This window comes from Pseudomonas sp. MYb60 (assembly GCF_002979555.1).
In the GTDB taxonomy this organism is placed as follows: Bacteria; Pseudomonadota; Gammaproteobacteria; order Pseudomonadales; family Pseudomonadaceae; genus Aquipseudomonas.
This window is the reverse complement of the sequence record NZ_PCOZ01000006.1, coordinates 173,015-229,863: the sequence shown is the minus strand read 5'-3', so window position 1 is coordinate 229,863 and position 56,849 is coordinate 173,015. Positions and strand designations below refer to the sequence as shown.

Here is a 56,849-nt window from a genome sequence, read left to right as displayed (position 1 = left end):
CTTTGGCACGGGCATTTGCTCTGTTGCTGCAACTGGGTTCGCTGCTCGCCTTCCTCAGCGAACTGCGCGATGGCCATGACACCTTGCTGCAAGACGTGCCCTTGGAGGCTTTTTTGCTGGGCGCGGCACTGCTGTTCAGCTTTTATCAAATACACAGTACTGCGCCGGAACTCACCCGGCGATGGGAGCGGGTTGGCGCACCATGGCTCGCCGCGTCAGGCTTGGGCTGTGTCTACCTGCTGGGGCCGATGTTGTTTTCCACCCAGGGCAGCATCATCAGTTGGGCAATGGCGGGTCTTGCAACGCTGTGGGCAGGCCAGCGCATCGGTTCGCCTGCAGTAGTGCGCTGCGCTATCGCGGTGCAGGTGCTGGCCGGCGTGCTGTTTGTGCTCGACCTTGCGAACAATGCGTGGACACCGCTGATCATCGCCTTGGCGGCCATGCTCGGCGCCTGGCGCTTGCCCCGTGGCCGTGTGTCCGAGGGTCTGCTCGCCTGGGGCGTGGCCTGGTGGGCGCTGGCAGTGATCATTGAAGTGTGGCGCACAGCGCCTGCGGGCTGGAATACACCGCTGTTGCTGATCGCAGCGGCGCTGAGCGCGGCGATCTGGACGGTGCTGGCGCTGCGTTTGCGCTGGGCTGCCTTGGGCATTGCCAGCACGTTGTTGATACCCGCGACAGGCTTGGTGTTGCTGAAGGCCTGGAGCGAGCACTACCACCCGGCGGCGCAGTTCGGCTGGCTGGCCTGGTGGGTGGTGTTCGCCGTGCATTTCATCTCGCTGCGGCGCTTGGCGACGTTGGTGCCCGAAAAAGTGTTGAGCGCTGCCCACGTTTTAGGCTGCTGGATGCTGATCGGCGTATTGGCGTTGGAACTGCGTTACGGCCTGATGTGGTTGTCGGATCAATACAACGCCTGGCGCTGGTTGGGTTGGGCGGTTCTGCCCAGCCTGTATCTGGTGCTGGCTGCCACGCTGCGCAGTTGGCCTTGGCCGGTGTCGGCGCATCCAAGGGAATACCGCGTACTCGCCGGCTTGCCGTTGGCGGCACTGATGCTTGGCTGGTTCTGGCTGGCCAATACCTTCAGCGACGGCACGGCTGAGCCGCTGTCCTACGTACCGCTGCTCAATCCGTTGGACGTGGGCTTACTGTTCGCGCTGTTGGGCGTGTACTTGTGGTCACGCAGCGTCGCACCACAACACGAACAGATCGCCCAGGGTGTGGCGGGGCTGTCGCTGTTTGCGTTCTTCACGGCCTTGGTGATGCGCACTGCGCACCATTGGGGCGGCGTGCCGTTTCACCTGGATACGTTGCTTGAGTCGATGCTGGTGCAAGCCGGCTTGTCGATCGTGTGGACCCTGATCGCCCTCGGCCTGATGATCGGTGGTCACCTGCGCCATCGTCGCGAAGTGTGGCTGATCGGTGCGGCGCTGATTGCCGTGGTGGTGGCCAAGCTGTTCTTTGTCGAGCTGAGTAACCGAGGCGGGCTAGCGCGTATCGTATCGTTTATTGGCGTGGGTGGGCTGTTGCTGGTAGTGGGCTACTTCGCACCGCTGCCGCCCAAGCGTGTTGAAGCTGAGGGAGCGTCTTCTTGATGAGTAAGCTGAGTTTGAGTGGGTTGGCGGTATGGGGGATATGTTCGGTGGCCTTCGCTCAAGAAGGCCCGGCTGACTTTGCCACCCAGGTACCGCTGGCCGTGAGTGGCAATGGCCCTTGGTATCGTTTGGAGTTGCCATTGGCGGTGCAGTTGAACGCCCGTCAGGCCGATCTCAGTGACGTGCGCGTTTTCAACGCGGCGGGTGAGCCCCAGGCCTATTCGCTCTCGCGCCAGGCCTCACAGCGCACCGAGAGCCGCAACGTCACTGAGGTGAAGTGGTTCCCCCTGTACGCCGCCGATACGCAGGAAGCGTTGCCGGGGGTGGTGATGAAATCCACCGCCGAAGGCACCTTGCTGGAGGTTCGCCCGTCCTCGGTCAAGGGCCAGCAAGTGCTGCGCGGCTGGGTGCTGGATGCCAGTGCGATCAAGGCGCCGTTGCAGCAGCTGACCCTGGACTGGAGCCTTGAGCAGGACGGTTTCCAGCGTTTCAGCATTGAGGCCAGCGATGATTTGCAGCACTGGAAAGCCTGGGGCGATGGGCAAGTGGCGCGCCTGTCGTTTGCCGACAACGAGCGGGTTGAGCAGCATGACGTGAGCTTGCCCGGTCAATCGGCGCGGTACCTGCGTCTGGTGTGGCAGGGGCGGGCGGCACCGTTGCTGACGTCGGCCAAGCTGGTGAGTGCGACCAGTACCAGCCTGCCGACGCCGCTGGTGTGGTCGCAGCCGCTGGCAGGCGCGCGCCTCAACGCGGGCGAGTACAGCTGGCAGTTGCCCACCGACGTGGTTATCGAGCGCCTGCGCATCGAGTTGAAGCAGCCCAATACCTTGGCGCCGGTGACGTTGGCCGGTCGTCGCGACAGCAAGCAGGCCTGGCAGCCGTTGAGCAATGGTCTGCTGTATCGCCTGGCCCAAGACGGCCAGGACGTGGTGCAGGATGAGTTGCAACTGCCGGGCCGGGCCGTTAGCGAACTGAAGTTGCAGGTGGACGAGCGCGGCGGTGGCCTGGGTGTTGAAGCGCCAGCCCTGCGGTTTGCCGTGCGCGCCACGCACCTGGTGTTCCTGGCGCGGGGCGAACCGCCGTTCACCCTGGTGCTCGGTAATGCGTCGGCCAAGGCGGCCAGCCTGCCGCTGTCGACCCTGATTCCTGACTACAGCGCCGAGCGTCTCAAGGCTTTGGGGCAGGCGAGGGTAGAGGGAGAAGTCGCGGTCAATTCGCCCGTGGCCGTAGCAGCCAAGAATGCCGGGCCAGACTGGAAAAAGCTCGGGCTCTGGGCCGTGCTTCTGCTGGGCGTGGCGGTGCTGGGGGCCATGGCCTACAGTTTGTTGCGCAAACCCCAGGGCAAACCGTGAACTCTATTGGCGTAAAATCCTCTGATTAGAGGAAATCAGCCCCGACTCGCGCTAAACTGCGCGGGTTTTCAGCCCCCCCCATTCTCCGGAGCCTTACATGTCCCGCGTTACTTTGAGTCGCTATCTGATTGAGCAGACCCGCAGCAACAACACGCCTGCCGATCTGCGCTTCCTTATCGAAGTGGTGGCGCGTGCGTGCAAGGAAATCAGCCACGCCGTGTCCAAAGGCGCGCTGGGTGGTGTCCTGGGCAGCATGGGTACCGAGAACGTGCAGGGCGAAGTGCAGAAGAAACTCGACGTGATCTCCAACGAGATCCTGCTCGAAGCCAACGAATGGGGCGGTCACCTGGCCGGCATGGCGTCCGAAGAAATGGACAACGCCTACCAGATCCCGGGCAAATACCCTAAAGGCGCCTACCTGCTGGTGTTCGACCCACTGGACGGTTCGTCCAACATCGACATCAACGCGCCGGTTGGCACCATCTTCTCGGTACTGCGCTGCCCGAACGAATACCTGAGCCAGAACGAGCCGCTGAACGAAAAGGCCTTCCTGCAGCCAGGCACCCAGCAGGTTGCAGCCGGTTACGCGATCTACGGCCCGCAGACCATGCTGGTGCTGACCTTGGGCGATGGCGTCAAGGGCTTCACCCTGGACCGCGAAATGGGCAGCTTCGTGCTGACCCACGAAGACATCACCATTCCGGCGTCCACCCAGGAATTCGCGATCAACATGTCCAACCAGCGCCACTGGGAAGCGCCAGTGACCCGTTATGTCGGCGAGCTGATGGCAGGCGAAGAAGGCCCGTTGAAGAAAAACTTCAACATGCGCTGGGTGGCCGCGATGGTGGCTGACGTGCACCGCATCCTGACCCGTGGTGGCCTGTTCATGTACCCGCGTGACGGCCGCGAGCCTTCCAAACCGGGCAAACTGCGCCTGATGTACGAAGCCAACCCGATGTCGTTCCTGGTCGAGCAGGCTGGCGGCGCTTCGACCGACGGCCACCAGCGCATCCTCGACATCCAGCCGGAAGGCCTGCACCAGCGTGTGGCAGTGTTCCTGGGTTCGAAGGAAGAAGTTGAGCGCGTGACCGCGTACCACAAGCAGTAAATTGCTGCGACAGGTGATCGGCAGTGTTGTGAGCCGGTTCACCCTAAAAGAAGCCCCGAAACGTTTCAGCGTTTACGGGGCTTTTTTGTTTTTGTTCATCGGGAACCAGACACCTCTTTTCCCTTCTAAGCTTCTGGCAGATACCCACGCTGCTTCGTCCCTCCAGGAGTTTTCCATGTCGTTACGCCGTCTCGCTTTGCTGACTTTTTGCGTGCTGTTGGCCGCTTGCAGCAAGGTTAACCAAGAAAATTACGCGAAGCTCTCGGCTGGCATGGCCAAGGCCGAGGTGGAGTCGTTGTTGGGCAAGCCGACCGATTGTTCCGGCGCACTGGGCATGTCCAGCTGCACCTGGGGCGATAAAACCAGCTTTATCAGCGTGCAATATGCCGGTGACAAGGTTCTGATGTTTTCCGGGCAAGGCCTGAAGTAAACCGGGGCGAGAGCCTGCGGGAGAAGAAGAATGATGCGTTTTGTTTTGTTCCTTTGCGCCAGCCTGTTTTTGGCAGGCTGCGCCAGCCATTCTGGCGACGATCTGCAGCCCAAGACTGCCGGTAACGTCAATCTCAAGCGTTACCAGGGCACCTGGTACGAATTGGCGCGATTGCCGATGTACTTCCAGCGCAACTGCGCGCAGTCCGAAGCCCGCTATACCCTGCTGCCCGATGGCGACATGTCGGTGTTCAACCGCTGCCTGACCACCGAGTGGAAGTGGGAAGAGGCCAAGGGGACGGCAACCGCGCAAGTGCCGGGCAAGACTGACAAGCTCTGGGTGGAATTCAACAACTGGTTCACGGCGCTGCTGCCGGGCGTTGCCAAGGGCGATTACTGGGTGCTGTATGTCAGCGATGACTACAAGACCGCGATCGTCGGCAGCCCGAGCCGGCGCTACATGTGGATCCTGTCGCGCACGCCGACGGTCAGTGCCGATACTCGCGAAGACCTGCTGAGCCGCGCGCGCCAGCAGGGGTACGACACCACGCGGTTGATCTGGCGTACGTCGGACAAGCAGATGGCGAAAACCTCGCAGTAGTCTTGAGTCAACCGGGATCAAAATGTGGGAGGGGGCAGCTCCCCTCCCACATTTTTTAACCGAGTAGGTCCTTCAGGACTTGGGTGAACGCCCGATTGCTATCTTCTTCGCCAGCATGATGCCCATCGCGCACCACCCACTTCCCGTTCACCAGCACATCCCGCACCTGCCGATCCCCACCGGCAAACAACCAGCGATTGAGAATCCCATCCGCCGTCGCCGTGGCCAGGTAAGGATCACTGCCATCCAGCACGATCCAATCTGCACGCTTGCCCACTTCCAATCGAGCAATCGGCTGTCCCAGCGCCTGGGCGCCGCCCTCCAGCGCGGCATCGAACAAAGTCCGCCCGACCATCGGCTGGTCACTGCGGTACAGCCGGTTACGCCGTTGATCCCGCAGCCGCTGGCCATATTCCAACCAGCGCAATTCCTCGACCACGCTCAACGACACATGGCTGTCCGAGCCGATCCCCATGCGCCCGCCCTGAGCCAGGAAGTCCACGGCCGGGAAGATTCCATCACCCAGGTTGGCTTCGGTAGTCAGGCACAGGCCGGCAATCGCACGGCTCTTGGCCATGCGCGTGACTTCATCGGCATCGGCATGAGTGGCATGCACCAGGCACCAGCGCTCATCCACCGGGGCGTTGTCGTACAGCCATTGCAGCGGGCGCTTGCCGCTCCAGGCCAGGCAGTCGTCGACTTCCTTCTGCTGCTCGGCAATGTGGATATGCACCGGGCAAGCCTTGTCGCTGGCCGCCAGTACTTCGTTGATCTGTTGCGGTGTCACAGCGCGCAGCGAGTGGAAACACAGGCCCAGTCGCTGCGCCGGTTGTGCGGCGAGGATCGGTTCGAGGCGGGACTGCAGTTCCAGATAATGTTCAGTGCTGTTGATAAACCGTCGCTGGCCTTCATTCGGCGCCTGGCCGCCAAACCCTGAATGGGTGTAGAGCACGGGCAGCAACGTCAGGCCGATGCCGCTGCTGGCGGCAGCCTGGCTGACCTGCCGCGACAATTCGGTGCGATCGTCATACGGCCGGCCACTGACATCGTGGTGCACGTAGTGAAATTCCGCCACTGAGGTGTATCCGGCCTTGAGCATCTCGATATACAGCTGGCGCGCGATCACCTGCAATTGCTCCGGGCTGACTTTGCCGACCATGCGATACATCAGCTCGCGCCAGGTCCAGAAACTGTCATTCGGGTTGCCCGCCACTTCCGCCAAACCTGCCATCGCGCGTTGGAACGCATGGGAGTGCAGGTTGGGCATGCCCGCCAACACCGGGCCTTTCAGCCGCTCGGCAGCCTCTGCGCTGGCATTGGCCTCAACCTTTGTCAGCAGGCCATCGGCACTGACTTCAAGACGTACATCATGGGCCCATCCATCAGGCAGCAGCGCGCGCTCGGCAAAAAAAGCGGACATGATCAGAACACTCCGGTCGTGTGTTTATTTGTATATACATATACAGACGTTTGCCTGCTCGGTAAACTCCGGCAATCTATGCCTCTTTTCCACCTGCAAGGATTCCCCGTGCCGACTCCGCCCGCCAAGTCTTCGCTGGCTGCCCACATGGACGAAAGTCCGGCGCCCTTGTATGCCCGCGTCAAACAGATGATCAGCCAGCAGATCCTCAACGGCAACTGGCCACCCCATTACCGCGTGCCATCGGAAAGCGAACTGGTCAGCCAGCTCGGCTTCAGCCGCATGACCATCAATCGCGCCCTGCGCGAGCTCACCGCCGAAGGCTTGCTGGTGCGCATGCAGGGCGTCGGCACGTTCGTCGCCGAGCCCAAGAGCCAATCGGCGCTGTTTGAAGTGCACAACATTGCCGATGAGATCGCCTCCCGTGGTCATCGGCACACCTGCCAGGTCATCCACCTGGGCGAAGAAGCGGCCGGCTCCGAACGTGCGGTCGCCCTGGAAATGCGCGAAGGCGGGCGGGTGTTTCACTCGCTGATCGTGCATTTCGAAAACGATATCCCGGTGCAAATCGAAGACCGCTTCGTCAACGCCCTGGTTGCCCCGGAATACCTGCAACAGGATTTCACCCAGCAGACGCCCTACGCCTACTTGAACCAGGTGGCGCCGCTGACCGAAGGCGAGCACGTGGTCGAAGCCATCCTCGCCGACGCAGCCGAGTGCAAGCTGTTGCAGATCGACCCGACCGAACCCTGCCTGTTGATTCGCCGTCGCACCTGGTCCGGTCGCCAGCCGGTGACTGCGGCGCGGCTGATCCACCCCGGTTCGCGCCACAGCCTCGAAGGACGGTTCAGCAAATGAGCCGTGTGAACGTCTGGCGCGCCGCCGAGTACGTGCGCATGCCGTGGAAAAACGGCGGCGGCAGCACTGAAGAAATCAGCCGTGATGCCGGCACCGGGCTGGATGGCTTTGGCTGGCGCCTGTCGATTGCCGACATCGCCGAGTCGGGCGGGTTTTCCACGTTCGCCGGGTACCAGCGTGTGATCACCGTGATCAAGGGCGCAGGCATGGTGTTGACCGTGGACGGCGAGGAGCAGCGCGGGTTGCTGCCGCTGCAGGCCTTCGCCTTCAAGGGTGACAGCCAGGTGGCGTGCCGCTTGATCACCGGGCCGATCCGCGATTTCAACTTGATCTATTCGCCAGCGCGTTATCACGCGCGGTTACAGTGGATCGACGGTGAGCAGCGGTTCTTCACCACGGCGCAGACGGTGCTGGTGTTCAGCGTGGCGGATGAAGTGAAGGTGCTGGGCGAGAAGCTGGGTCATCACGACTGCCTGCAAATCGACGGTAACACCGGCTTGCTGGATATTTCCGTAGCCGGCCGCAGCTGTGTAATCGAACTGACTCAGCTCGGTTAAAAAATGTGGGAGGGGGAAAGGCCCCTCCCACAGTTGTTTCTCATTGTTCATAAGATCTGTTTCCAGGCTGCGCACCAATTTGTTACCGAATGCCCCAGCGTGGCGCAAAACCACGCTGTCATGACAAACCCCCCGCGCTGTAAAACTCTCCCCTGAGAAATTTCATCAAGTCTCGAAGCCTTGATTTCCAAGGCTTGCGAATGCTTTCCAAAAAAATCTTAACGACGCCCTCAGCAAGTTGGCCGCTCGATTGCATATGCTTGTATGTACAAGTAAAGATGTGTGCGTAAGAGTCCCTTCGCACCCACCAAGCATGCGCATCGATCGCTGAGGAGTTCTTGCTGTGACCAAGCCTACTAAATACCGTGATGTCGAAATCCGCGCCGCCCACGGTAACAAGCTCACTGCCAAAAGCTGGCTGACCGAAGCGCCACTGCGCATGCTGATGAACAACCTCGACCCACAAGTGGCCGAGAACCCGAAAGAGCTGGTGGTGTACGGCGGCATCGGCCGTGCGGCGCGCAACTGGGAGTGCTACGACCAGATCGTCGAAAGCCTCACCCATCTGAACGACGACGAAACCCTGCTGGTGCAATCCGGCAAGCCGGTCGGCGTGTTCAAGACCCACACCAACGCGCCCCGCGTACTGATCGCCAACTCCAACCTGGTGCCGCACTGGGCCAGTTGGGAACACTTCAACGAACTGGACGCCAAGGGCCTGGCCATGTACGGCCAGATGACCGCCGGCAGCTGGATCTACATCGGCAGCCAAGGCATCGTCCAAGGCACCTACGAAACTTTCGTCGAGGCTGGTCGCCAGCATTACGACAGCAACCTCACCGGTCGCTGGGTCCTCACCGCCGGCCTCGGCGGCATGGGTGGCGCACAGCCATTGGCCGCGACCCTGGCCGGCGCCTGCTCGCTGAACATTGAATGCCAGCAGGTCAGCATCGATTTCCGCTTGAACAGCCGTTATGTCGACGAACAAGCCACCGACCTCGACGATGCCTTGGCGCGCATCGAGAAATACACCCAGGAAGGCAAGGCGATCTCCATCGCCCTGCTGGGCAACGCCGCCGAGATCCTGCCGGAACTGGTCAAGCGCGGCGTGCGCCCCGACATGGTCACCGACCAGACCAGCGCCCACGACCCGCTCAACGGCTACCTGCCGGCCGGCTGGACCTGGGACGAATACCGCGCCCGCGCCAAGACCGAGCCCGCTGCCGTGATCAAGGCCGCCAAGCAGTCGATGGCCGTGCACGTCAAAGCCATGCTGGACTTCCAGAAGCAAGGCATTCCGACCTTCGACTATGGCAACAACATCCGCCAGATGGCCCAGGAAGAAGGCGTGGAAAATGCCTTCGACTTCCCCGGCTTCGTACCGGCCTACATCCGCCCGCTGTTCTGCCGTGGCATCGGCCCGTTCCGCTGGGCGGCGCTGTCCGGCGACCCGCAGGACATCTACAAGACCGACGCCAAGGTCAAAGAGCTGATCCCCGACGACGCCCACCTGCACAACTGGCTGGACATGGCCCGCGAACGCATCAGCTTCCAGGGCTTGCCGGCACGTATCTGCTGGGTCGGCCTGGGCCAGCGCGCCAAGCTTGGCCTGGCGTTCAACGAAATGGTGCGCAGCGGCGAATTGTCGGCACCGGTGGTGATCGGTCGCGACCACCTGGACTCCGGCTCGGTCGCAAGCCCCAACCGCGAGACCGAAGCCATGCAGGACGGTTCCGACGCCGTGTCCGACTGGCCGTTGCTGAACGCCTTGCTCAACACCGCCAGCGGCGCGACCTGGGTTTCGCTGCACCACGGCGGTGGCGTGGGCATGGGCTTCTCCCAGCACTCCGGCATGGTGATCGTCTGCGACGGTACCGACGAAGCGGCCGAGCGCATTGCCCGCGTGCTGCACAACGACCCGGCCACCGGGGTGATGCGTCATGCGGACGCCGGCTACCAGATCGCGATCGATTGCGCCAAGGAACAGGGCCTCAATCTCCCGATGATCAAGTAAGGACTGGCTTGGTCCTTGTGGGAGCTGGCTTGCCTGCGATGCAGACGATGCGGTCTATGAGAATGACCGAGGTGATGCCATCGCAGGCAAGCCAGTTCCTACAGAAGAGCAAGGCTGCACACAAAACAATCCATCAGAGGTTGAATACCCATGGCTGCAAATGACACCACCCCGCTGATCGAAAAACGCTCGATCGACTACATCCCGGAAGCGGAAAGACACGGTCGTCTCTTGAGCCAATTCACCCTGTGGATGGGCGCCAACCTGCAGATCACCGCCATCGTTACCGGGGCCCTGGCCGTGGTGCTGGGAGGTGATGTGTTCTGGTCATTGATCGGCCTGTTGATCGGCCAATTGCTGGGCGGTGGGGTGATGGCGTTGCACGCGGCGCAGGGGCCGCGACTGGGCCTGCCGCAGATGATTTCCAGCCGGGTGCAGTTCGGCGTGTATGGCGCGGCAATCCCGATCGTGCTGGTGTGCCTGATGTACCTCGGGTTCACCGCCACCGGCACGGTGTTGTCGGGGCAGGCGCTGGGGCAGTTGTTTGGCGTCAGCGACAGCGTCGGCATCCTGATCTTCGCCAGCGTGATTGTGCTGGTCACGGTGCTGGGTTATCGCGTGATCCACTTCATCGGCCGCGTCGCCAGCGTCATTGGCGTGATTGCCTTCGTCTACCTGTTCAGTCGCCTGATGAGCCAGACCGATGTCGGCGCGCTTCTGCAAATCCGGCATTTCAGCTGGAGCAGTTTCCTGCTGGCGGTGTCGCTCGCGGCTTCCTGGCAGATCGCCTTCGGCCCCTACGTGGCGGACTATTCGCGCTACCTGCCGAGTCGCACGTCGTCGGTGAAAACCTTCCTGGCTGCTGGCGCGGGCTCGGTCATTGGCGCCCAGGTGGCGATGATCCTCGGCGTGTTTGCCGCCGCCATGTCCAACGGGCAGTTCGCCGGTCACGAAGTGGCCTACATCGTTGGCTTGAGCGGTACCGGCGCCACTGCGGCCCTGCTTTATTTCAGCATCGCGTTCGGCAAGGTGACGATTTCCACGCTGAACTCCTACGGCAGCTTCATGTGCATTGCCACCATCATCAGCGGCTTTCGAGGTCGCCTGGAGGTCACGCGGATGCAGCGCCTGGTGTTTGTGTTGGCCATCGTCGGTACGGCGACGCTGATCGCACTGCTCGGCCAGCATTCGTTCCTCGGTGCGTTCAAGTCCTTCATCTTGTTCCTGCTGGCGTTCTTCACGCCGTGGAGCGCGATCAACCTGGTGGACTACTACTGCATCACCCGCGACCGTTATGACGTGCCAGCGCTGGCCGATCCCAACGGCCGCTATGGCCGCTGGAACCTGCTGGGCATCAGTGTGTATGTCTTCGGCGTGCTGGTGCAGCTGCCGTTCATCTCCACCAAGTTCTACACCGGTCCGCTGGTGGCGGCGCTGGGCGATGTGGATATCTCCTGGATCATCGGCCTGGTACTGCCTGCCGCCCTGTATTACCTGTGTGCGAAAAAATGGCACGGCACGGTGCCCGATCACCTGATCCTGCCGGAAGAGCAGGGCAGCGCCTCTATGACGACAAACGGGCTGACTGCACAAGCCTGACGGGACGTAGACAGGCTGGATGCCTACTGACTGCCGTAATCCATTTCAAGATTGGGAGCGTCACAACAATGAAAATGCATAAGACCCTGTTGGCCGCCACGCTCTGCGCGGGTTTGCTGGCCAGCGCTGGCGCCCAGGCGGCCGGTTGGTGCGAGTCCGGCAAGCCGGTAAAATTCGCGGGCCTGAACTGGGAAAGCGGCATGTTGCTTACCGACATCCTGCAAACCGTGCTGGAAAAAGGCTACGACTGCAAAACCGATAGCCTGCCGGGTAATTCCATCACCATGGAGAACGCCCTGAGCAGCAACGACATCCAGGTGTTTGCCGAAGAATGGGTGGGCCGCAGTGAGGTCTGGAACAAGGCCGAGAAGGCCGGCAAAGTCGTGGGCGTCGGTGCGCCGGTCGTCGGTGCAATCGAAGGTTGGTATGTGCCGCGCTATGTGATCGAAGGCGACGCCAAGCGCAAGCTGGAAGCCAAGGCGCCCGACCTCAAGAACATCGCCGACCTGGCCAAGTACGCTGCGGTGTTCAAGGACCAGGAAGAACCGTCCAAGGGGCGCTTCTACAACTGCCCGGCAGGCTGGACCTGCGAGCTGGACAACAGCGAAATGCTCAAAAGCTACGGCCTGGAAAAAACCTACACCAACTTCCGCCCAGGCACCGGCCCGGCGCTGGATGCGGCAGTGCTGTCGAGCTACAAGCGCGGCGAGCCGATCCTGTTCTACTACTGGTCGCCCACCCCGCTGATGGGGCAGGTCGACCTGGTCAAGCTGGACGAGAAACCCGGCGTGGATAAAAGCGTGAGCATCAAGGTCGGCCTGTCCAAGACCTTCCACGAGCAAGCCCCGGAACTGGTGGCCGTGCTGGAAAAGGTCAACCTGCCCATCGACCTGCTCAACCAGAACCTGGGCCGCATGGCCAAGGAGCGCATTGAGTCGCCGAAACTGGCGAAGATCTTCCTCAAGGAACATCCTGAAGTCTGGCACTCCTGGGTAAGTGAAGACGCAGCCAAGAAAATCGACGCGGCCTTGTAGGTCAAGCGGGCCCGGCTACCCTGAGGGGCAAGCCGGGCGCCTGGCCACAACCCACTGGATCGAGAGCACGCTATGTTTCCTGAGAGTTTTACGTTTTCCATCGCCGACTGGGTCAACGGTTGGGTGGACTCGCTGGTTACCAACTACGGTGATGTGTTCCGGCACATTTCCGACACCCTGCTATGGGCCATCGTCAACCTGGAAGGGCTGCTGCGCGCAGCGCCCTGGTGGCTGATGCTGGCCATTGTCGGCGGCGTCGCCTGGCACGCCACCCGCAAAGTGGTGACCACGGCGGTGATCGTCGGCTTGCTGTTCCTGGTGGGCGCGGTGGGCCTGTGGGACAAGCTCATGCAGACGCTTGCGCTGATGATGGTCGCCACGGTGATTTCGGTGCTGATCGGCATTCCGCTGGGCATTCTGTCGGCGCGCAGCAATCGCCTGCGTTCGGTGCTGATGCCGCTGCTGGACATCATGCAGACCATGCCGAGCTTCGTGTACCTGATCCCGGTGCTGATGCTGTTCGGCCTGGGCAAGGTCCCGGCGATCTTCGCCACAGTGATCTACGCCGCGCCGCCGCTGATTCGTCTCACCGACCTGGGCATCCGCCAGGTCGACGGCGAAGTCATGGAAGCTATCAACGCCTTCGGCGCCAACCGCTGGCAGCAGCTGTTCGGCGTGCAACTGCCGCTGGCGTTGCCGAGCATCATGGCGGGTATCAACCAGACCACCATGATGGCCTTGTCGATGGTGGTGATCGCCTCGATGATTGGCGCCCGCGGCCTGGGTGAAGACGTACTCGTCGGCATCCAGACCCTCAACGTCGGCCGTGGCCTCGAAGCCGGGCTGGCGATTGTGATTCTTGCAGTGGTCATCGACCGCATAACCCAGGCCTATGGTCGTCCACGGCATGAGGCGAGCAAATGACTACTGTCAGCAAAATCGAAGTCAAAAACGTCTTCAAGATTTTCGGCGCGCGTTCCAAGGAAGCGCTGGCGCTGGTCGGCCAAGGCAAGACCAAGGACCAGGTGCTCGCGGAGACCGGCTGCGTGGTCGGCGTGAACGATTTGTCCCTGAGCATCGGCACGGGTGAGATCTTCGTGATCATGGGCCTGTCGGGTTCCGGCAAGTCCACGCTGGTTCGCCACTTCAACCGGCTGATCGACCCCACCAGCGGCGCGATCCTGGTGGACGGCGAGGACATCCTGCAACTGGACATGGAAGCCCTGCGCCAATTCCGCCGACACAACATCAGCATGGTGTTCCAGAGCTTCGGCCTGTTGCCCCACAAAAGCGTGCTCGACAACGTTGCCTACGGCCTCAAGGTGCGCGGCGAAAGCAAGCAGGTTTGCACTGAACGCGCGCTGCACTGGATCGAAACCGTGGGCCTCAAGGGCTACGAAAACAAATACCCGCACCAGCTCTCCGGCGGCATGCGCCAGCGCGTCGGCCTGGCCCGCGCCTTGGCGGCCGACACCGACATCATCCTGATGGACGAAGCCTTCAGCGCCCTCGACCCGCTGATCCGCGCCGAGATGCAGGACCAATTGCTGGAGCTGCAAAAGACCCTGCACAAGACCATCGTGTTCATTACCCATGACCTCGATGAAGCCGTGCGCATCGGCAACCGTATTGCGATCCTCAAGGATGGCAAGCTGATCCAGGTCGGCACACCGCGCGAGATCCTGCATTCGCCGGCGGATGAGTACGTGGACCGGTTTGTCCAGCGGCGGGCGGCGGTGGTTTGAGCCCGGTTTTGTGGTGAGGCTGCTGGCCCTATCAGGGGCCAGCCTCCGCCTACACTTGTCCACATTTCAACGTTGGAATTCGGTCAGTGTGGGAGGGGGCTTGCCCCCGATAGGGCCAGCACAGCCACACAAGCATTCAAGAAGGTATAAAGATGCCCCAGCCAACAACAATCACTCTTGCCGATACCCCCTTACGCTGGCAGGACGTCGCCGCCGTCGCCCGCCACGGCGCAACCCTTGAGCTCTCGCCCCAAGCCTGGGCGCGCATCGACAATGCTCAAGCCATCGTGCAACGCATCGTCGCCAGCGGCGAACGCGCCTACGGCGTCAACACCGGCCTGGGTGCCTTGTGCAACGTATCGCTTGAGGGCGAACAGCTCAGCCAGTTGTCGCGCAATACGCTGTTGAGCCACGCCTGCGGTGTCGGCCCGATGCTCAGTGACGAGCAAACCCGCGCAATCATCTGCGCCACGGTCATCAACTACAGCCACGGCAAATCCGGTCTGCATCCGCAGGTCGTGCGCGCGTTGCTCGCGCTGCTCAACCACGGCATCACCCCGCAAGTGCCGTCCCAGGGTTCGGTGGGCTACCTGACCCACATGGCCCATGTCGGCGTGGCGCTGTTGGGTGTAGGCAATGTGAGTTACAAGGGTCAGATCGTTCCGGCGCAACAGGCGTTAAGTGCCGAAGGCTTGCAGCCCGTGGCGCTCGGTGCCAAGGACGGCCTGTGCCTGGTCAACGGCACGCCGTGCATGACTGGCCTGAGCTGCCTGGCCCTGGCCGATGCCCACCATCTGCTGCAATGGGCCGACGTGGTCGGCGCCATGAGTTTCGAGGCCCTGCGCGGCCAGATCGACGCGTTCGATGAAGCAATCATCGCCCTCAAGCCACACCCTGGCATGCAGCTCGTCGGCAGCAACCTGCGCACCTTGCTCGATGGCAGCGAAGTCATCGCCAGCAGCAAAGGCGTCCGCACCCAGGACGCCCTGAGCCTGCGCTCGATCCCGCAGATCCACGGCGCTGCCCGCGACCAGTGGGCACACGCCTCCCGCCAGATCGAGACCGAGCTCAACAGCGCCACCGACAACCCGCTGTTGCTCGGCACGCCGGACAGCTACCGCGTGATGTCCCAGGCCAACCCTCACGGGCAATCGGTGGCGCTGGCCGCCGACCTGCTGGCCATCGCCATGGCCGAAATCGGCTCGGTGGCCGAACGCCGCCTGGACCGCCTGATCAACCCTCACGTCAGCGGCTTGCCGGCGTTCCTGGTGAGCAACCCCGGGGTCAACTCCGGGATGATGATCGTGCAGTACGTCGCCGCTTCACTGTGTGGGCAGAATCGTCAATTGGCGCAGCCGGCGGTGCTCGACAACTTCGTCACCTCGGGCCTGCAGGAGGACCACTTGAGCATGGGCACCAACGCTGCGCTCAAGCTGCAGCAACTGCTGGCCAACGTCACCCAGATCCTCGCCATCGAGTACCTGCTGGCGGCACAGGCCTTCGAATTCCTGAAGGACCAGCGCTTCGGCGCCGGCACCGACCGCGCCTGGCGACGGTTGCGTGACGTCGTGCCGGCTTACGAACAAGACCGCTGGCTGGCGCCGGATATTGCCGTCGCCGCCCAGCTGATCAAAGACACCGCCTTGCCGAACGTGCACTGAACATTTATTTAAAAGAAGAATTCAAAAGGAGTAGGAATGTGACTGCGCTAAACCTGATCCCAGGCCAACTGAGCCTTGCCCAACTGCGAGCCATCTACCAGCAGCCGGTGGCCCTCAGCCTGGATGACAGCGCCTCGGCGCAGATCGAAGCCAGTGTGGCCTGCGTGGAGCAGATTCTCGCCGAGAACCGCACCGCCTACGGTATCAACACCGGCTTCGGTCTGTTGGCCTCGACCCGCATCGCCAGCGAAGACCTGGAAAACCTCCAGCGTTCCCTGGTGCTGTCCCACGCTGCGGGCGTCGGTGAGCCGATCAGCGATGCGCTGGTGCGGCTGGTCATGGTGCTCAAGGTCAACAGCCTCAGCCGTGGGTTCTCCGGGATCCGTCGCCAGGTGATCGATGCGTTGATCGCGCTGATCAACGCCGAGGTGTATCCGCACATTCCGCTTAAAGGCTCGGTGGGGGCGTCGGGGGATCTGGCGCCCTTGGCGCACATGTCCCTGGTGCTGCTGGGCGAAGGCAAGGCGCGCTACAAGGGCGAATGGCTGGACGCCACCGACGCACTGAAGGTCGCTGGCCTGACGCCGCTGACCCTCGCCGCCAAGGAAGGCCTGGCGCTGCTCAACGGCACCCAGGTGTCCACCGCCTATGCCCTGCGTGGTCTGTTCGAAGGCGAAGACCTGTTCGCCGGCGCGTTGGCGTGCGGCGGCCTCACCGTTGAAGCCGTGCTGGGCTCACGCTCGCCCTTCGATGCGCGTATTCACGCCGCCCGTGGCCAGCGCGGGCAGATCGACGCCGCTGCGGCCTATCGCGCGCTGCTGGGCGAGAGCAGCCAGGTATCCCAGTCGCATCAGAACTGCGACAAGGTGCAGGACCCGTACTCCCTGCGCTGCCAGCCACAAGTCATGGGCGCCTGCCTGACCCAGTTCCGCCAGGCCGCTGACGTGCTGGTCGTGGAAGCCAACGCCGTGTCGGACAACCCGTTGGTATTTGCCGCCGAAGGTGACGTGATCTCCGGCGGCAACTTCCACGCCGAACCGGTGGCCATGGCCGCCGACAACATGGCGCTGGCGATCGCCGAGATCGGCTCCCTGAGCGAGCGGCGTATTTCGCTGATGATGGACAAGCACATGTCCCAGCTGCCGCCGTTCCTGGTGGGCAACGGGGGGGTCAACTCCGGGTTCATGATCGCTCAGGTCACCGCCGCGGCACTTGCCAGCGAGAACAAGGCGCTGGCCCATCCCCATAGCGTCGACAGCCTGCCCACCTCCGCCAACCAGGAAGACCACGTGTCCATGGCCCCGGCGGCGGGCAAGCGCCTGTGGGAAATGGCCGAGAACACCCGTGGGATTCTAGCTGTGGAATGGCTGGCGGCGTGCCAGGGCCTGGACCTGCGCGAAGGCCTGAAAACCTCGCCGAAACTGGAACAGGCCCGGGGCATCCTGCGCAGCAAAGTGGCGTTCTATGACAAGGACCGCTTCTTTGCGCCCGACATCATCGCCGCCAGCGAACTGCTCGCCAGCCGCTGCCTGAACGAACTGGTGCCGGCCCAGTTGCTGCCGAGCCTGTAAGCTGAAGAGGTGTTGATGAAAATCCTATGGCAACACTGTCACATTGCGACCATGGCCGGTGGGCAGTACTCGATCATCGAGGACGCCGCCATCGTCACGACGGGTCCGCTGATTGAATGGATCGGTCCGCGCAGCGACGTGCCTGCAGCGGATTACAGCGCTACCCACGACTTGCAAGGCGCCTGGGTCACCCCCGGCCTGATCGACTGCCACACCCACACCGTGTTCGGAGGCAACCGCAGCGGCGAGTTCGAGCAACGCCTTCAAGGCGTGAGCTACGCCGAGATCGCCGCCCAGGGTGGCGGTATCGCCAGCACCGTGCGCGCTACCCGAGCCGCCAGTGAAGATGAACTGTTCGCAAGCGCCCATAAGCGCTTGCGCAGTCTGCTGCGCGACGGCGTGACCACGGTAGAGATCAAATCCGGCTACGGCCTGGACCTGGCCAACGAACGCAAGATGCTGCGGGTCGCCCGGCGTCTCGGCGAGGCACTGCCGGTGAGCGTGCGCGCCACCTGCCTGGCGGCCCATGCGTTGCCGCCCGAATACAAGGACCGCGCTGACGATTACATCGACCACATTTGCACCGAAATGCTGCCGGCCCTGGCGGCCGAAGGGCTGGTGGACGCGGTGGATGCGTTCTGCGAATACCTGGCGTTTTCCACTGAGCAGGTAGAGCGTGTGTTCAAGGTTGCTCGGCAACTCGGCCTGCCGGTGAAACTGCACGCCGAGCAACTCTCGTCGCTGCACGGCTCCAGCCTGGCGGCGCGGTACCAGGCGTTGTCGGCGGATCACCTGGAGTTCATGACCGAAGAGGACGCCGTCGCCATGGCCGCGTCCGGCACGGTCGCGGTGTTGTTGCCGGGGGCGTTCTACTTCCTGCGGGAAACCCAGTTGCCGCCGATGGATGCCCTGCGCAAGCACGGCGTGAAAATCGCCATCGCCAGCGACCTCAACCCCGGCACCTCGCCGGCGCTGTCGCTGCGCCTGATGCTGAACATGGCCTGCACCCTGTTCCGCATGACCCCGGAAGAAGCGCTCGCCGGCGCCACCCAACACGCGGCTAACGCATTGGGCATGGGAGACACCCACGGTTCGCTGGAAGTGGGCAAGGTCGCGGACTTTGTCGCCTGGCAGATCGATCGCCCGGCTGACCTGGCTTACTGGCTGGGTGGCGAATTGGATAAACGCGTCGTGCGCCATGGCGTCGACGTCAACGTATAAGGAGTGCGTTGTGGATAAGGTTCTGAACTTCAAACAAGGCCGCGTGCCGCTGCTGATCAGCATGCCCCACGCCGGCCTGCGCCTCACGCCCGCCGTCGAGGCCGGGTTGATCCCCGACGCGCAAAGCCTGCCGGACACCGACTGGCACATCCCCACGCTGTATGACTTTGCTGAAGAACTGGGTGCCAGCACCCTGTCGGCGGAGTATTCGCGCTTCGTCATCGACCTGAACCGACCTTCTGACGACACGCCGCTGTACGCTGGCGCCACCACCGGCCTGTACCCGGCGACGCTGTTCGACGGCGTGCGTTTATTCCAGGACGGGCTCGCCCCGAGCGAAACCGAGCGCGCCAGTTACCTGCAAAAAATCTGGGGCCCGTACCACCGCAGCCTGCAAGAGGAACTGGCACGCCTCAAGGCCGAGTTCGGCTACGCCTTGCTGTTCGATGCGCATTCGATCCGTTCGGTGATCCCGCACCTGTTCGACGGCAAGCTGCCGGACTTCAACCTCGGCACCTTCAACGGTGCGGCGTGCGATCCACAGTTGGCCAGCCAGCTGGAAGCCGTCTGCGCGCAGCATCCTCAATACACCCATGTGCTCAATGGGCGCTTCAAGGGTGGGCATATCACCCGCCATTACGGCGACCCGGCTCAGGACATTCATGCGGTGCAACTGGAGTTGTGCCAGAGCACCTATATGGAAGAGGTTGAGCCGTTCCGCTATCGCGAGGATTTGGCCGCGCCGACGCGGGTGGTCCTGAAGCAATTGCTGCAGCAGTTCTTAGCCTGGGGTAACAAGCGTTACGCCTAATCCTGAGCCTGACATGGAGCCCCCTCCCACAGGTGAATGCATTCCAAGTGTGGGAGGGACATGCTCATCGCGCCATTCGGGTTTATAGTGCCAGACGGCAGAATAATAGACGTCCCCCCAGGGATGAACCCGAACCCCTACGGAGCGCGCAATGCAGACTTGGTACCCGCAGATCAAACCCTACGCCCGGCACGATCTGGCCGTCGATGACATCCATACCCTGTACGTCGATGAAAGTGGCTCTCCCGAAGGCTTGCCCGTTGTCTTCATCCACGGCGGCCCCGGTTCCGGGTGCGATGCCCAGAGCCGCTGCTATTTCGACCCGAACCTCTACCGCATCGTCACCTTCGACCAGCGCGGCTGTGGTCGTTCCACCCCGCGTGCGAGCCTGGAGAACAACACCACCTGGGACCTGGTCGCCGACCTCGAGCGTATCCGCGAACACCTGGGCATCGAAAAATGGGTGCTGTTCGGTGGGTCATGGGGTTCCACCCTGTCCCTGGCCTACGCGCAAACCCACCCCGAGCGTGTGCACGGCCTGATCGTGCGCGGCATTTTCCTGGCCCGCCCCCAGGACATCGAATGGTTCTACCAGGCTGGCGCCAGCCGCCTGTTCCCGGATTACTGGCAGGACTACCTCGCGCCCATCCCGGTCGAGGAGCGCCACGACATGATCGCGGCCTACCACAAGCGCCTCACCGGCAACGATCAGATTGCCCAGATGCATGCGGCCAAGGCCTGGTCCGGCTGGGAAGGGCGCATGCTCGGCCTGTGCCCGAGCCCCGCCCATGTGGAGCGGTTTTCCGAACCGCAGCGTGCGCTGTCCATCGCGCGCATCGAGTGCCACTACTTCACCAACAATTCGTTCCTGGAACCCAACCAGCTGATCCGCGACATGCACAAGATCGCCCATCTGCCTGGCGTAATCATCCACGGGCGCTACGATATGATCTGCACCCTGGACAACGCCTGGGAGCTGCACCAGGCCTGGCCCAACAGTGAGTTGCAGGTGATCCGCGAGGCGGGGCACGCAGCGTCCGAGCCGGGAATTACCGACGCACTGGTGCGCGCGACCGGCGAGATGGCACGGCGCCTGCTTGATTTGCCGCCTGAAGAAGCATGAAGGGCCTGTTGCAACGGGTGCGTGGCGCCCGGGTCGAGGTGGCGGGCGAAATCGTCGGGGCGATTGACCAAGGGTTGTTGGTGCTGGTCGCGGTCGAACCCGACGATACCCCGGAGAGCGCCAATAAATTGCTGCACAAGCTGCTCAATTACCGGGTGTTCAGCGACGACGAGGGCAAGATGAACCTGTCCCTCAAGGACATCGGCGGCGGTTTGCTGCTGGTGTCCCAGTTCACACTGGCGGCTGACACCAAGAGCGGGCTGCGGCCGAGCTTTTCCACAGCCGCTGCGCCGGCATTGGGAGCCGCGCTTTTCGATCATTTGTTGTTACAAGCGCAACAATTGCATGGCAAGGTGGCGTCAGGGCGTTTTGGCGCCGACATGCAGGTGCATTTGGTCAATGATGGCCCCGTGACCTTCCTGCTGCAGACCTGAATGTATTGAAAACGACTTTTAATGCTTAAAAACGCAGGTTTTCGCTACAAATACTTCGCTGCCCCTGATGCGTTGTCTCGCGGGCTACTAGATAATCGCGCGCTACGGGGATCAGCGTTGATTGGTCCATTTTTGACTTAGGTAGAGTGTTGTCCGACGACCCTTGGGGAATCATTTTGACCCTTGGGAGTCGGAACATTGCTCGCCAACCTGGCATATAGATAGCTGGCCGTTGGTTTTTTGATCTGTTTTCGGCGAGGGTTGCTCGTGATTGTTAGTCCCTGTAATGCACCAAAATTGTCTGCCAAACGGTTACGAAACGCACTGGTGACGGGCTCAGCCCTGTTTTGCCTGTTCGGCGCGGGTCAACTGTGGGCATTCAGTCTGGATGATGTGTCGGCCAAGGCAAAAGAGCTGGCCGGACAGAAATACGAAGCTCCGCGCAGCAATCTGCCGAACGAATTCCGTGAAATGAAGTTCGCGGACTACCAGAAGATTCGTTTCCGCAACGAAAAAGCCGAGTGGGCCGATCAGAACACACCGTTCAAGCTGTCCTTCTATCACCAGGGTATGCACTTCGATACCCCGGTGAAAATCAACGAAGTCACCGCCAACAGCGTCAATGAAATCAAGTACGACCCTACTCGTTTCGATTTCGGCGATGTGAAATTTGATCCTAAAGCCACCGAACAGCTGGGTTATGCCGGCTTCCGTGTGCTGTACCCGATCAACAAGGCCGACAAGCAAGACGAAATCATGACCATGCTCGGCGCCAGCTATTTCCGCGTCGTTGGCAAGGGCCAGGCATATGGCCTGTCCGCCCGTGGCATGGCGATCGACACAGCGCTGCCGTCCGGCGAAGAGTTCCCGCGTTTCACCGAATTCTGGATCGAACGTCCGAAAGAGGGTGACAAGCACCTGGTGATCTTCGCCCTGCTCGACTCGCCACGCGCGACCGGCGCCTACCGCCTGATCCTGCGTCCGGGCTCGGACACCATTGTCGACGTGAAATCCCAGATGTTCCTGCGTGACAAGGTCAGCAAGCTGGGCGTTGCCCCGTTGACCAGCATGTTCCTGTTCGGCGCCAACCAGCCGTCCAAGGTGCTCAACTACCGTCGCGAGCTGCACGATTCCAGCGGTCTGTCGATCCACGCCGGCAATGGCGAGTGGATCTGGCGTCCGTTGAACAACCCTAAACACCTGTCGGTCAGCAACTTCACCGTCGAGAACCCGAAAGGTTTTGGCCTGCTGCAACGCGGTCGCGATTTCAGCCACTACGAAGACCTGGACGACAACTACGACAAGCGTCCGAGCGCCTGGATCGAGCCTGAGGGCGACTGGGGCAAAGGCACCGTCAACCTGGTGGAGATCCCGACTGCCGACGAAACCAACGACAACATCGTTGCGTTCTGGAGCCCGGAAAAACTGCCGGAAGTCGGCCAGCCGCTGGACGTCGCCTACCGCCTGCACTGGACCATGGACGAGAAAGCCCTGCACCCGGCCGACAGCGCCTGGGTCAAGCAGACCCTGCGTTCCACCGGTGACGTGAAGCAATCGAACCTGATCCGCCAGCCTGACGGCAGCGTGGCCTACCTGGTGGACTTCGAGGGCCCGTCCCTCAAGGCCCTGCCTTCGGATGCCCCGGTACGCAGCCAGGTGAGTGTTGGCGACAACGCCGAGCTGGTTGAAAACAGCGTGCGCTACAACGAGCACACCAAAGGCTGGCGCCTGACCCTGCGCATGAAGATCAAGGACGCAGGCAAGCCGACCGAAATGCGCGCAGCCCTGGTGCAGGACGTCGCTCCGCCCGCCGCTGTGCAGGACTCAAGCCACGTCCTCAAGGCTGACAAAGTCCTGGCCAAGCAACACGAAAAACAGGCCAAGAAAGACGCAAAAGACAAGGAAGCCAAGCAGCCAGAAGCTGCCCCAGCCACGCCGGAACCGATCAAGACCGAACAAGTCCTGACCGAGACCTGGAGCTATCAGTTGCCTGCCGATGAGTAATTCCCAAGTCACGCCAGAGACGCTGTCCGAGTACCTGGCGCATTTACCGATGACCGCTGAGCAGCGCGCCGAACTGGCGGGCTGCACATCTTTCACCGAACTGCACGAGCGTTTGTCGTCCAAGACCTTCGACGCGCCGACCGATGCCGCCCAGGCATCGGTTGGCAGCCGCTTGAAACTGAGCACGGCCGAAGACCTGCAGGACGCCGAAATGCTCGCGGTGGACGCCGCTGGCCGCATCTGCCTCAAGGCCACGCCGCCGATTCGTCGCACCCGCGTGGTGCCGGAGCCGTGGCGCACCAATATCCTGGTGCGCGGCTGGCGTCGGCTCACCGGTCGTACCAACCCGCCGAAGCCGCCGAAGGACGAACGCGTCCTGCCGGCTGCGCGCTGGCGTACCGTGGGTTCGATCCGCCGCTACATCCTGCTGGTGCTGATGCTCGGCCAGACCATCGTCGCCGGCTGGTATATGAAAGGCATCATGCCGTACCAGGGTTGGTCGCTGGTGGACTTCGACGAAATCCGCAACCAGACCCTGCTGCAGACCGCCACTCAGGTACTGCCGTATGCGTTGCAGACCAGCATCCTGATCATGTTCGGGATCTTGTTCTGTTGGGTATCGGCGGGTTTCTGGACCGCCTTGATGGGCTTCCTGGAGCTGCTCACCGGCCACGATAAATACCGGATCTCCGGTAAAAGTGCCGGCGACGAGCCGATTCCGAAGGACGCGCGCACCGCGCTGGTGATGCCGATCTGCAACGAAGACGTGCCACGGGTGTTCGCCGGCCTGCGCGCGACGTTCGAATCGGTAGCCGCCACTGGTGACCTGGACCGCTTCGACTTCTTCGTGCTCAGCGACAGTAATGACGCCGACATCTGCATCGCCGAACAGCAAGCCTGGCTCGACGTGTGCCGTGAAGCCGGCGGTTTTGGCAAGATCTTCTATCGCCGCCGTCGCCGTCGCGTAAAACGCAAGAGCGGCAACCTCGACGACTTCTGCCGTCGCTGGGGCAGTGACTACAAGTACATGGTCGTCCTCGACGCCGACAGCGTAATGAGCGGCGAATGCCTGACCAGCCTGGTGCGCCTGATGGAAGCCACGCCGGACGCCGGGATCATCCAGACCGCGCCGCGTGCGTCGGGCATGGACACTCTGTATGCGCGCATGCAGCAGTTTGCTACCCGCGTGTACGGCCCGCTGTTTACCGCCGGCCTGCACTTCTGGCAGTTGGGTGAATCCCATTACTGGGGTCACAACGCGATTATCCGCATGAAGCCGTTTATCGAGCACTGCGCCTTGGCGCCGTTGCCGGGTAAAGGTGCCTTCGCCGGTGCGATCCTCTCCCACGACTTCGTCGAAGCTGCGCTGATGCGCCGTGCCGGCTGGGGCGTGTGGATTGCCTACGACCTGCCGGGCAGCTACGAAGAACTGCCGCCGAACCTGCTGGACGAACTCAAGCGTGACCGTCGCTGGTGCCACGGCAACCTGATGAACTTCCGGCTGTTCCTGGTCAAGGGCATGCACCCGGTGCACCGCGCGGTGTTCCTGACTGGCGTGATGTCCTACTTGTCGGCGCCGTTGTGGTTCCTGTTCCTGGTGCTGTCCACCGCGTTGCTGGCGGTGAACACCCTGATGGAGCCGCAATACTTCCTGGCGCCGCGCCAGTTGTATCCGCTGTGGCCGCAATGGCATCCGGACAAGGCGGTGGCACTGTTCTCCACCACCATCGTGCTGTTGTTCCTGCCAAAACTGCTGAGCATCATCCTGATCTGGGCCAAGGGCGCGAAAGAGTTCGGCGGCAAGTTCAAGGTGACCTTGTCGATGCTGCTGGAGATGTTGTTCTCCATGCTGCTGGCGCCGGTGCGGATGATCTTCCACACCCGTTTCGTGCTCGCCGCGTTCCTCGGCTGGGCCGCTACCTGGAACTCGCCGCAGCGTGACGACGACTCCACCCCATGGAGCGAGGCGGTCAAGCGCCACGGTCCACAAACCGTGCTGGGCTTCCTGTGGGCCCTGCTGGTGGTGTGGTTGAACCCGAGCTTCCTGTGGTGGCTGGTGCCAATCGTCGGTTCGCTGATGCTGTCGATTCCGGTGTCGGTGATTTCCAGCCGCGTCGGGCTGGGCCTCAAGTCCCGTGACGAGAGCCTGTTCCTGATTCCTGAGGAATACAATCCGCCGCAGGCGTTGCTCTCCACCGAGAAGTACACCCACGAAAACCGTTGGCATGCGCTCAACGACGGCTTCGTGCGGTCGGTGGTCGACCCGCAGCAGAACGCGCTGGCTTGCGCCCTGGCGACCTCTCGTCACCGTGAGGCGGAACCGATCGAGTACCTGCGTACCGAGCGTGTGCGTCACGCGTTGAAAGTCGGCCCGGCCGGCCTCAACAACGGCGAGCGTGTGGCCTTGCTCAGCGACCCGGTGGCCTTGGCCCGCCTGCACGAGCAGGTCTGGAGCGAAGGGCATGCCGAGTGGCTGGCGGCATGGCGTGATTCGGTCAAGAACGATCCGCACGCGCCGTTGCTGCCTCTGCAACCGCTGGTCTCCCAGGCCCAACCGGCCTGATTCAGACGCCCCCGGGGGTTCTCCCCGGGGGCGCTTGAAGCGCTGGTCCTACAGCGTTTTGCGTCTCTTCCTGAGCGCGCTAACTCCTTGTTATTTCGAAACAAAAGTCCCTCGACAGAGGCGTATTGCCGTGCCCGTGGCTGCGTTAGCATCGCCCCCCAATCGGAGTTAGACCACAGGGGCATTCATGTTCAAACGTTATGGTTCGGCGTTGCTGCTCGGCGCTGTCACATTGATTCACATCGGCCTGGCGCAGGCCGGCGCGCTGGATGATGCCGTTCGACGCGGCGTGCTGAAAGTCGGCACCACGCCCACCTATGTGCCCTTCGAAATGACCGATAAGCAGGGGCGCATTGTCGGTTTCGAAATTGACCTGCTCAACGTGATGAGCCAGGCCCTCGGCGTCCAGTTGGAGCTGGTCGTCGTGCCTTACACCGATTTGGTGCCAGGTCTGCTGGAAAACAAATTCGACCTGATCGGCAGCGGCATGACTGTCACCCAGGAGCGCAACCTCAAGCTCAACTTCAGCGACTCCTTCATGGTCGTGGGCCAGAGTGTGTTGCTGCACCCAAGCCTGTTGGGCAAGGTCAACAGCGTGGAAGACCTCGACGATGCCAGTTATCGGGTTGCCACAATTGATGGCACTACCGGCCAGGCCGCGGCACGCCGGTTTCTCGGCGCGGCGCGGTTGAGCAGCTTCGCCACGCCCGAGGAAGGCGTGCGTCACGTAGTGGACGGCCGGGCCGATGCGTTTATTCACGATGCGCCGTACAACGTGATTGCCCTGAGTCGACCAGAAAACAGCCAATTGCTGGCGCTGGAGCAGCCCTTTACGTTCGAACCGCTGGCGTTTGGGGTGAAAAAAGGCGATTTCGACAGCCTCAACTGGATCAACCACTTCCTCAACCAAGTGGCCCAGGACGGCACCTACGATCAGTTGCACGACAAGTGGTTCAAGGACACTGGCTGGCTGGCGGAACTCGACTGAAATTCATAACTGCTTACACATCAGTCTGCCCCTGCATGCCTGTCTACGTCTGCGTTCAAGCGCGCAGTTGTGGGGATTATCCGACATACGCCGACAACAAATACCCGTGAAACCTTTGTGACGGGCAACGAGTGGGTTAGGATCGCATCCCGAAATGGTGCAGCCCGTTTGCGCGCCGACCTTATAAGAATCGTTCAGGGGACTTGATGATGAAAAAGTATCTTTCGATGCTGCTGCTAGGCGTCACCGCGCTGGTCGCGGCGAATGCGGCCCAAGCCGGCGCGATTGACGATGCGGTCAAGCGCGGCACGCTGAAAGTCGGCATGGACCCGACTTACATGCCGTTCGAAATGACCGACAAACGCGGTGAAATCATCGGCTTCGAAGTCGACATCCTCAAGGCCATGGCCAAGTCCATGGGCGTCAAGCTGGAGCTGGTCTCCACCGGCTACGACGGCATCATCCCGGCTTTCCTCACCGGCAAGTTCGACATGATCGGCAGCGGCATGACCCTGACCCAGGAACGCAACCTGCGCCTGAATTTCAGCGAACCGTTCATCGTGGTCGGCCAGACTTTGCTGATCCGCAAGGAGCTTGAAGGCACTATCAAGTCCTACAAAGACCTGAATGACGAGAAATACCGTCTGACCTCCAAGCTCGGTACCACCGGCGAGATGGTCGCCAAGAAGCTGATCTCCAAAGCCAAGTACCACGGCTACGACAACGAGCAGGAAGGCGTGCTGGATGTGGTCAACGGCAAGGCCGATGCCTTTGTGTATGACGCGCCGTACAACGTGGTGGCCGAGAAGAAAGTCGGCAACGGCAAGTTGGTGTTCCTCGACGAACCGTTCACCTTCGAGCCGCTGGCATTCGGCCTGAAGAAGGGCGACTACGACAGCATCAACTTCATCAACAACTTCCTGCACCAGATTCGTAACGACGGCACCTACGATCGCATTCATGACAAGTGGTTCAAGAGCTCCGAGTGGCTCAAGGACATGGAATAAGGCTGGCTGAATACCGAGTCGCTCCCATCGCAGGCAAGCCCGCTCCCACATTTGACGGTGTTCACACATCAAAATATGGGGGCGGGTTTGCCCGCGATGACGGCCTGACAAGCGACATCAATCCCGGAAAGTGAAATGAAACAGAAAAAAGCCCAATGGCCCTGGCATCTGCTGACCGTGGTCGTGCTGGTCGGCCTGGCTGGCGCGTTGTACTACGCCACCTCGCTGATGTCCTACGAGTGGCGCTGGAACCGTGTGCCGCAGTACTTCGCCTATCAGGCCGAAGTGTCCCAGCGCGCCGAAGACATCTCCACCGTTGTCGAACTGGTGCGCAAAGGCGATGTGGCCGAAGTGACCCTGCGTAACGATGCGGGTGTCGAGCAGACGCTCACCGTCGCCGACAACAGCCTGCAAGTGGCGCGCGGCGATGACGTGGCCGAGGGCGATGTGGTCGGCGTGACCCGGCATTGGGCGCTGGGGCCGTTGATGTGGGGCTTGTGGACCACGTTGTGGCTGTCGGTGGTGTCCGGCATCCTCGGCCTGGTGATCGGCCTGGCGACCGGTTTGTGTCGCTTGTCCAGCAACCCGACCCTGCGGGACCTGTCGACGATCTACGTCGAACTGGTGCGCGGTACGCCGCTGCTGGTGCAGATCTTCATTTTCTATTTCTTTATCGGCACGGTGCTCAACCTGTCACGGGAATTCGCCGGGATCGCCGCGCTGTCGCTGTTTACCGGCGCCTATGTGGCCGAAATCGTCCGTGCCGGCGTGCAGTCCATCACCCGTGGCCAGAACGAAGCCGCTCGCTCGCTGGGCCTGAGCGCCAGCCAGTCGATGCGCCACGTGGTGTTGCCACAGGCGTTCAAGCGCGTGCTGCCGCCGCTGGCGGGACAATTCATCAGCCTGGTGAAAGACACCTCGCTGGTCTCGGTGATTGCGATTACCGAACTGCTCAAGAGCGGTCGCGAAGTGATCACCACCTCGTTCTCGCCGTTTGAAATCCTGTTCTGCGTGGCAGGCCTGTACCTGCTGATCAACCTGCCGCTGTCGAAAATGGCCAGCCGGCTTGAGCGGAGGCTCGCGCAAAGTGATTGAAGTCCGCGATCTGGTAAAAGTCTTCGACACCCGTGGCCATGTGGTGCGCGCGGTGGACCACGTCACCACCCAAGTCGCCAAGGGCGAAGTGCTGGTGGTGATCGGCCCTTCGGGTTCCGGCAAGTCCACCTTCCTGCGCTGCCTTAACGGCCTGGAAGAGTTTGATTCGGGCTCGGTGAGCATCGACGGCCTGCAACTGGCCGACCCGAAAACCGATGTGAATGCCTATCGCCGCGAAGTCGGCATGGTGTTCCAGCACTTCAACCTGTTCCCCCACATGACGGTGCTGGAAAACCTGTGCCTGGCCCAGAAAGTCGTGCGCAAGCGCGGCAAGAAGGAACGTGAGGCCAAAGCCCTGGCGTTGCTGGAAAAGGTCGGCATTGCGCAAAAGGCCAACGAATTTCCATCACGCCTTTCCGGGGGGCAGCAACAACGTGTGGCGATCGCCCGCGCGCTGGCGATGGAGCCCAAGGTGATGCTGTTCGATGAGCCCACCTCGGCGCTCGACCCGGAAATGGTCGGCGAAGTGCTGGATGTGATGAAGACACTGGCGCTGGAAGGCATGACGATGGTCTGCGTCACCCACGAAATGGGTTTTGCCCGCGAAGTGGCCGACCGAGTGCTGTTCTTCGATCACGGCAAACTGCTCGAAGACGCCGCCCCGGCCGAGTTCTTCGACGCGCCCAAAGACCCTCGCGCCCAGGCGTTCCTGCGTCAGGTCCTATAGCACTGATTGAAACTGTAGGAGGGCAGCGCATTTCTCCTGGTTGCCCGGATTATCGTTGAAGATTTTCGCGAGCACGCTCGCTCCTACAGTTTGAATTTTCCTACCAGCGTTTGCAGGTCCAGGCTCAATCGGGTCAATTGGGCGCTCGCCGCTGCTGTGTCTTCACTGGCGGCGGCGGTTTGTTCTGACACGTCTCGCACTTTCAATACGCTGCGATTGATTTCCTCGGCCACTGCGCTCTGTTGCTCGGCGGCCGCGGCAATCTGTGGGTTCATCTCCTGGATCACCGACACCGTTCGGGCGATGGCCGCCAGGGCGTCACCAGCATCGCGCGTGAGTTCGACACTGTGGTCGGTCAGGCTGCGGCTGCTGTCCATGATGTCGGCGACTTGCTGGGTGCCGCTGTGCAGGCCCTTGATCAGTTGCTCGATCTCTTCGGCAGACGCTTGTGTGCGTTGGGCCAGGCTGCGCACTTCGTCCGCCACCACCGCGAAGCCTTCGCCCGCATTGCCCGCGCGTGCGGCTTCGATGGCGGCATTCAACGCCAGCAGGTTGGTTTGTTGAGAGACGGACTTGATCACGTCCAGCACGCTGCCGATCTTCTGGCTCTCCTGCTGCAACGTCAGCATCGCGCGGCCCGAGAGGGCCATTTCTTCCGCCAGTTGGCCGATGTGCTCGACCGCCTGCGTCACCACTTTGTCCCCGGCGCTGGCTTGTCGATCGGCTTCGTTCGCCGCAACCGAGGCCTGCTCCGCATGCCGGGCAACCTCCTGCGCGGTGGCGAGCATTTCGTTCATGGCAGTGGCGACCTGATCCGTTTCCTCCCGTTGCTGGTTGATACCGCTACGGGTCTGCTCGGTAACGTCCGTCAGTTGGGTGGCGGCGCTGGCGATTTGCCGGGCGCTGTCGCCGATGCCACTGATCAGGTTGCGCAGGTTGCGCGTCATGTCGCCGATGCTGCGCTGCAATTGGCCCAGTTCATCACGCCGCTCTGTCTGGTTATCGTGGCTCAGGTCGCCGTCGGCGATGCGGTTGGCGCAGGCCAGTGCCTGGCGCAGTGGAACGGCTATCTGCCGGGCGATCCACCAGGCCGCTAGGGTGCCGAGCAGCAGGGCGACCAGGCTGACGCTGATGAGCAGCGTGCGCGTCTGACCGGCTTCCACTTCGCGCTTGAGGGTTTGACCCTGGCTGAGCAGGTCGCCTTGTTCCAACAGTTGGTCGAGTTGTTGTTCGAAGCGGTTCTGCACGGCTTCTGTCTCGAGCTGGGCCTGTTTGAGCCGTAGCAATTGCTCGCGATAGCCGACTATATCGGTCTTGATCACGGTTGAATCCACCGCCAGCGTTTGCACGGTCGCCAGTGCGGTCTCCAGTGCGCCCAGTGTGTTGCCGACGGTCTCGGCATAGGCTTGCAGGGACTCGGCAGCCCAGGCAGGTTTCTGGGTGTCGTCATCGGCGTGGGCCATGGCCTGGCGCAGGTTTTCGATGGCATCGAGGGCCTGCTGGTCTTGCTGGTCGGGCAACTCACTGGCCAATTGGGCCAGGGTGTCGCTGGCCTGGAGTGCAAGCTTCCTGAGCGGCGCGCGGGTGCGCTCGCGGTGTTCGATCAGTGGCGGAAGTTCGGTGAGCGCTGCTTTGAAACCGGTGACCAGGCGTTTTGCCACCTCAATACGCTCGTTGTCTGCCGAGTCCCTCAGGCGCAGTGAAAGGGTGGCCAGGTGGTGGTCTATTTTTTCGATCTGCGCGCTGAGACGGCCCAGGCTGCTGGTGTCGGTCAGGGTTCGATAGACAATGCGGTCCGCACGCATGGCCTCGGCCTCGACCGACAACTGCCCCAGGGTCGTCAGGCTGGTGGAGCGGTACAGCACGGCGCTGAGGGCTTGCCAGCCGGTGACGGCGATGGCGAAGCTGAGCAGCAGCACTTGCCCGAAACCCAGGGCGAGCTTGAGGCGGACGCTGGCGTTGTCGAGCAAACGGGTCAGGCGGGGGAACATGGTGCACCTCCAAATCTGCAAAAGCGCGTGGACCAACGCTAAATCGATTCGAGGTGATGGCGGGCTGATAACTGCGTAGGAAATTTCACAAATTGCGGCGGCCTCGATGAGCCGCCGCGATGGTCGGTCAGATGCGGAAACGCCCGACCAGGCTTTGCAGGTAGACGCCCAGGCGGGCCAATTCTGCACTGGACGCAGCGGTTTCTTCACTGGCGGCGGAGGTTTGCTCTGACACATCCCGCACGTTCAACACGCTGCGGTTGATCTCCTCGGCCACGGCGCTCTGTTGCTCGGCGGCGGTGGCAATCTGGGAGTTCATCGCCTGGATGGTCGATACCGTCCGGGTGATGCTCTCCAGGGCGCTGCCGGCGCGGCGGGTCAGTTCGACGCTGCTGTTGGTGAGGCCACGGCTGTTGTCCATGATGGTCGCCACCTGCTGGGTGCCGCTTTGCAGGCCGACAATCAGCTCTTCGATCTCTTCGGTGGATTTTTGCGTGCGCTGGGCCAGGCTGCGCACCTCGTCGGCCACCACCGCGAAACCGCGGCCGGCCTCACCGGCACGCGCCGCTTCGATCGCGGCATTGAGGGCCAGCAGGTTGGTTTGCTGGGCCACGGACTTGATCACGTCGAGCACGCTGCCGATCTTGTCGCTTTCGCGCTGCAGGTGGCCCATGGCTTCGGTGGAGTGGCCGACCTCGGTGGCCAGGCGTTCGATCTGGGCGATGGCCTCGCCAACCACCTTGTCGCCTTCGCGGGCCTGCTGGTCGGCGGCCACAGCCGCTTCGGACGCTTCTTCGGCATTGCGCGCCACTTCCTGCACGGTGGCGGCCATCTCGTTCATGGCGGTGGCGACCTGGTCAGTCTCGACCTTCTGGCTGTTGACCCCGGCGCTGGTCTGCTCGGTCACGGCGGACAGTTGCTCGGCGGCGCTGGCGATCTGGGTGACACCGTCGCTGATGCCGCCGATCAGTTCGCGCAGGCCCACGGTCATGCTCTGCATGGCGCGTTGCAGTTGGCCCAGTTCGTCCTGGCGCGCGGAGTTTAGGTTGTGGCTCAGGTCGCCCGAGGCCACACGCTGGGCCACTTCCAGGGTCTGATTCAGCGGGATGATGATCTGGCGAGTGATGGCCCAGGCCGCCACGAGGCCGAAAAGCAGCGCCAGTACGGTCGCCATCAGCAGGAAGTATTTGGCTTGCGCCGCATCGTGGTCGCGCACTGCCGTCTGGGACAGGGTGAGTTTGTCGCTGTTGGCCAGCAGTATGTCACCTTGGGCCGCCATGATTTTCAAGGTCGCGGCGCTGGTCGTTTGGGAGTCGCGGAACTGGCTGACGGCGGCACGGTAGGCTTGCAGCGACACGCCGGCCTGTTGCAGGTTGGCCTGGTAATCGCTCGGCAGTTGGTCTTGCAGGTCGCTGATTTTCTTCAGGGCATTGTCGATGGCGTCGAGGGCGGGCTGCTCGGCCTCGACCTTGGCGCTGTAGGTGTAGCCGCGCACCTGGAAGCGCGCCTGCTGGATCAGCTTACTCAGGTCCACCACGCTGTTGAACTGGCTGACGCTGTCACCTTGCAGCAGGGTCTTCTCGATCTCGCGGGTCTTGGCCACGGCGTTGTCGGCCGTGTCGCCCAGCTTGCTACGCGCATCCTCGCGGTTGGCACCGGCCTGGACCATGGCGCTGAACGCACGCTTGTATTGGTCCACGGCGGCCAGTTGCTCGTCGATCAGAGCAACGTCGGCAGGCTGTTCAATCAGGGTGCGGGCGGTCTTGAGGCCGTTGTCCAGTTTGCTCAGCAAGTCGCTGACCGCGCCGGGACCCTGGTCGCCACGGTGCATCTCGTAGGCCAGCCGGGCGATGCGCAGGTCCTTGGTGAGGGCGCCCATGCTGGAGATATAACCCAGCTTGTCACCGCGGCTGGTCACATCGCCCAGGCCGGTCCAGCCGGTGACGGTGGTCATCAGTGTCAGCAGCAGCACCAGGCCAAAGCCCAACGCCAATTTGGTTTTTACGCTGACATTTCCCAGCTTTTCGGCTAACCCACGATACATGCTGCAAACTCCCCTGGAACAAGGCTTGGACTTATTCCGGGGTTATCGGCTGCGTAGGACCGTACTGTAGGAAATGGATCAAATAGTGCGCGGATGTACTCAGTTTCCCGACGTGGCACCGGTCGGAATGTAAGCGGTGGCTTGCCTGCGAAGGCGTTAGGTCAGCCACCAGGCTGTGACTGACATTCGGTCTTCGCGGGCAAGCCCGCTCCTACAGTGGTGTGGCGGGGTTGTTCTGGTTGGGTCAGAACAGGCGCGCGAGCAGGGCGGTGACGGCGGTTTCGACACGCAGGATGCGTGCACCCAGTTGCACCGGTTGCAGCCCCGCCTTGGCCAGCAGGTCGACTTCGTAGGGGATCCAGCCGCCTTCCGGGCCGATGGCGAGGGTCACCGGTTCATCCAGGCCGCGAGGGCACGCCGGGTAGTCGCCAGGGTGGCCGATCAGGCCGAGGCTGCCCGCGGCCATGGCCGGCAGCCGGTCTTCGACGAAAGGTTTGAAGCGCTTCTCGATGATGATCTCGGGCAGCACCGTGTCCCGTGCCTGTTCCAGGCCGAGCACCAACTGCTCACGAATCGCCTCGGGCTCCAGGAAAGGGGTCTGCCAAAAGCTTTTCTCGACCCGGTAGCTGTTGACCAGCACCACCTTGGGCACGCCCATGGCGGCGACGGTCTGCAGCACCCGGCGCAGCATCTTCGGGCGGGGCAGGGCCAGCAGCAGGGTCAGGGGCAGTTTGGCCGGCGGTGGCTGGTCGAAGCTCACTTGCAGCTCGGCTTCGGTGGCTTCCAGGCGCAGCAACCGGGCATTGCCCATCAGGCCGCCGATACGCCCCACACGCAGGCTGTCGCCGACGGCGGCGCGGTGCACGTCCTGCATGTGCACCAGGCGCCGGTCACGCAGCACCACGCGGTCGGCCGCGATAAAGTCGGCCGCTTCAAGCAGCAGCAGGTTCACGGCTGGGTCGCTGGCGGCTGGTCGTCGTCGGCGGGTTGGTCATCCGGGTGTTCGCCGCGCTTGCTGATCAGGCCGCTGAACAGGATGCCGATCTCGAACAGCATCCACATCGGCACGGCCAGCAGGGTCTGGGAGAAGATGTCCGGCGGGGTGAGGATCATGCCGACCACAAAGCAGCCGATGATCACGTAAGGGCGGATCTTCTTCAGGTACGCCACGTTGACCACGCCGATCCACACCAGCAGCACCACGGCCACCGGGATTTCGAAGGCCACGCCAAAGGCGAAGAACAGCGTCATCACGAAGTCGAGGTAGCTGGTGATGTCGGTCATCATTTCCACGCCGGCCGGGGTGGCGGCGGCGAAGAACTTGAAGATCAGCGGGAACACCAGGAAGTAGGCAAACGCCATGCCGGTGTAGAACAGCAGGATGCTCGACACCAGCAACGGCACGGCGATGCGCTTTTCATGCTTGTACAGGCCCGGTGCGATAAAGCCCCAGATCTGGTGCAGGATCACCGGGATCGCCAGGAACAGCGAGACCATCATCGTCAGCTTCAACGGCGTCAGGAACGGCGACGACACATCGGTGGCGATCATCGTCGCGCCGGCCGGCAGGTACTGGCGCAGCGGCGTCGAGACGAAGGTGTAGATCTGCTGGGTAAAGGCGAACAACCCGGCAAAGATGATGAAGATCGCCGCTACGCAACGCAGCAGGCGGGTACGCAACTCGGTGAGGTGCGAGACCAGCGGCATGTGCTGGTCGTTTTCCGGTTTATCAGCGCTCATGGGGCTCGCGGCGGCAATGTAGGGTCATGGGGCGCGGGCGACGCGACGGGCGTCGGCGCAGGCTCGGTGGGCACAACAGGGGTGGCTTCGACGGGCGGCGCGGGGGCGATGCTCTGCTCGGCGACAGGCTCGACCGGCTTGGCCGGCTGCTGGTCCGGGGAGAGGATCTTGCGGGCTTCCTGCTCCAACGACAGGATGTGCTCGTTGTGCAGCTGCCGGCGGATTTCGTCGGCGCCGATTTCCCGTTCAACTTCCTGTTTGATCGCGTTGAAACTGCGTTTCAGGCGCCCGATCCACAGGCCGGCCGTGCGCGCGGCACCGGGCAGGCGTTCCGGCCCCAGTACCAGCAGGGCCACGAGGCCGACGAGCAGCAGTTCAGAGAAGCTGATACCAAACATTAGTCAGTGCTCACGAGTCTTTGCGGGTCGGCTCTTCGACTTTCTCAGCCTGCACGTCGAAGGTGCGACGCTCGGTGATCGGCTGGGCGGCCTGCGGGTGCACAGGCTGGGCCGGTGGGACCGGATTGGCAGCCGGGTCGGCAGGCTTTTCGTCGTCGTTCATGGCCTTGCGAAAGCCCTTGATCGACTCACCGACGTCGGTGCCCAGGTTTTTCAGCTTCTTGGTACCGAATACCAGTACCACGACCACGAGAATGACGATCCAGTGTTTCCAGTCAAAAATGCCCATGCTGCCAATCCTCAGTAAAAGTTATTCAGGTAGTCGGGCGCGAGGCCTTTTCGGCGTGCCCGGACAAGCCAAAGCGACGGTCCAGTTCATCCAGCACGGCCTGCGGATGCTGCCCCAGTTGGGCGAGCATGACCAGGCTGTGGAACCACAAGTCAGCGGTTTCGTAGATCACATCGCTGCAGTCGCCGCTGATTTGCGCGTCCTTGGCGGCGATGATCGTCTCGACGGATTCTTCGCCGAGCTTTTCCAGGATCTTGTTCAGGCCCTTGTGGTACAGGCTGGCGACATAAGAACTGTCGGCGTCCGCGCCTTTGCGCTCTTCCAGTACCTGGGCCACGCGGTTAAGGGTATCGCTCATGTCTAGTGTCCTGCCGAATAGATGGCGTCCGGATCCTTGAGTACAGGCTCGACGATTTTCCACTCGCCGTTCTCGAATACCCGGTAGAAGCAGCTGTGACGACCGGTGTGGCACGCAATGCCACCGATCTGCTCGACCTTGAGGATCACCACGTCGGCATCACAGTCCAGGCGCAGCTCGTGCAGGGTCTGCACATGGCCGGACTCTTCACCCTTGCGCCACAGTTTGCCACGCGAACGTGACCAGTAAATGGCGCGCTGCTCAGCGGCAGTGAGGCTCAGGGCCTCGCGGTTCATCCAGGCCATCATCAACACGCGCCCGGTCTTGTAGTCCTGGGCAATGGCCGGCACCAGGCCGTCACTGTCCCACTTGATCTCGTCCAGCCAGTCTTTCATGTTCGGCTCCGGCAAATTGCGACAGTGTATAACCGGATTGGCTATCGACGCACGATCAGATAAACACCTACGGCAACCATGACGCCAGCCGGCCAGTGGCCCAGTGAGTTCAACGGCCCGCCGATGGCCAGCATCACCCCGCCAACCAGGTGCGCAGCGCCCAGCAGGCGCAGGAACCAGTCGTCCTTGCGCTCTTTCCAGGGCGGCGCCGGGTCCTTGGCATGGGGTTGGGACATGCGCTCCAGCAGGTCGCGGGTCATGTTGGCCAGGTGTGGCAGTTGCTCCATCTGGCTATGCAGGTTGCCCAGCACGGTTTTCGGGCTCATGCGCTCGCGCATCCAGCGTTCGAGGAACGGCTGGGCGGTATTCCACAAGTCCAGGTCCGGGTACAGCTGGCGGCCCAGGCCCTCGATGTTCAGCAGGGTTTTCTGCAATAGAACAAGCTGGGGCTGCACTTCCATGTTGAAGCGTCGCGCCGTCTGGAACAGACGCATCAGCACCTGGCCGAACGAAATATCTTTTAACGGTTTTTCGAAGATCGGCTCGCACACGGTACGGATCGCCGCTTCGAATTCGTTGAGCTTGGTCTCGGCCGGGACCCATCCAGAATCGATGTGCAACTGCGCCACGCGACGATAATCGCGCTTGAAGAAAGCGAACAGGTTGCGTGCCAGGTAGTCCTGGTCTTCCGGGGTCAGGCTGCCGACGATGCCGCAGTCGATCGCGATGTACTGCGGGCTCCACGGGTTGACCGTGCTGACGAAGATGTTGCCCGGGTGCATGTCGGCGTGGAAGAAGCTGTCGCGGAACACCTGGGTGAAGAAGATCTCTACGCCGCGCTCGGCGAGCATCTTCATGTCGGTGCGCTGGTCAGCCAGGGTCGCGAGGTCGGTAACCTGTACGCCGTAGATGCGCTCCATCACCAGCACTTTCGGGCGGCACCAGTCCCAATACACTTGCGGCACGTACAGCAGTGGCGAGCCTTCGAAGTTCCGCTTGAGCTGGCTGGCGTTGGCGGCTTCGCGCAGCAGGTCGAGTTCGTCGTAGATGGTTTTTTCGTAGTCGGCGACCACATCCACCGGGTGCAGCAAACGTGCATCGGCGCTGAACCGCTCGGCGGCGCGGGCGAGGATGAACAGCCACGCAAGGTCCTGGCCGATGATCGGCTTGAGGCCGGGGCGGATCACTTTCACCACCACTTCTTCGCCGGTCTTGAGCTGCGCCGCGTGCACTTGGGCTACGGACGCCGAGGCGAGAGGCTCGACGTCGAAGCGGCTGAACACCTCGCTGATCTTCTTGCCCAGCTGTTCTTCGATGAGCTTCATCGACAGCTGCGGATCGAACGGCGGCACGCGGTCCTGCAACAGCATCAGCTCGTCGGCGATGTCTTCGGGCAGCAGGTCGCGGCGCGTTGACAGGATCTGCCCGAACTTGATGAAGATCGGCCCCAGGTCCTGCAGCGCCAGGCGCAGGCGCGCGCCACGGTTCAGCTCCAGCTTTTTGCGCGGGAACCAGCGCCACGGCAGCACGTAGCGCACGGCGAGCAGGAACCACGGCAGCGGCAGGGCGAACAGCAAGTCATCGAGTTGATAGCGGATGACGACGCGCTGGATACGAAACAAACGGCGGACGGCGAGCAGCTTCATGCGTTATCGCTTGGATCAAGGGAACGGCTCAGGCGCTCGAAGCGAGCCTCGAGGCGTTCCAGGTCGATTTTGGCCTTGTCGAGTTCACGAAAGCGCGCTTGCGCTTCCCGTTGTCCGACCAGGGTGCGCGATTCTTCGCTCAGGTATTCGGCAAGGTTCTGGTTGAGGCTGGCGAAGCCTTGCTGGTACCAGCGCGTGCGGCTGCGCAGGTGCCCGCTGATCAACTGGGTGGCCACCGGGCCGATCCAGCGTGACAGCTCGTATTCCCAGTCCAACTCCAGGTCTTGCAGCACGGCGGCCAGGTCCATGAGCACCGAACTGTCGCCTTCCAGCGTCACTTCGGGGCCGTGCAGGATCGCGGTCTTGTTGCGGCTCAAAGCCAGGTGCAGCAGGCTCGACGCCGGTGCGCGCAGCGTGCAGTCGGCCTCGGCGGCCCACTGGGTCGCGAGCATCAGGCCTTCGTCGCTGGGCAGGATGAACAGCTGCAAGGCGGGGCTCGTGCAATCGACGGCAATCACCTTGCCGTTCAGGTGCGCGAGCCGTGCCAGGGCTGTGCTGTCCAGGCGCAGTACACGGTTGAGGCCGTGTTCGACGCTGGCGAGTAGGCCTGCGAGCAACATCAGGGCTTGATGCCGCGGTGCAGGGCGACGATGCCCGACGTCATGTTGTGGTAGGTCACGCGGTCAAAACCGGCCTCTACCATCATCGACTTCAGGGTTTCCTGGTCGGGGTGCATGCGGATCGATTCAGCCAGGTAGCGGTAGCTCTCGGCGTCATTGGTGATCAGCTTGCCCATCAGCGGCATGAAGGCGAAGGAGTAGGTGTCGTAGACCTTGGACATCACCGCGTTGGTCGGCTTGGAGAACTCCAGGACTAACAGGCGGCCACCCGGCTTGAGTACGCGCAGCATGGAGCGGATCGCGTCTTCCTTGTGGGTGACGTTGCGCAGGCCGAAGGCGATGGTCACGCAGTCGAAATGGTTGTCGGGGAACGGCAGCTTTTCAGCGTCGGCCTGAACGAACTCGATGTTGCCAGCCACGCCTTTATCCAGCAGGCGGTCGCGGCCGACCTTGAGCATCGAGCCGTTGATGTCGGCCAGGACCACCTGGCCAGTCGGGCCGACGAGCTTGGAGAACTTGGCCGCGAGGTCGCCCGTGCCACCGGCGATATCCAGCACGCGGTTGCCGGTACGTACGCCCGACAGTTCGATGGTGAAGCGCTTCCACAGGCGGTGCATGCCGCCGGAGAGGACGTCGTTCATCAGGTCGTACTTGGCCGCAACGGAGTGAAACACCTCAGCGACTTTTTCCGCCTTTTGGCTTTCCGGGACGTTCTTGAAGCCGAAGTGAGTGGTGGGTTCGGCATCGCTGCCTTTGCGCTGATCAGTCATATCGCTGTCACCAAAAGAGAATGCGGGACATGATAATCCCCAAGGCCTGCTTTGTCTTGGCAAGGCTGAAGGTAAGATAGGCGGACACCGAGACCTTTTGCCACATGGAAGGTCGTCAAAACCTATAAAGAGGAGTCATTGCAATGGCCCGTATAACCGTTGAGCGTGCACATTCCTTGGGTAAAGAAGGGGCGCGGGCGAAGGCCGACAAGTTGGCGGATAAACTCAAGGCGCAATATGGCCTGGCGTCGTCGTGGTCCGGCGATACCTTGAACCTCAAGCGTTCGGGGGTTAAAGGTGCGGTCGTGGTCGGGGAAGATTCGCTGCGTATTGATGTGGAGCTGGGTCTGTTGATGTCGGCCATGAGTGGCACCGTCAAGGCAGAAATCGAAAAGGCCCTGGACAAGGCATTGGCCTGACCCCTCTGTTGTTAGGGTGCCGATTCTAATTTTTCCTCCTACTTTGTGCCCAAGCCCTCAACTCCTGCGGGCCGTTCCTCCACCCTATTCTGCGTGAGGTGCACCATGGCCAAAGTTATTCTGAAGAAAAAAATCGACGCCCAGACAACTACCCTGAGCGACGTTAAAACCTACGCTCGCAAGATCTGGCTGGCGGGTCTGGGTGCCTACGCCAAGGTGGGAAGCGAGGGCAGCGAGTACTTCAAGGAACTCGTTAAGACCGGTCAACATGTTGAAAGTAAAGGCAAAAAAGTTGCAGTTGAACAACTTGAGGCGGCCAACAGTCAGATAGACCAAGTAAAGAGTAATGTCTCCTCGGTGAAAGGCGTGGTTGAAGTTCAGCTGGATAAAGTTGAAAAAGCCTTTGACACGCGAGTTGCAAGTGCCTTGAATCGGATCGGCATTGCGTCTAAACATGACGTGGAGACACTCTCTGCTAAGCTCGAAGAGCTGACGGCATTGCTCGAACGTGTCGCGCGTAAACACTAAGGAGACATCGGGATGGCTGTTAAAAAGACTACTCAGAAAGAAGGCAGCTCGTGGGTCGGGGAAGTTGAAAAATATTCCCGAAAGATCTGGCTGGCTGGTTTAGGCGTGTACTCGAAGGTGAGCAGTGACGGCGGTAAATACTTCGAGACGTTGGTCAAGGACGGCGAGAAGGCCGAGAAGTTGACCAAGACTACGGTTGGCAAGAAAGTTGAAGCGGCCAAGGCAACGGCCGGTTCTGCCAAGTCGAGCATTTCTGACACTTGGGGCAAGTTGGAAGAAACCTTCGACAAGCGCCTCAACAGTGCCATTTCGCGACTGGGCGTGCCGAGCAAGGCCGAGCTGAAGACGCTGCACAGCAAGGTCGATACCCTGACCAAGCAAATCGAAAAACTCACCGGCGCCAAAGTGGCCCCCGTGAAAACAGCCGCGGCCAAGCCTGCTGCTAAGACCGCAGCAGCCAAACCCGCAGCGAAACCTGCGGCCAAGCCTCTGGTAAAAGCGGCGGCCAAACCGGCTGCAAAACCTGCGGCCAAGGCGCCGGCCAAAACTGCCGCCAAGCCAGCCGCCAAGCCTGCTGCTAAAACCGCAGCGGCCAAGCCCGCAGCCAAGGCTGCCGCCAAACCGGTCGCCGCTAAAGCGGCTGCCAAGCCTGCTGCCAAACCCGCAGCCAAGGCCGCCGCAAAACCCGCCGCCAAAACCGCAGCCGCAAAACCTGCGGCAAAACCTGCGGCTGCCAAGCCTGCTGCAAAACCCGCTGCCGCGAAAAAGCCAGCGGTTGCCAAAAAACCAGCAGCGCCCAAGCCCGCCGTAGCGGCCAAGCCTGCCACGCCGGCGCCAACTGCTTCGACAGCCAACTCGGTGTCGGCACCAACACCTGCCGCTACCTCGACTGCAACGCCGGCAACCCCGACGCCATCCAGTCAGTCCTGATTGTTCCCAGGATAAAAAGAGCCCGGCCTATCAAGGTCGGGCTTTTTTTGGCCTGCTGTCCCACATGGTGGCTCGGTTCTTCATGCAACATAGAACCAGTTCAAGCACGAGAGCGCCCACCAGACACCGTTGTCCAAATTGTTCAAGCGCCGGGGCCCGTTAGGGGCTTTTCTCCTTGGTCGTCATCAGTTGTAAGTGATGGAGACGGTCATGGTACTGATCAACGTACCCTTTGTGATCGCTGCACCGGTTGCGGAGTAGCTCGCGGACATTCCTATTACCGCTTTGCCGCCGGTAGTTGCGATCTGCCGAGTGCGCTGTGCGGGGGTGCCGTTGGCGGGAATCCACGCATACCCGTGGTGGGCAAATGCGAGTGCCGTCCCTGCTGAAGTGCCTGTATTGGCAAAAAGTGCAGCATTCCCGGTAGAAGGGGTACCTGTGAACAGGAAGTACACGTTTTTGATGTCGGATTCGCAGTCGGCGGTCAGGTTGAATTGAATTGTGCCCGGGGTCTGTGAGCTGGCAAAGTCTGAGACTTTGACCGGAGGCAACGTGATGGTGCGGCTCACATCACCGGCGGATAAGTCGCACGTTCCGGCGTTTATCTGGCCTCTGAAAGTGAGGATTCCGGTAGTGGCGGCCTGCACCGTATTGGCCAGTCCAGCGGTGATCGGCAATAGGAGTAGAAGGGCATGAAGTTTCATCAACGGTCCTTGGATATCAGTTGTAAGTGATGGAAACCGTCACAGCGCTGGCCAAGGTGCCTTTAGTGATTGCTCCACTGGATTTATGGTAAGCGGCCTTGAGTGGCAGTTCGGCTTTCTTGCCGCTGGTAGCCACCGTGCGGCTGCGCTCGGCTGGGGTTCCGTTGGCGGGGAGGGTGGCGCCAGATCTCAGCCAGAGCGCGGTGCCGGCTGAGGTGCCGGTGTTGCTGTACAGCAATCCATTGCCACTGGCGGGTGTGCCGGCAAACTCAAAGATCACGTTGCGGATGTCCGAGTCGCAATCGGCAGAGATGCTGAATTCAGTTTCACCTGCGAACACGGCGGAATCAAAATCCGAGATTTTGACCTCCGGCAGGGGAATGTTTCGGCTCACATCGCCCGCTGCGAGATCACACGTGCCGCCGTTGACCACGCCGCTAAAGCGCAATGTCCCTACCGAAGCAGCTTGACTCGTTGCGGCGGCGAGACTTGCTGTGATTGCCAACAGGAATGGCAGTAGTGGGGTCTTCATTGTTTACTCCTCAGGGTTTTAGTTGTAGGTGATGTTGATGGTGGCCGTGCTGACGAGCGTGCCAGCACTCACGGTGCCGTTTTTGCCATAGGCGGCGGTGAGCGGAAGTACGGCACGGTTGCCGGAAATGGGTATCCAGCGCCATGCGTCAGCCCCTGTAGGCGTTACCGTCTGGACCAGGCCGTTGATGCGCGAGTACAGCCACAGGCCTACGCCGCGGGCAGTGCCGGTATTGGCAAAGAGACCGAAGTTCACGGGAGCGGGGGTGCCGCTGAAGTAATAGGTGACAGCAGTCGCGCCCGTGCAATTGGCGGTCAGGTCGAAGTTGATCGCGCCAGCGTAGTCGGCGTCCTTCAAAGCACTGGCCTTGATCGGCGGGAGCGTAATGGTGCGGTTGACGTCACCGGCTGCCAGGTCGCAGGTGGCCAACGGTCTGACAAAGCGTGTTGAGGTGCCGAAGTTCAGGCGAAAAACTTCGGGCGTGTGCACCCATCGGTAATCCCAGATGTTTCCGGCCGGTATCGTCCCGGTGGTCACCTGAGCCATCTTGTAGAACGTAGCGGTGGCAGAGGTGAAGCTGGGGATCTTTCCCCACACCTGATGGTAGGGCGAGCTATGAATTGAGAAAAAAGACGAGCCAGTACCATCGGCCCAGGTCATCTGAATGCGCAGGCCGACGCCTGGGACTTCGGTTTTGTAAATGAGTGAGCCGGGGTATCGGTCATCCGGATATCGCCCGGTGAATTTTCGACTGACTGCACTGGTGCACGTGGTGAAAAAGGCCGGCGCTGAACCGGTGAACGCCTGGCTGGTGATGACGCCGCCGATGGGAAGACTATCCGGCACGGTAATAGAGGCCGGCAGGTTGAGGGTTAGCGTGGAGTTCGGGTACCGGTCGCAGTACGCCTGAGCGGTCAACGGTAAGCCGAAGGTCAGTAGCATCGAGGACAGTTTGGCGAGATTTTTCATCTTCATTTCCGTCGTGGCAAGTGAGGCGTTTGAACATCAGGGCTGTGCCGGACGCTTCCTTGCGTCTGATTCATCAGTCTCCCAATCCGTTAGTTGTGGGTGATATTGACGGTCGTTGTGCTGACGAGCGTGCCTTGGCCGGCCGTGCCGTCCCTGCGATAGGCCATTAAGGCGGGAGGACAGCCCAAGGGGTAAGCCATTGGCTGTGCCAGTGTCGGCGAGTAGGGCGCTATTTCCCGGTGCAGGTCTGCCGGTAGAACCCTAGAGGCAGTGCTCGTACTGGTGCAGTCGGCCGTCAGCTCGACGTTGTTGGCGCCGTCGTAGACGGCGTCTGTGAAGTCGCTGACTTTTACCCTCAATACTGAAATGTGTCTGAAGGAATGCTTCATCATGTCCTCCCGGAAATCTGCACAAAGACCTGATGATCATGCGGGCGCATGGGAAACCTCGGAGGCTGGTGCGTGTTGCATGGCACCCAGGTTTTCGCCCTGACATTGGCCTGCGTCGAGCTGACGCAAACGCTCAACGCCATCGAAGGCAGGCGCTGTGCCCACGTCGTAGTTCAAGCGGCAAGACGCACTGGCACTGCCTCCCCACTTGACAGTCAAAACCCCCTGCGGACGCGCTACCCGCACAAACGCCTTGCCGCCCTGACCGACCACGCCGACGCTGGCGCCCTCTTCATCGAACACATCCGACCCGAACGGCAGTGGGCTGCCATCCTCGCGCAGTGCGGTGATCAAGATGGCCTGGCCGCTGACCGTGTCGAACTGCAGCTTCACCACCGAACCCGCACGCGGCGCAACGTTTTGCGCGGCAGTCTTGAGCTCCACATCCACGGACAGGTCCTTGGGGTCCAGCTCGACCACGTTCTGGCGGTACGGCGTGAGGTGAGGCACCACGGCATAGCCGCTGCTGCCGACCTGGGCGCCGTGGTTGCCGTTGATCCTGGCCCCCTGTGCGTCAGGTGCCTGGACGATGGCGATGGTGTCGCCCAGTTCCGGGGCGAAGGTCACGCCGCCGCCGTGAGCGACGATACCGCCGGTCATGCCGAGGGACGTCGCACGGTAGGCGCTGCTGTGCCCGTAACCTGCAGACACCACCCCGAAACTGGCCTGGTACTTCGCGTCCGCACTGGCCGCGCTCGAGCTGCCCTGCGTGCGGCTGGCCCCCACCCCGTAGGTGAATTCGCTGCGCTCACCCAGGCTGCCGCCCACGTTCACGCGCTCGCCGTTGTTCTGGCTGCCGCGATACGCAGTGGTCGTCAGGGTCGGTGCGCGTGCGCCACTGCCCAGTGGGAAGCTCAGGGTCAGGTCGATTTGCTTGTCCACTCGGTCGCTCAACAGGTCCCTGGTGCGTTGCGCACTCACGGTGTAATGCATGCCTTTCCAGCTGCTGGTGTAACCTGCGGTGAAGGTCAGGTTGCCGCTGTTGCGGTTCCAGTAGTTCTGTGAAGAGCCGGTCAGGTAGACCGAGCCTTTGCCCAGGCTTTGATTGAGGCTGATGTCCATCCTGTCGCGCAGTCGCGAGAGGTTGTCCAGGCTGCGGCCCTCAATGGCGAGGTCGCGCACCCGTGCTGCGTCACCCACGCTCAGGAAGCCTTCCGTCGAATAACGATAGGCACCGAGGGCAAAGTGGGTGCCCGTGTCCGTGAAGTTCTTGCTGTAGCGAAATTGCAGGCTTTGTCCTTCACGTGAACCATTCCCCGGCAACTGCGCACTGGAATTGGTCACGTCCAGTGACAGTGCGCCATAGGGCGTGTTGAACGCCGCCCCCAGCAACTGCGAGCGATAGTCCTCACCGAACACCGCACCGGCGTATCCGGTCAGCAGGTTGTTGAGGCCATGTTGATAGGTCCCCTGCATCAACGTCGTGGGGTGTAGCAGGCCAATTTCGTCCAACTGGCCGACGCTCACCGAATAGCGGTTGTGGCCAGCACGCAACAGGTTCGCGTTGGCGGCGAACGGTACGATGAACTCGCGCTGGCGGCCATCTGCCTCGGTGACGGTGACGATCAAGTCGCCGCCGTAGCCGGTTGGAAACAGGTCATCGAGCACAAAGGGGCCGGGGGCGACGGAGGTTTCAGTCAGCAATACGCCGCGCTGGCGCACGGTGACCCTTGCGTTGGTTTCGGCAACACCCCGCACGACGGGGGCAAACCCGGTCTGGGAGTCAGGCAGCATCCGGTCATCGCTGAACAGGCTGGCACCGCGCAGCCGCACGCTGTCGAACAGTTCGCCCGAGGTGTAGATCTCGCCCAGCATCAACTGTGACCGCAGTGGGCCGATTTCGCGCTGCACGTAGGTGCTGCTGCTTTGATAGCCCGAGCCGACGTCGGTATAGCTGTAACTGCCGTTGTGGCGCCAATGCCACTCCCCCAGGTTGAGGCCGGTATTCAACCCCAGGTAGTGGGAGTTTATGGCGCGTCCATTGGCCCGTGTGGCAAAGGTATTGGCGTTGTAACGCACGAACGCGGCATCGACGCCGCCGTCCCAGTGCTTGGGGTCGACGTAACCCCGTGCCTTGCGGGACAGGTAGACCTGAGGCACCTGCAAGTCCAAGCGGTTTTCCCCCGGGTCGAACTGGCTGGTGCTGCCCGGCAGGTAGGTGGCGATGTCATCGCAAGGGGCAAACGGTGGGGGTGGGGTTTGTCCTGCTTCAAGCGGTTGTTTGTGCGGCGATTCCAGGTCGATGCCGAACCTGAGCAGTGCGTCGCGCTCCAGGCACATCTGCGCGGAATCGCGCCCTTGCGCAGCGATGAACTCCAGCGTTTCTCGCCCGATCCACTGGCCGTTGAGGTAGACATCGGTTCGGTAACTGCCAGGCAACACGATGTTACCCTGGCTGAACTTGGATACGTCCACCTGCTGACCGCTTGCACCATCTGGAAAAAAGGCCGGGTTGAACTCGACATTTTCGACACCCTGGGCGGCGGTGGCGTAGGTGCCGCTCAGTAACAAGAGGTAGGGTACCGTGAACATCAATCGATGACGCGGTAAAGGCCGGATTCTTATGCCGGCTGGCGCTTTCAAACTCATGTTTACCCTTCCAAAAAATAGGGACTGTTCGAATTCGGGCATAGGGAAGTCCTGCCCGAGAAAAAAGGGCATCAGCGGATCGCGTCGGGTTAAATGGATAGTGTTGCCAGGTGATCTGAGAGCACTTGGCCAGGTGCCGCTGCGGGACTTGCTAGGTCGTCATGTCGAGACCTTGGCGCTGTGTGAAATCTTCGTCCCGAAGTCATCGAGCGTCTCGAATTCCACAGTCATCGCAGCCCCCGGCAGCGCCTTGAGGGTGGGTATTTCAAAGCGGTTGCGCCCCCCGGGGACCACCATGTTGTCCGTGCTGGATGCTGCTGCGGTTTTGCGGGCATGGCGCTGCTTGGATTCGAGTACGTCGATCTGGTCGAACGTCACGTGGTAAGGCGTCGGGTTGTACACTTCCAGGACTTGGCCCTGCTCTGTGGACTCGCGCCGCCACTGCAGTTTTCCAGGTGCATCCTCGACTGCAGAGGCGAGGTCTTTTGGCCGAAAGAACAGTTTGATCCGTGAGCGGAAGGCAAGCTGCAGTTGGTTACCCTCTTGGTCACTCTGTGATTGAGCGGGCACCTCCAGCAGGTTGAACCAAAACAGGGTTTCCTGGTTCGAGGGAAGGGGCTCCCCCGTATAGGCCAGACGTATGACCTGCTGTTTGGCCGGCTCCATGCGAAAGATCGGTGGTGTCGCCACGAATGGGATGCCTGCCAGGTCCGGTGTCGAATGCTCGTCGCCCTTGTCCAGCCAGGTTTGTACCAGTACCGGAGCCTGGTTTTTGCTTTCAAGCCTGACCGTGACTTCCTTGTCACTCTGCCCATAGACGATGCGGGTGTTATTGATGATGACACTCGCCTGCACGGCAGCAGTGCCGAGCAGCGCGAAGGCCAAGGCGATGAATTTGATGGATAGGCGTGGCATGCAGGAAGTGCTCATGGGCAGGTCATCTGGCGGACGTAACGGTTAGGTTTGCCGAATGGCGCACCCGCGCGCCAAAGTCGCTGACGCTGATGAACTCGACTTTTGGTTTGCCTTCAGGGCGATCGCGCAACGTGGGCAGCACAAAGGTTTTTACATCGCCGGCGGGAAGGAGCAGGCCGTCGTTGGCCTCTTTGTTGGGCGCTTTGCTGAACCGTTTTCCTTCGTTCAGCAAGTCCACCGACGTCAGGGAAACGTGGTACGGCGTTGGGTTGGTCGCCTGCAACGCATAGCCTTGTTTATGGGAAACCAGTTTCCACTGCAGTTTCGATGGTGCGGTTTCGACCGGGTAGGGCAAGGCGCCAGGGCGCAGGAACACGCGCAGTCGTGTACGGAAGGCCAGTTCGATCTGATTGTTTTGTTCGGCACCGGCAGTCACGGGAGGCACCTCCAGCACATTCAACCAATACAGGCTTTCACGATCATTGGGTACGGGATTGCCCAGATGACGCAGGCGCAGTGCCTGCTGCTGGTGAGGTTCAATGCGAAAGATCGGCGGTGACAACGTGAATGGGGTTTGCGCCGTCGCCGGTGTCGAACTCACGTCGCCCGTATCCAGCCAGGCCTGTACCAGTGCCGGACGGTCCCCCTTGTTCTCCAGGCGTACGACAACCTCTTGTTGCTCGGCTGGGAAGATCACGCGAGTGCCATAAATAATCACGCCTGCATGGGCTGGGGTCGTTTGCAGCGACAGCAGTCCGAATGCACAGGTGGCGAGCGCGAGCCAGGCCATTGTTTTCATATTGCAAATCTCTTGTGAATCCAGGGAAGGACCTGCCCTGAGGCGGCAGGTCCGATACATGCACGGCTCACGTGTGCGAGCGCGAATGTCCCTTAGTCCGCGTACACGACCATGAAGCCGACGCGGGTCTTGACCGTACCTTCGGTGGCAGCGCCGCTGGCGTACATTTGTGCAGCCAGGGGAATGACCGCCTGGTTGTCGACGATCACGACGCCTTCCGACTTCTCGGTGTAGACGTGGATCGGCGTGCCATCGCGGTTGGTGACTTCAACCTGCACGTTCTTGGCGTTGGTGGTGTCGTCCGGGTTGTCGTAACCGTCGATGTTCAGGCGACCGGTTGCCACATCGATGGCGGCGCTGGTGGGGTCGAACGCGACCATGGCGGTACGGCCGTTGGTGCAACTGCCTTGCCCAGGCGCGCCAATGCGAATAGTGAAGCCGGTCAGGTTGGCACGATCACCTGGCTTGGCGAGGCGTGCGGCGGACACACCACCGAGATTGACGTCCTTGACGACTGCACCCGTTCCTGGCGTTGCACCTTCGATGGTGCAGGTTGTGTCGTTGACCAGCCCGGTGAAGTTGATGACGCCGTCGTTGGCGGCGAGTGCGCCTTGCGATACGCCGGCGGCCAGGGCAACAGCGGCTGCTAGGGTAGAGAGAGCTTTGAGTTTCATAGGAGTCCCGATCATGAATTATCAAATGACCCGCCAACCTGGCCTGTTTTGTTTGTTATAACCGGCCAGTTGACGAGGCCTGCGTAATTTGTTCTGAAACGTGGAAGTTGCCCATAGAGAAATAACGAGATTCAACTCGTGATCGTTCGAAAACTTCTATATCCAATCGGAACTTTTGTATTGACGCACATGTGTAGGACGTTGCTCTCGGTCAAGTCTGAAAGAATGCTCCTTAATTTTTCCATGTTGATACAAGAACGGGGCTGGGATATACCCTGCGCGCTAAAGCTTGAGATTTTTTGCGCCGTACTCACTAAAGCGGGTTTGCTGATGCCTACGTCAATTTCCAATATGCACACCATCATGTTGCTGGATGATCATGAAATGGTTCGACAGGGGATCGAACTGGGGCTGGGTAAAGAGGCCGACCTGAAGGTTGTCGGGTCGTATGGCACGAGCCGGGATCTGCTGGAAGCGCTTGCCCGACGCCGCGTGGATGTGCTGGTCATGGACTTCATCCTGGGGCCTTCGGACATGGACGGGCTGAGCCTGATCCGCGCACTCAGCCGGCGTTTCAAGCACTGCAAGCCGATCGTCGTCACTTCACATTACACGCCGGCCACGGTTTCACTGGCGTTGAAGGCCGGCAGCTACGGCGTTTTGGGCAAGACTCAAAAGCTGACTGAATTGATTGCGGCGATCCGCACCGTGGCCAAGGGCAGGGTGTACCTGCACCCGACCATGCTCTCGGCGTTGCAGGGGATGCAGCCTTCATCCAATGGGCGGATGATCGAATCCAGAATGGAGTTGCCTGTCACTTCCCAGTTGAACGCTTGCCTCACCCCCAAAGAGCAGGAAGTGCTGCGGTGTTTTCTTGATGGAATGTCGGTGGGTTCGATTGCAGAAAAGTTTTCACGCAGTGCAAGTACGATCAGTACGCAAAAGCAATCGGCTTATCGAAAATTGGGTATAAAAACTGACAGCGAGTTGTTTAAGTTCACGCATCAGTTTGGCGAGCCGGAGTAGTAAAGTTGCTGTAGGAATTATTACTTTTTGTTGTAATTTAGATCGGTGAGTCCAAGTAACGTAATGCCAGTCGCTCAGTGGCCTGTCGAGCGGGGGGCAATAAGTGCGGCGCCACCAACATCATGATTTGGTACACAACAACTTGCACTTCTCCTTCCCGGTCGATAATTCGCTGATAGTCCAGCGAAAACAGCAGCGTCATGGTGATTTGTTCCACCAGTTGGCCCAGCGCCTGGGTGTCACTGACCAACTGCCCGGCGGCTTTCAACCGCGCCAACAATGACGCCAGCGTGCGCTTGAGCGCCGTGAGCAGGTTACGAATGCCCTTGGCCAGCTTGGGCAGGCGCCCGGCGAGGTTCGACAGGTCCTGGAACAGAAAGCGGTAGTGGGCCATGCGCTCGACGATCAGGTGCAGGAACAGCCAGTAATCCTGAGGTTCCAACTGCGCGTCCGCGGGTGGGTCGAGCAGCGGCGCCAGTTCATGTTGAAAGCGCTCGAACAGCCCGAGCACCAGCGGCTCCTTGCCATGGAAATGGTAGTAGAGGTTGCCGGGGCTGATCCCCATTTCATTGGCCACCTCCATGGTCGACACGTTTGGCTCGCCCTTTTGGTTGAACAACTTCAGGGCACATTCAAGGATCCGGTCGCGGGTCTTCATCCAGTCTTCTTAATCTGATCGTTGAGCTCAACGCACCCGCACGTAAGTGCCCGGCGCTGCTTCCATCGGTGGGTAATTCTGGTTGCCCAGGGCGGTAAGGGTCTCGCGCTGTACGCCGGAGCGCTGCTGGATCCACGCGAGCCATTGCGGCCACCAGCTGCCTTCGACGTGATTGGCGTCGTAGTACCAGGCACGCGGGTCACTGCTCAGCTTGAGGTTCTCGACGTAATTGGCCTTGGGGTTGCCTGGCGGGTTGAGGATGCTCTGGATATGCCCGCTGTTGGACAGCACGAAGCGCTTGTCACCGCCCAGCAATTGGGTGGAGCGATACACCGCGTCCCACGGGGTGATGTGGTCGTTGATCCCGGCCACGCTGAAGCTGTCCACCGTGACCTTCTGCAAGTCGATCGGCGTGCCGCACACTTCCAGGCCACCGGGGTGGCTCAGCGGGTTGTGCTTGAAGAAGTCCAGCAGGTCGCCATGCAGGGCGGCGGGCAGGCGCGTGTTGTCGTTGTTCCAGTAGAGGATGTCGAAGGCTGGCGGTTCCTTGCCCAGCAGGTAGTTGTTGATCCAGTAGTTCCAGATCAGGTCGTTGGGGCGCATCCAGGCGAACACCTTGGCCATGTCACGGCCGTCCAGCACGCCTTGCTGGTAGGAGCGGCGCTTGGCGGCTTCCAGGGTTTGCTCGTCGACGAACAGGGTGGCGGGGCTGTCGATCTGGCTGTCGAGCAGGCTCACCAAATAGCTGGCGCTGGACACGCGGCGCAGCTGGCGCTTGGCTTGCAGGTGACCTTGAAGCGCAGCGATGGTCAGCCCGCCGGCGCAGGCGCCCATCAGGTTGACCTCGCGGGCGCCGGTGATGGCGCGGCACACGTTGAGCGCTTCCTCCAGCGCGGCGACGTAGGTGGAGAGGCCCCACTCGCGATGGCGCACATCCGGGTTGCGCCAGCTGACCATGAACGTCTGCAGGCCATTTTTAAGCGCGTACTGCACAAAGCTGTTGGCCGGGCTCAGGTCGAAAATGTAGTACTTGTTGATCTGCGGCGGCACCACCAGCAACGGCTTGGCGTATTGCTTTTCGCTCATGGGCTTGTATTGGATCAGCTCCAGCAGTTCGTTGCGAAACACCACGGAGCCAGGGGTGGTGGCGACGGTCTTGCCCACTTCGAACGCGTGCTTGCTCACCTGGCGCGGCAGGCCGTTGTTGTGCAGCAGGTCTTCGAACAGGTGGGTGGCACCGCGCACCACGCTGTTGCCGCCGGAGTTGAGTAATTCCTTGATGGCCAGCGGGTTGAGCAGGGTGTTGGATGGCGACACCGCATCGTTAAGCAGGGAAAAGGCGAAGTGTGCGCGAGCGCGGTCGTCGTCGCTGAGGGTGCTGTCGTCGATCCAGTGACGCGTCTGTTTCTGCCAGCTCAAGTAAGCCTGCAAGCTGCGCCGGTAAAACGGGTTGAGCTTCCAGGTGGGGTCGGTGAAGCGGCTGTCGTTGGGGTTGGGCTCGTGCACGGTCTCGCCCAGCAGTACGCGACCCAGTTGGCCGCTCAACTGCCAGGCATGCCGCGCAGTGTGCACCGGGTTGCGCAAGCCATGGGCGGCCACGCTGCGCAACGTCGACAACAGGTCCCGACCGCGCAGGCCGGTGATCGCATTTTGCGCATTGATGAACGCGGCAGGGGTGGGCGCCGGGTTCGTCACGGGTCTTTCTCGCATGAGCCAACACTCCTTCGTCAAGCCATCAAACAGGCACGCCAATTCAGAACCATAGCCGGTTCCTGGCAAGTTGCGCGGCGCTGGGGTCCTTACACGGCCGGGCGCGGATGAATCACCGCACGCATGCGCTCCTCTTCGAGAAACTTCATGATGATCGGTGCCACGGCCTCGGCGCGAGTGATCAGGAACAGGTGGCCGTCATCGATGATGTGCAGCTGTGCGTTGGGAATGCGCCAGGCCAGCACGCGCATGTTGATCAGCGGGATCAGCGGGTCGTCATCCCCCGCCAGCACCAGGGTCGGTTGGCGGATCTTGTGCAGCCAGTGAATGCTGGTCCAGCCCAGCCCGGCGAACAGTTGCCAGTAGTAACCCAGCTTGCCGGCCGAGCGCACTTTGCTCGCGTGGTCGGCGGCGAGGTTAGAATCACGGCGGAACGAGCCGCCGTAAATCATTGGCGCAATCCGTACCACATGGGACGGCTGGATATAACGGCGTGGGCTGGCCATCAGCCACAATACTTTCGGCTTGCCCGGCACCATCACCGCACCCGCCGCCGTGGCCGCCAGGATCAGTTTCTTGCAGCGCTCCGGGTAGTCGTAGGCAAACTGCTGCGCCAGCGCGCCGCCCCACGAAACACCCACAACGCTGACCTGGCCGTAGTCGAGGTAATCGAGCATGCGCGCGGTAAGCTTGGCCAGGCCGGGAAACCGGTACGGCCGCTTGGGCGTCGAGGACCCCCCGACGCCCGGCACATCGAAGGCAATCACTTCCAGGTCCGGGTCCAGTGCCTGGACGAACGGAAACACCAGCTCAAGGTTGGCGCCGATGCCATTGAAGATCAGCAGCGGTGTCAAGTGAGGCTTGCCCGGGCGCACCGCCGTGCGGAGGGTCTGGCCATCCAGGTCGATGGTGCGAAAGATGAACGGTTGCGGCATGCTCGAGCCCTGTCAGGTGGTGCGTAAGTCTTATGGGCGATGCGGTCCATGTGGGAGCTGCATTTCAACCAAACATCTGCTTAGCGTTCGTGCACATAGGTGCCTGGGGCCGCTTCAGCTGCTGCGTAGGTCTTATTACCCAAACTCGTCGGCGATTTCTTCAGTTTACCCGCCCGCTCCGCCTGCCACGCCTGCCAGTGCAGCCACCACGAATCGGTGTGCTTGGTCGCATTCTCCTGCCAGTCCAGTGCGTTCCCCGTGAGGCTGTCACTGGTCTGGTAGCGCGCCTTGGGGTTGCCCGGCGGGTTGAGGATGCTCTGGATATGCCCGCTGCTGGACAACACGAATTCCACCTTGCCGCCGAACAGCTGCGCCGACTTGTAGCAGGACGGCCACGGCGTGATGTGGTCGTTGGTGCCGGCCAGTGAGTAGATATCCGCGGTGACCTGCTTGAGGTCGATGGGCGTGCCGCACACTTCCAGGGCGTTGGCGCGCACCAGCGGGTTGTTCTTGAACAGTTCGATCAGGTCGCCGTGAAAGGCCGCCGGCAGGCGCGTGGTGTCGTTGTTCCAGAACAGGATGTCGAACACCGGCGGCTCGTTGCCCAGCAGGTAATTGTTGACCCAGTAATTCCAGATCAAGTCGTTGGGGCGCATCCAGGCGAAGACCTTGGCCATGTCGCGGCCTTCGAGGACGCCAGCCTGGTAGGAGTGGCGCTTGGCCGCTTCCAGGGTCTGCTCGTCGACGAACAGCGCGACCTGGGTGTCCAGGGTGGTGTCCAGCACACTGACCAGCAGGGTCAAGGCGTTGACCTTTTTCTCCCCCAGCGCCGCATAGTGGCCGAGCAGGGCGGTGCAGGTGATACCACCGGAACAGGCGCCGAGCATGTTGATGTCTTTGCTGCCGGTGATCGCGGTGACCACGTCCACGGCTTCCTTGAGCGCCTCGATGTAGGTCGACAGCCCCCACTCACGCTGGGCCTTGGTCGGGTTGCGCCAGCTCACGATAAACGTCTGCTGCCCGTTGCGCAGGCAGAAGCGCGCCAGGCTTTTATCCGGGCTCAAGTCGAATACATAGAATTTGTTGATCTGCGGCGGCACCACCAGCAGGGGGCGCTCGTGCACCTGTTCGGTGATCGGCTTGTACTGGATCAGCTCCAGCACGTCATTGCGAAACACCACGGCGCCTTCGGTGGTGCCCAGGCTCTTGCCCACCTCAAAGGCCCCCATGTTGACTTGGCTCGGCATGCCGCCGTTGTGCACCATGTCCTTGGCCAGGTGGGACAGGCCGTCCAGCAGGCTCTTGCCGCCGGTTTCAAAGAAGCGTTTGACCGCCGCCGGGTTGGCCGCGCTGTTGGTGGGCGCCATGGCTTCGGTCATCAGGTTGATCACGAAGTGACCGCGGCTGATGTCCTGGGGCGACAGGTTGCTGTCACCGATCCAGTCGTGCAGTTCCTTGCGCCACGCCAGGTAGGTTTGCAGGTAACGTTTGTAGAGCGGGTTCTGGCTCCAGGCCGGGTCATGGAAACGACGGTCGTCGTTCTCCGGCACCAACTCGGATTTGCCGAACATCACGTTCTTCAACTCGACACCAAAATGGGCGACGTGCTTGACGCTGTGCAGCGGTTGCCTGATGGCTTGGGTCAGCACCATCTTCGCCGAGGCGAGTAAATCCTTTTTCCGTAACGCGATGATCGGGTTGAGCCCCAGGGTGTTGTCCGAGGCCTGGCGTTTCAAGTCATCGTTGTTCTTGTTACTCATCTACGACGCTCCATTGTCCGAAAGACGAGTACCGGCCTACTGCTTTGCGCACCCAGTTTCGATACACAACACACGCCAGGTACTGCGACTCGGGTGACCGTAAATACCGCATCGTCAAATGCAGGGAACTTGCCAGTTCCATTGGTTACCCGAGTTTAATTTTTTTCGCAAGCGGGCCATTCGTTGGCCGCACGACAGGGCATTCAAGCAGATGAAATTAGAAAATGCCCTCTAAAGAGCAAGACGCCTGGGCTAGAGCATCAGCCGCACGACCGATTGGCTCGGATCGCGGGTTTTTCCGGCGGCTTTGAGTTCGGCCAGATAATCGGCCCACAGCGCGTCCTGGCGTAAGGCCAATTGGTAGAGGTAGTCCCACGTGAACAGTCCGCTGTCATGACCGTCGTCGAAGCTCAATTTCAGTGCGTACTGACCGGCCGGTTCAACCTTGGTCAACCGAACGTTGAGCTTGCCGAATTGCAGGATGGGTTTGCCATGGCCCTGGACCTCGGCGGAAGGCGAGTGGGTGCGCAGCAGTTCGGCGGGGAGTTGGTACACCTCGTCGGGCCCGTAGGTGAGGCCGAGGGTGTTTGAGGTTTTGTGCAGGTTTACAGCCGTAGGAAATTTTGACATTGGAGATAACCCTGAAGAAACCGGCTCAGAAATGTAGGAGGGGGCTTGCCCCCGATAGCAGTGTGTCAGTCAGCACATACCTGTCTGACGGACCGCTATCGGGGGCAAACCCCCTCCCACATTGAAGTAAAGCGCATTGAAGCGAAGTGATTCTGTGTGAGGCTTACAGAATATAGCGCGACAAGTCTTCGTTCTGCGCCAATTCGCCCAAGTGGCTGTTGACGTACTCCGCGTCGATCTTGATGGCCTCGCCATTCTGCGCGCCCGCCATGTCGCCCGCGCTGAAGGACACTTCCTCCAGCAGACGCTCCAGCAAGGTGTGCAGGCGACGGGCGCCGATGTTCTCGGTCTTCTCGTTGACCTGCCAGGCGATCTCCGCCAGGCGCTTGATGCCGTCGGCCTGGAATTCGATCCCCAGGCCTTCGGTTTTCAGCAACTCACGGTACTGCTCGGTCAGCGACGCATGCGGCTCGCTGAGGATGCGTTCGAAGTCACCCGGAGTCAGCGCCTTGAGTTCCACGCGAATCGGCAGGCGGCCTTGCAGCTCCGGCACCAGGTCGCTCGGCTTGCTCAGGTGGAACGCACCGGAGGCGATGAACAGGATGTGGTCGGTCTTGACCATGCCCAGCTTGGTGTTCACGGTGCAACCTTCGATCAGCGGCAGCAGGTCGCGCTGCACGCCTTCGCGGGACACGTCGACGCCGCCGGAATTGCCGCGCTTGGCGACCTTGTCGATTTCGTCGATAAACACGATGCCGTGCTGCTCGACGGCTTCCAGGGCCTTGGCCTTGAGTTCTTCCTCATTGACCAGGCGCCCGGCTTCCTCGTCGCGCACCATTTTCAGCGCGTCCTTCACCTTG

General features: G+C 61.4%; 54 protein-coding genes and 1 pseudogene (2 of these 55 running past the window's edge). 28 read left to right on the top strand and 27 right to left on the bottom strand.

Annotation, left to right across the window (positions count from 1 at the left end; genetic code table 11):
* The 5 genes from CQ041_RS12585 to CQ041_RS12565 all read left to right on the top strand — a co-directional run.
* Nucleotides 1-1,589, top strand: partial view of a DUF2339 domain-containing protein gene (locus tag CQ041_RS12585; protein WP_105522151.1) — the 3' portion only. It extends 1,456 nt beyond the left edge of the window; 1,589 of the gene's 3,045 nt are visible here — the last part of the coding sequence; the start codon falls outside the window, past its left edge; the stop codon is at nt 1,587-1,589.
* On the top strand, nt 1,589-2,941 hold the full coding sequence (locus CQ041_RS12580; protein ID WP_105522150.1) for a DUF3999 domain-containing protein: 1,353 nt from the start codon (nt 1,589-1,591) through the stop codon (nt 2,939-2,941). Before CQ041_RS12585 ends, CQ041_RS12580 begins: the two co-directional genes overlap by 1 nt.
* 97 nt (nt 2,942-3,038) lie before the next feature.
* Nucleotides 3,039-4,049, top strand: coding sequence for a class 1 fructose-bisphosphatase (locus CQ041_RS12575; protein WP_105522149.1), 1,011 nt, complete (start codon nt 3,039-3,041; stop codon nt 4,047-4,049).
* Between the two features lie 175 nt (nt 4,050-4,224).
* Nucleotides 4,225-4,479 (top strand): hypothetical protein, encoded by a 255-nt coding sequence (locus CQ041_RS12570; RefSeq protein ID WP_017734861.1) that lies wholly within the window; start codon nt 4,225-4,227, stop codon nt 4,477-4,479.
* Between the two features lie 30 nt (nt 4,480-4,509).
* Nucleotides 4,510-5,079 carry a lipocalin family protein gene (locus tag CQ041_RS12565; protein ID WP_105522148.1) on the top strand — a complete coding sequence of 190 codons (570 nt, stop codon included), beginning with the start codon at nt 4,510-4,512 and terminating at the stop codon, nt 5,077-5,079.
* Nucleotides 5,080-5,134: 55 nt separating this feature from the next.
* Here the strand turns inward: CQ041_RS12565 and CQ041_RS12560 are convergent, their stop codons facing one another.
* Nucleotides 5,135-6,499: a formimidoylglutamate deiminase gene (locus CQ041_RS12560; protein WP_105522147.1), complete on the bottom strand. Its 1,365-nt coding sequence runs from the start codon at nt 6,497-6,499 to the stop codon at nt 5,135-5,137.
* 147 nt (nt 6,500-6,646) lie between these two features.
* Between CQ041_RS12560 and hutC the strand changes: the two genes are divergently transcribed.
* The 19 genes from hutC to CQ041_RS12460 all read left to right on the top strand — a co-directional run bounded on the left by hutC (nt 6,647) and on the right by CQ041_RS12460 (nt 29,511).
* The gene (gene hutC, locus CQ041_RS12555) at nt 6,647-7,357 is read left to right on the top strand and encodes a histidine utilization repressor (protein ID WP_240995337.1); all 711 of its coding nucleotides are present in this window, start codon (nt 6,647-6,649) and stop codon (nt 7,355-7,357) included.
* Nucleotides 7,354-7,914: a HutD family protein gene (locus CQ041_RS12550; protein ID WP_105522145.1), complete on the top strand. Its 561-nt coding sequence runs from the start codon at nt 7,354-7,356 to the stop codon at nt 7,912-7,914. Before hutC ends, CQ041_RS12550 begins: the two co-directional genes overlap by 4 nt.
* Nucleotides 7,915-8,257: 343 nt before the next feature.
* Complete coding sequence (gene hutU / locus CQ041_RS12545) at nt 8,258-9,928, top strand: urocanate hydratase (protein ID WP_105522144.1); 1,671 nt, start codon at nt 8,258-8,260, stop codon at nt 9,926-9,928.
* A 150-nt stretch (nt 9,929-10,078) separates the two neighbouring features.
* The gene (locus tag CQ041_RS12535) at nt 10,079-11,527 is read left to right on the top strand and encodes a cytosine permease (RefSeq protein WP_105522143.1); all 1,449 of its coding nucleotides are present in this window, start codon (nt 10,079-10,081) and stop codon (nt 11,525-11,527) included.
* Nucleotides 11,528-11,595: 68 nt separating this feature from the next.
* Complete coding sequence (locus CQ041_RS12530) at nt 11,596-12,561, top strand: ABC transporter substrate-binding protein (protein WP_105522142.1); 966 nt, start codon at nt 11,596-11,598, stop codon at nt 12,559-12,561.
* Between the two features lie 72 nt (nt 12,562-12,633).
* Nucleotides 12,634-13,485, top strand: coding sequence for a proline/glycine betaine ABC transporter permease (locus CQ041_RS12525; protein WP_028615386.1), 852 nt, complete (start codon nt 12,634-12,636; stop codon nt 13,483-13,485).
* On the top strand, nt 13,482-14,306 hold the full coding sequence (locus tag CQ041_RS12520; protein WP_105522141.1) for a glycine betaine/L-proline ABC transporter ATP-binding protein: 825 nt from the start codon (nt 13,482-13,484) through the stop codon (nt 14,304-14,306). Before CQ041_RS12525 ends, CQ041_RS12520 begins: the two co-directional genes overlap by 4 nt.
* Nucleotides 14,307-14,458: 152 nt before the next feature.
* Nucleotides 14,459-15,967 carry a histidine ammonia-lyase gene (gene hutH / locus CQ041_RS12515; RefSeq protein WP_105522140.1) on the top strand — a complete coding sequence of 503 codons (1,509 nt, stop codon included), beginning with the start codon at nt 14,459-14,461 and terminating at the stop codon, nt 15,965-15,967.
* Nucleotides 15,968-16,005: 38 nt separating this feature from the next.
* Nucleotides 16,006-17,538 carry a histidine ammonia-lyase gene (gene hutH / locus CQ041_RS12510; protein WP_105522139.1) on the top strand — a complete coding sequence of 511 codons (1,533 nt, stop codon included), beginning with the start codon at nt 16,006-16,008 and terminating at the stop codon, nt 17,536-17,538.
* A gap of 15 nt (nt 17,539-17,553) precedes the next feature.
* A complete protein-coding gene (gene hutI, locus CQ041_RS12505) occupies nt 17,554-18,759 on the top strand; it encodes an imidazolonepropionase (RefSeq protein WP_105522138.1) in 1,206 nt (401 codons plus the stop codon).
* 10 nt (nt 18,760-18,769) lie between these two features.
* On the top strand, nt 18,770-19,570 hold the full coding sequence (hutG, locus tag CQ041_RS12500) for an N-formylglutamate deformylase (protein ID WP_105522137.1): 801 nt from the start codon (nt 18,770-18,772) through the stop codon (nt 19,568-19,570).
* A 151-nt stretch (nt 19,571-19,721) separates the two neighbouring features.
* Nucleotides 19,722-20,693: a prolyl aminopeptidase gene (gene pip, locus CQ041_RS12495; RefSeq protein ID WP_105522136.1), complete on the top strand. Its 972-nt coding sequence runs from the start codon at nt 19,722-19,724 to the stop codon at nt 20,691-20,693.
* Nucleotides 20,690-21,127, top strand: a complete 438-nt coding sequence (dtd, locus tag CQ041_RS12490) for a D-aminoacyl-tRNA deacylase (RefSeq protein ID WP_105522135.1) — start codon at nt 20,690-20,692, stop codon at nt 21,125-21,127. The genes pip and dtd overlap by 4 nt, the downstream gene beginning before the upstream one ends.
* A 267-nt stretch (nt 21,128-21,394) precedes the next feature.
* Nucleotides 21,395-23,131 (top strand): glucan biosynthesis protein G, encoded by a 1,737-nt coding sequence (locus tag CQ041_RS12485; protein WP_105522228.1) that lies wholly within the window; start codon nt 21,395-21,397, stop codon nt 23,129-23,131.
* Nucleotides 23,124-25,694 carry a glucans biosynthesis glucosyltransferase MdoH gene (gene mdoH / locus CQ041_RS12480; RefSeq protein WP_105522134.1) on the top strand — a complete coding sequence of 857 codons (2,571 nt, stop codon included), beginning with the start codon at nt 23,124-23,126 and terminating at the stop codon, nt 25,692-25,694. The genes CQ041_RS12485 and mdoH overlap by 8 nt, the downstream gene beginning before the upstream one ends.
* 187 nt (nt 25,695-25,881) lie before the next feature.
* A complete protein-coding gene (locus tag CQ041_RS12475) occupies nt 25,882-26,682 on the top strand; it encodes a transporter substrate-binding domain-containing protein (protein WP_105522133.1) in 801 nt (266 codons plus the stop codon).
* Between the two features lie 209 nt (nt 26,683-26,891).
* Entirely contained in the window at nt 26,892-27,689 is a 798-nt protein-coding gene (locus tag CQ041_RS12470) for a transporter substrate-binding domain-containing protein (RefSeq protein WP_034109369.1), read from the top strand.
* 135 nt (nt 27,690-27,824) lie between these two features.
* The gene (locus CQ041_RS12465) at nt 27,825-28,784 is read left to right on the top strand and encodes an amino acid ABC transporter permease (protein WP_105522132.1); all 960 of its coding nucleotides are present in this window, start codon (nt 27,825-27,827) and stop codon (nt 28,782-28,784) included.
* Complete coding sequence (locus tag CQ041_RS12460; protein ID WP_017738829.1) at nt 28,777-29,511, top strand: amino acid ABC transporter ATP-binding protein; 735 nt, start codon at nt 28,777-28,779, stop codon at nt 29,509-29,511. The genes CQ041_RS12465 and CQ041_RS12460 overlap by 8 nt, the downstream gene beginning before the upstream one ends.
* Before the next feature lie 83 nt (nt 29,512-29,594).
* Here CQ041_RS12460 and CQ041_RS12455 read toward each other — a convergent pair whose 3' ends face one another.
* From CQ041_RS12455 to ubiE, 12 genes and pseudogenes are all read right to left on the bottom strand, one after another.
* Nucleotides 29,595-31,502: a methyl-accepting chemotaxis protein gene (locus CQ041_RS12455; protein WP_105522131.1), complete on the bottom strand. Its 1,908-nt coding sequence runs from the start codon at nt 31,500-31,502 to the stop codon at nt 29,595-29,597.
* Between the two features lie 127 nt (nt 31,503-31,629).
* A complete protein-coding gene (locus tag CQ041_RS26830) occupies nt 31,630-32,343 on the bottom strand; it encodes a methyl-accepting chemotaxis protein (RefSeq protein WP_371923016.1) in 714 nt (237 codons plus the stop codon).
* 144 nt (nt 32,344-32,487) lie between these two features.
* A pseudogene (locus tag CQ041_RS26825) lies at nt 32,488-33,456 on the bottom strand (methyl-accepting chemotaxis protein); the annotation flags it as partial.
* Nucleotides 33,457-33,790: 334 nt separating this feature from the next.
* Nucleotides 33,791-34,498 carry a 16S rRNA (uracil(1498)-N(3))-methyltransferase gene (locus tag CQ041_RS12445; RefSeq protein ID WP_105522129.1) on the bottom strand — a complete coding sequence of 236 codons (708 nt, stop codon included), beginning with the start codon at nt 34,496-34,498 and terminating at the stop codon, nt 33,791-33,793.
* Nucleotides 34,495-35,286, bottom strand: coding sequence for a twin-arginine translocase subunit TatC (tatC, locus tag CQ041_RS12440; RefSeq protein WP_049710428.1), 792 nt, complete (start codon nt 35,284-35,286; stop codon nt 34,495-34,497). The genes CQ041_RS12445 and tatC overlap by 4 nt, the downstream gene beginning before the upstream one ends.
* Nucleotides 35,283-35,684, bottom strand: a complete 402-nt coding sequence (tatB, locus tag CQ041_RS12435) for a Sec-independent protein translocase protein TatB (protein ID WP_105522128.1) — start codon at nt 35,682-35,684, stop codon at nt 35,283-35,285. The genes tatC and tatB overlap by 4 nt, the downstream gene beginning before the upstream one ends.
* A 10-nt stretch (nt 35,685-35,694) precedes the next feature.
* Nucleotides 35,695-35,973 (bottom strand): twin-arginine translocase TatA/TatE family subunit, encoded by a 279-nt coding sequence (locus CQ041_RS12430; RefSeq protein ID WP_017738835.1) that lies wholly within the window; start codon nt 35,971-35,973, stop codon nt 35,695-35,697.
* Between the two features lie 25 nt (nt 35,974-35,998).
* Nucleotides 35,999-36,331 carry a phosphoribosyl-ATP diphosphatase gene (locus CQ041_RS12425; protein ID WP_105522127.1) on the bottom strand — a complete coding sequence of 111 codons (333 nt, stop codon included), beginning with the start codon at nt 36,329-36,331 and terminating at the stop codon, nt 35,999-36,001.
* A gap of 2 nt (nt 36,332-36,333) precedes the next feature.
* On the bottom strand, nt 36,334-36,726 hold the full coding sequence (gene hisI / locus CQ041_RS12420) for a phosphoribosyl-AMP cyclohydrolase (protein ID WP_105522126.1): 393 nt from the start codon (nt 36,724-36,726) through the stop codon (nt 36,334-36,336).
* A 41-nt stretch (nt 36,727-36,767) separates the two neighbouring features.
* Nucleotides 36,768-38,372, bottom strand: coding sequence for a ubiquinone biosynthesis regulatory protein kinase UbiB (ubiB, locus tag CQ041_RS12415; RefSeq protein ID WP_105522125.1), 1,605 nt, complete (start codon nt 38,370-38,372; stop codon nt 36,768-36,770).
* Complete coding sequence (locus CQ041_RS12410; RefSeq protein WP_105522124.1) at nt 38,369-38,992, bottom strand: SCP2 domain-containing protein; 624 nt, start codon at nt 38,990-38,992, stop codon at nt 38,369-38,371. Before CQ041_RS12410 ends, ubiB begins: the two co-directional genes overlap by 4 nt.
* Nucleotides 38,992-39,762 (bottom strand): bifunctional demethylmenaquinone methyltransferase/2-methoxy-6-polyprenyl-1,4-benzoquinol methylase UbiE, encoded by a 771-nt coding sequence (ubiE, locus tag CQ041_RS12405; protein ID WP_105522123.1) that lies wholly within the window; start codon nt 39,760-39,762, stop codon nt 38,992-38,994. Before ubiE ends, CQ041_RS12410 begins: the two co-directional genes overlap by 1 nt.
* 143 nt (nt 39,763-39,905) lie before the next feature.
* On the opposite strand from ubiE, the gene CQ041_RS12400 reads away from it, so the two are divergent.
* From CQ041_RS12400 to CQ041_RS12390, 3 genes are all read left to right on the top strand, one after another.
* Complete coding sequence (locus CQ041_RS12400) at nt 39,906-40,181, top strand: polyhydroxyalkanoic acid system family protein (protein WP_105522122.1); 276 nt, start codon at nt 39,906-39,908, stop codon at nt 40,179-40,181.
* 105 nt (nt 40,182-40,286) lie between these two features.
* Entirely contained in the window at nt 40,287-40,709 is a 423-nt protein-coding gene (locus tag CQ041_RS12395) for a phasin family protein (RefSeq protein ID WP_105522121.1), read from the top strand.
* A 12-nt stretch (nt 40,710-40,721) separates the two neighbouring features.
* Nucleotides 40,722-41,639 carry a phasin family protein gene (locus tag CQ041_RS12390; protein WP_105522120.1) on the top strand — a complete coding sequence of 306 codons (918 nt, stop codon included), beginning with the start codon at nt 40,722-40,724 and terminating at the stop codon, nt 41,637-41,639.
* A gap of 185 nt (nt 41,640-41,824) precedes the next feature.
* Here the strand turns inward: CQ041_RS12390 and CQ041_RS12385 are convergent, their stop codons facing one another.
* From CQ041_RS12385 to CQ041_RS12350, 8 genes are all read right to left on the bottom strand, one after another.
* Complete coding sequence (locus tag CQ041_RS12385; RefSeq protein ID WP_105522119.1) at nt 41,825-42,343, bottom strand: fimbrial protein; 519 nt, start codon at nt 42,341-42,343, stop codon at nt 41,825-41,827.
* Nucleotides 42,344-42,359: 16 nt separating this feature from the next.
* Complete coding sequence (locus CQ041_RS12380; RefSeq protein ID WP_105522118.1) at nt 42,360-42,875, bottom strand: fimbrial protein; 516 nt, start codon at nt 42,873-42,875, stop codon at nt 42,360-42,362.
* 18 nt (nt 42,876-42,893) lie between these two features.
* Nucleotides 42,894-43,844, bottom strand: coding sequence for a fimbrial protein (locus tag CQ041_RS12375; protein WP_105522117.1), 951 nt, complete (start codon nt 43,842-43,844; stop codon nt 42,894-42,896).
* 89 nt (nt 43,845-43,933) lie between these two features.
* A complete protein-coding gene (locus CQ041_RS12370) occupies nt 43,934-44,233 on the bottom strand; it encodes a hypothetical protein (protein WP_105522116.1) in 300 nt (99 codons plus the stop codon).
* 36 nt (nt 44,234-44,269) lie between these two features.
* On the bottom strand, nt 44,270-46,882 hold the full coding sequence (locus CQ041_RS12365) for a fimbria/pilus outer membrane usher protein (RefSeq protein WP_105522115.1): 2,613 nt from the start codon (nt 46,880-46,882) through the stop codon (nt 44,270-44,272).
* 159 nt (nt 46,883-47,041) lie between these two features.
* The gene (locus CQ041_RS12360; RefSeq protein WP_105522114.1) at nt 47,042-47,812 is read right to left on the bottom strand and encodes a molecular chaperone; all 771 of its coding nucleotides are present in this window, start codon (nt 47,810-47,812) and stop codon (nt 47,042-47,044) included.
* Nucleotides 47,813-47,819: 7 nt separating this feature from the next.
* Nucleotides 47,820-48,596, bottom strand: a complete 777-nt coding sequence (locus tag CQ041_RS12355) for a molecular chaperone (RefSeq protein ID WP_105522113.1) — start codon at nt 48,594-48,596, stop codon at nt 47,820-47,822.
* Nucleotides 48,597-48,688: 92 nt separating this feature from the next.
* Nucleotides 48,689-49,270, bottom strand: coding sequence for a fimbrial protein (locus tag CQ041_RS12350; RefSeq protein ID WP_105522112.1), 582 nt, complete (start codon nt 49,268-49,270; stop codon nt 48,689-48,691).
* Between the two features lie 363 nt (nt 49,271-49,633).
* Here CQ041_RS12350 and CQ041_RS12345 point away from each other — a divergent pair, with 363 nt between their 5' ends.
* Nucleotides 49,634-50,296 (top strand): response regulator transcription factor, encoded by a 663-nt coding sequence (locus tag CQ041_RS12345; RefSeq protein WP_105522227.1) that lies wholly within the window; start codon nt 49,634-49,636, stop codon nt 50,294-50,296.
* Between the two features lie 37 nt (nt 50,297-50,333).
* On the opposite strand, the gene CQ041_RS12340 is transcribed toward CQ041_RS12345, so the two are convergent.
* From CQ041_RS12340 to hslU, 6 genes are all read right to left on the bottom strand, one after another.
* Nucleotides 50,334-50,954, bottom strand: coding sequence for a TetR/AcrR family transcriptional regulator (locus CQ041_RS12340; protein ID WP_105522111.1), 621 nt, complete (start codon nt 50,952-50,954; stop codon nt 50,334-50,336).
* A gap of 27 nt (nt 50,955-50,981) precedes the next feature.
* Complete coding sequence (gene phaC / locus CQ041_RS12335; protein WP_105522110.1) at nt 50,982-52,664, bottom strand: class II poly(R)-hydroxyalkanoic acid synthase; 1,683 nt, start codon at nt 52,662-52,664, stop codon at nt 50,982-50,984.
* An 89-nt stretch (nt 52,665-52,753) separates the two neighbouring features.
* Nucleotides 52,754-53,599 (bottom strand): poly(3-hydroxyalkanoate) depolymerase, encoded by an 846-nt coding sequence (gene phaZ / locus CQ041_RS12330; protein ID WP_105522109.1) that lies wholly within the window; start codon nt 53,597-53,599, stop codon nt 52,754-52,756.
* An 80-nt stretch (nt 53,600-53,679) separates the two neighbouring features.
* Entirely contained in the window at nt 53,680-55,359 is a 1,680-nt protein-coding gene (gene phaC, locus CQ041_RS12325; protein ID WP_105522108.1) for a class II poly(R)-hydroxyalkanoic acid synthase, read from the bottom strand.
* A 252-nt stretch (nt 55,360-55,611) separates the two neighbouring features.
* A complete protein-coding gene (locus CQ041_RS12320; RefSeq protein WP_105522107.1) occupies nt 55,612-55,989 on the bottom strand; it encodes a gamma-butyrobetaine hydroxylase-like domain-containing protein in 378 nt (125 codons plus the stop codon).
* A 163-nt stretch (nt 55,990-56,152) separates the two neighbouring features.
* Nucleotides 56,153-56,849, bottom strand: partial view of an ATP-dependent protease ATPase subunit HslU gene (gene hslU / locus CQ041_RS12315; RefSeq protein ID WP_105522106.1) — the 3' portion only. 641 nt of this gene lie beyond the right edge of the window; 697 of the gene's 1,338 nt are visible here — the last part of the coding sequence; its start codon lies off the right edge, out of view; the stop codon is at nt 56,153-56,155.

Bases quoted from the DNA above. Each gene is read 5' to 3' on its own strand.
- dtd (WP_105522135.1), top strand. From the start codon at position 20,690: ATGAAGGGCCTGTTGCAACGGGTGCGTGGCGCCCGGGTCGAGGTGGCG.
- CQ041_RS12580 (WP_105522150.1), top strand. From the start codon at position 1,589: ATGAGTAAGCTGAGTTTGAGTGGGTTGGCGGTATGGGGGATATGTTCG.
- ubiB (WP_105522125.1), bottom strand. From the start codon at position 38,372: ATGAAGCTGCTCGCCGTCCGCCGTTTGTTTCGTATCCAGCGCGTCGTC.
- CQ041_RS12570 (WP_017734861.1), top strand. From the start codon at position 4,225: ATGTCGTTACGCCGTCTCGCTTTGCTGACTTTTTGCGTGCTGTTGGCC.
- CQ041_RS12520 (WP_105522141.1), top strand. From the start codon at position 13,482: ATGACTACTGTCAGCAAAATCGAAGTCAAAAACGTCTTCAAGATTTTC.
- hutC (WP_240995337.1), top strand. From the start codon at position 6,647: ATGGACGAAAGTCCGGCGCCCTTGTATGCCCGCGTCAAACAGATGATC.
- CQ041_RS12410 (WP_105522124.1), bottom strand. From the start codon at position 38,992: ATGTTGCTCGCAGGCCTACTCGCCAGCGTCGAACACGGCCTCAACCGT.
- hutH (WP_105522140.1), top strand. From the start codon at position 14,459: ATGCCCCAGCCAACAACAATCACTCTTGCCGATACCCCCTTACGCTGG.
- hisI (WP_105522126.1), bottom strand. From the start codon at position 36,726: ATGAAAGACTGGCTGGACGAGATCAAGTGGGACAGTGACGGCCTGGTG.
- CQ041_RS12535 (WP_105522143.1), top strand. From the start codon at position 10,079: ATGGCTGCAAATGACACCACCCCGCTGATCGAAAAACGCTCGATCGAC.
- CQ041_RS12375 (WP_105522117.1), bottom strand. From the start codon at position 43,844: ATGAAAAATCTCGCCAAACTGTCCTCGATGCTACTGACCTTCGGCTTA.
- CQ041_RS12525 (WP_028615386.1), top strand. From the start codon at position 12,634: ATGTTTCCTGAGAGTTTTACGTTTTCCATCGCCGACTGGGTCAACGGT.
- CQ041_RS12530 (WP_105522142.1), top strand. From the start codon at position 11,596: ATGAAAATGCATAAGACCCTGTTGGCCGCCACGCTCTGCGCGGGTTTG.
- tatB (WP_105522128.1), bottom strand. From the start codon at position 35,684: ATGTTTGGTATCAGCTTCTCTGAACTGCTGCTCGTCGGCCTCGTGGCC.
- ubiE (WP_105522123.1), bottom strand. From the start codon at position 39,762: ATGACTGATCAGCGCAAAGGCAGCGATGCCGAACCCACCACTCACTTC.
- CQ041_RS26830 (WP_371923016.1), bottom strand. From the start codon at position 32,343: ATGAACGAGATGGCCGCCACCGTGCAGGAAGTGGCGCGCAATGCCGAA.
- CQ041_RS12380 (WP_105522118.1), bottom strand. From the start codon at position 42,875: ATGAAGACCCCACTACTGCCATTCCTGTTGGCAATCACAGCAAGTCTC.
- CQ041_RS12575 (WP_105522149.1), top strand. From the start codon at position 3,039: ATGTCCCGCGTTACTTTGAGTCGCTATCTGATTGAGCAGACCCGCAGC.
- CQ041_RS12385 (WP_105522119.1), bottom strand. From the start codon at position 42,343: ATGAAACTTCATGCCCTTCTACTCCTATTGCCGATCACCGCTGGACTG.
- mdoH (WP_105522134.1), top strand. From the start codon at position 23,124: ATGAGTAATTCCCAAGTCACGCCAGAGACGCTGTCCGAGTACCTGGCG.
- phaC (WP_105522110.1), bottom strand. From the start codon at position 52,664: ATGCGAGAAAGACCCGTGACGAACCCGGCGCCCACCCCTGCCGCGTTC.
- tatC (WP_049710428.1), bottom strand. From the start codon at position 35,286: ATGAGCGCTGATAAACCGGAAAACGACCAGCACATGCCGCTGGTCTCG.
- pip (WP_105522136.1), top strand. From the start codon at position 19,722: ATGCAGACTTGGTACCCGCAGATCAAACCCTACGCCCGGCACGATCTG.
- CQ041_RS12395 (WP_105522121.1), top strand. From the start codon at position 40,287: ATGGCCAAAGTTATTCTGAAGAAAAAAATCGACGCCCAGACAACTACC.
- CQ041_RS12345 (WP_105522227.1), top strand. From the start codon at position 49,634: ATGTTGCTGGATGATCATGAAATGGTTCGACAGGGGATCGAACTGGGG.
- CQ041_RS12465 (WP_105522132.1), top strand. From the start codon at position 27,825: ATGAAACAGAAAAAAGCCCAATGGCCCTGGCATCTGCTGACCGTGGTC.
- CQ041_RS12320 (WP_105522107.1), bottom strand. From the start codon at position 55,989: ATGTCAAAATTTCCTACGGCTGTAAACCTGCACAAAACCTCAAACACC.
- phaC (WP_105522108.1), bottom strand. From the start codon at position 55,359: ATGAGTAACAAGAACAACGATGACTTGAAACGCCAGGCCTCGGACAAC.
- CQ041_RS12565 (WP_105522148.1), top strand. From the start codon at position 4,510: ATGATGCGTTTTGTTTTGTTCCTTTGCGCCAGCCTGTTTTTGGCAGGC.
- phaZ (WP_105522109.1), bottom strand. From the start codon at position 53,599: ATGCCGCAACCGTTCATCTTTCGCACCATCGACCTGGATGGCCAGACC.
- CQ041_RS12425 (WP_105522127.1), bottom strand. From the start codon at position 36,331: ATGAGCGATACCCTTAACCGCGTGGCCCAGGTACTGGAAGAGCGCAAA.
- CQ041_RS12470 (WP_034109369.1), top strand. From the start codon at position 26,892: ATGAAAAAGTATCTTTCGATGCTGCTGCTAGGCGTCACCGCGCTGGTC.
- CQ041_RS12350 (WP_105522112.1), bottom strand. From the start codon at position 49,270: ATGAAACTCAAAGCTCTCTCTACCCTAGCAGCCGCTGTTGCCCTGGCC.
- CQ041_RS12455 (WP_105522131.1), bottom strand. From the start codon at position 31,502: ATGTTCCCCCGCCTGACCCGTTTGCTCGACAACGCCAGCGTCCGCCTC.
- hutI (WP_105522138.1), top strand. From the start codon at position 17,554: ATGAAAATCCTATGGCAACACTGTCACATTGCGACCATGGCCGGTGGG.
- CQ041_RS12475 (WP_105522133.1), top strand. From the start codon at position 25,882: ATGTTCAAACGTTATGGTTCGGCGTTGCTGCTCGGCGCTGTCACATTG.
- CQ041_RS12355 (WP_105522113.1), bottom strand. From the start codon at position 48,596: ATGAAAACAATGGCCTGGCTCGCGCTCGCCACCTGTGCATTCGGACTG.
- CQ041_RS12370 (WP_105522116.1), bottom strand. From the start codon at position 44,233: ATGAAGCATTCCTTCAGACACATTTCAGTATTGAGGGTAAAAGTCAGC.
- CQ041_RS12360 (WP_105522114.1), bottom strand. From the start codon at position 47,812: ATGAGCACTTCCTGCATGCCACGCCTATCCATCAAATTCATCGCCTTG.
- CQ041_RS12365 (WP_105522115.1), bottom strand. From the start codon at position 46,882: ATGAGTTTGAAAGCGCCAGCCGGCATAAGAATCCGGCCTTTACCGCGT.
- CQ041_RS12340 (WP_105522111.1), bottom strand. From the start codon at position 50,954: ATGAAGACCCGCGACCGGATCCTTGAATGTGCCCTGAAGTTGTTCAAC.
- CQ041_RS12400 (WP_105522122.1), top strand. From the start codon at position 39,906: ATGGCCCGTATAACCGTTGAGCGTGCACATTCCTTGGGTAAAGAAGGG.
- CQ041_RS12560 (WP_105522147.1), bottom strand. From the start codon at position 6,499: ATGTCCGCTTTTTTTGCCGAGCGCGCGCTGCTGCCTGATGGATGGGCC.
- CQ041_RS12390 (WP_105522120.1), top strand. From the start codon at position 40,722: ATGGCTGTTAAAAAGACTACTCAGAAAGAAGGCAGCTCGTGGGTCGGG.
- CQ041_RS12550 (WP_105522145.1), top strand. From the start codon at position 7,354: ATGAGCCGTGTGAACGTCTGGCGCGCCGCCGAGTACGTGCGCATGCCG.
- CQ041_RS12430 (WP_017738835.1), bottom strand. From the start codon at position 35,973: ATGGGCATTTTTGACTGGAAACACTGGATCGTCATTCTCGTGGTCGTG.